We start from the raw sequence: 44754 nt of genomic DNA, 5'->3' as shown, positions 1-44754 counted from the left end.
GTCCGTCTATATCAGATGGGCGTCTAAGTTACCAATTCTCGTCTGATGGCTACATACGGCGGTCAGTTTACGCTTACACAGGGATGCTAGCTCCAGGTCGTACAGTTACAGCTAGTACAGCTAGTACAGCTATAGCGCTGGGGGGATCTGTATTTAGCGATGGTGCTAATATTAAGTCCCAATCTGGAACTGCTCTCGGGGCATACGCAGGTGGATATGTTGTCTAGGGGCACGGATCCGTCACCTAGGAAGCAGCTCAGTTCATCGCGCCGGTCTCCGCTGACGTAAGACCACAGCCAGCCGGAGCAGAATTTACCGCCTTTCCGGGTATCAAGGAGCCTCAGGGACGTTTCATCTGCATGAATAACTTCTCGTGTCAGAAGCTCATGGCGTAGCAGTTTTGCCAGCAGGGCCAGTAACTGAGAAGGCTGGCAGCACATCCGGATCCCCCCGGGCAGGAAGAGTGTGACAGGCTCATCCGACAATGGTCTGCCAGCAGTCATTCCGGGAGCGCCAGATCATTTACTTGCTCATGTCATTGAGGGACTGGAGCAGGGATTCTGTGATTTTCTGGGCAGCGTGTTTATGCAACTGGAACTGGGAGATAAACACCGGGGCCAGTTTTTCACACCCTGGAGTGTGGCCAGCATGATGGCGCAGATGCAGCTGGGGAATGTGACGACGCTGTTTGAGAACAAACCCTTTATCACGCTTCGTGAACCTGCCTGTGGTGCCGGCAGTATGGTTCTGGCTATGGCCGATATCCTGAATCGTTCGGGTTATCCGGCATACCGCAGGATGTGGGTGTCGGCAACGGACATTGACCCACTGGCAGCTGGCATGGCGTACATACCACTGTCGTTGTGTGGTGTGGCCGGAGAAGTGGTGATTGGCAACTCACTGTGTAATGAGCGGCGCCGGGTGCTGCTGACGCCAAGACATTACCTCGGAAACTGGTCATATCGTCTGCGCCATGTTCAGGAACAGGTAGCAGCCTGATGCTGAATGTTTTTCTATGACTAAGCCAGCCTTCGGGCTGGTTTTTGTTGTTATCCCTAAACCACCTCCTTAGGAGGTGGTTTTTTACTTTGTGAAAAATGGTAGTAGAGAGATACCCCCTTAATTAGATTAAATTTTTATCTGATACTTGAAATCAAGCGAAGCGGCACTACTTTAGCTCTGTTTGCAACAAATGCGGGGGCAATATGAGTCTTCAGAATAAATTTAAGAATTTTCATGATGCTATCAAGTTAGGAAGGAAGGACCTTGAGTACACGACGGCTCGTCTTAAGGACGATAGCATTACTGCTGATATTGTTGAACGCTTCAAAGAGGATGGATATCCGGTCATTGAGGATTTCATTCAGGGATCTTTGGCTACTTCTACTGGTATCCGGGAAAAGGGGCAGGATTACGATATTGACCGTGCGATTGTAATTGAAGCAAAACTGGCTCCAGAAAACCCGATAACACCGAAACTTGCAGTTCTTGAAGTGTTGGAAAAACGAGGTTTTAAAAATGCTAAGATTAAAAAACCTTGTGTGACTGCTGATTACAAGGTTGATGATCTTCATATCGATATTCCTATTTACCGTAAGTATGATAACGGTCAGTACGAATTGGCCGTTGGAAAGAGATATTCAGACGAGAATACTCGTGAGTGGGCCAGAGCTGCGCCACGTGAACTTATTGATTGGGTGAATAATTACGACGCTAATGAAGCTTATGGCTCGAATAAGCATGACCAATACCGGCGTATTGTCAGGTACCTCAAACGTTGGAGAAATTTCACATTTGGCGATGATGTACGTCGTAAAATTTACTCCATCGGTATTGCGGTTATGGTTAAGGAATCCTTCTTCTCTTCAATCAACGATGAAGGGTTTCCTGATGATCTCTCTGCGCTGAGAAAGACAATAAATTATATTCTCAATTATCAGAACTATTTCACCTTGGTTGAGGATGGTAAATACAGAATCAAAGTCACGCTTCCTGTAAGCCCTTACAGAGATATTTTTCATGGTAGTAGTATCGTGACAGGTACTCAGTTTCGCAATAAGCTAAGTGCGCTGTTGAAAACCTTGGATAAGGTTGCAGACGAAGATCAAGAGCCCAGACAGTGTGAATTGCTGCGAAGTGTATTTGGTGAAGATTTCCCTGAGTGTGCAGCAGCGTCATCTATTTCGTCATCCACTGTAAAAACGGTTTTTGCATCTGCTGGAGTAGTTGGGACATCGCAAGGCGCATGAATTATTCAGCCATTTTGATTCATTTAAACAAATGCGGATACAAAGTATCCGCAATTCCATCGAAGACGGCAGAGGTCGGATTTTTAACCGTCGAACTGGAGATCAACGGTATACAAGTTACTCTTTTGCATGCCGCTGTTCCTGAACTCTCGAAATTGCCGAGTTTCCTCTTGGTCAATCCATCAACATTGCCCAGACTTGCACACACCATGTTCTATCCTGATAGCCAATTTGCAAGTATTTGTGTGAATGTTCCTGATGCAGTATCCGTGAATTTTGAGTGCCCAGAGTTGGCCTTCGAGGAGTCGCTTAAAAGACATATATCTTTGTTGAGCCGAGCTTTAACGGATAGCGAATGGAATACTCAGGAATTACTTCGGGAATTTGAAGCTGGATGGTTAAATATAGTTGAGCCGGACACATCTCCTTTTCTTTGTTTAACTGAAAGTGCAACACCAGAAGAGTTGTGCGTTCTTAAGCCACGAAAAGATTACATAGGTCTGGCTAAATACTACTTAGGCTATGTAGAGGAAGCTATCCCCAAGAATATTTTTTCACCTATCAATAGGGTCATAAAAGAACGGCAGGCCGCAAATGGTAACGGATTTGTTATACCGTTGAACGTGATAAAACCTGCTCCATGGAAAAAGGATGAACTTACTGACTGGTATCTTGATCTGCTGTCAGGTCTGTCGGCGGATGTTAAGATCAAATTAATGCAACAGTTTGCTCATAAGCGTTCGCATGAGTTTTGGTTAGTTTTTAATGCCCAGACTCCTTCAGGAATTACATGGTTTGGAATCCATTTCACCCAAAAAAATTCTGGTAAAGGTCGAAAAACTTTGCCCTTCAAGCATTCTCATCTGGCAGAATGGAAGCTTGAACCCGTCAAGGTATTAACCTTTAATAAAGAAAGGATTATGCCAAGAAGTGGCGCGAAACAATCCCTTAATAGCAAGAAAGTTATGCTTGTCGGGTGTGGTTCTGTAGGAGGTGATGTTGCAGATAAACTCGCAGCTTCTGGTGTTGGCCATATAGATTTATATGATCCAGATACCCTTTCGTTGAATAATCTTTATCGGCATATTCTGCCACCGCAATATGCTTCACTTCATAAATCAAGAGCATTGTTGCATAGCCTTACAAGCAAGTATCCATGGCTCGAGATTAGGAGTTACACTGGAAAACTACTTGATTTGAGGCATCGTGACTTACTAATGAAGTATGATCTTATCATCGTAGCAATAGGATCACCGACTCAGGAACGAATGTTTCATGATTATTTGATTAGAGAAAAAATTAATGTACCGGTTATTAACACATGGGTTGAAGGTTATGGTATAGGTGGGCATGCTGTTCTGACGATTCCGGGAACAAAAGGTTGCTTACGTTGTGCATATGTTGACCCTGTAGATTTTTCAAGAGGATTAGCTTCCAACTTGAACTTCCTTGCTCCAAATCAGGATTTAACTAAAAACCATGCTGGGTGTGGTGATGCGTTCCTGCCTTATTCATACATAGCTTCAACTCAAACAGCTCTCATTACCGCTGATCTCGGAGTTAAATATCTTCTTGATAAGATTCGACAATCATCCAGAGTGAGCTGGAAAGGGAGTTCTGAGGATGCTATAGCAAATGGATTTAAATTGAGTGGGAGGTACCACACATTCACCCGTATATTAGAAGTTCTGCCTTTGTTCAATAGCGAGTGTGATATCTGCAATGGAGAATTTTGATGTGTTAATTATCAATACAGAACATTTTAATCTCCACATTTCAAAGAAAGTGAATGATATCTGGCAGGAGTATCGACAGCTCAAACCAATGGATTCTGAGGCATGTGGAGTACTCATTGGTGACAAAGATTTTGAGATTGAGCGTTACTGTTTGGTTGAAATTACAGTGCCGCAGAAAAAGGACCTATGCACAAGAATGAGTTTTACTCTCAGGGATCCCGAGCATCAGAATACAGTTGATCGACTATATAAGAATTCCAGAGGGCACTTGGCTTACCTTGGTACATGGCATACGCATCCTGAAAAATATCCTTATGCTTCATACATCGATATTAGAGACTGGAAAAATTGTAAGCTACGAAATCCAGGGCAGATGCTTTTTTTTATAATAATTGGTACGAAAAAAAACGCGCTTTACTATTTTTACAATGAAAATCTCCTGCGGCAAGAATTCTGAGGTCATCATGGATAAAGCAACTTTAATTTACCTTATTAAGCTTCTCTTTAAGCCAAAAGATCAACTCTCCAGACTTTCACTTGGGTTGATGAGTTTAGGTATGGCAGGATTAGTTGGTGGGTGGGGATTTAATATTATTTTTTCAGATGTTTTTCTTGAAAAATATAGTGATGTTATTGATAGGGTAAGTTTAAATTATCAAAAATACTCAGACATTGCTCAAATAATAAGTTTGTTTTTTCTTGTGGCAGGTTTTGTTTTATGGTGTGTTTGCGTATATTTTTCCCTTCGCGACTTGAATAAACGAGATATTGCATTAATCCGGGCGTATGGATTTGAAAATACAGATCCCCAAGCTGCAGAGAAAATGTTATCCTTTAGAGAAAAATCAAAAATTTTACATGTGGACTTTAAAGCATTTGATTCAAGAAATAAAAATAACAATTTATCCAATGCAGGTTTTATTCGGCAAGTAATTCAAGAAAGAATACATCACAGCGGTGCGACAACTGCTTATGTTGCTGCACTCGGCAGTGTACCTTATCTTTATATGATTGGTAGCTTTATGACTGATGGACACTTGACATTAAAGTTATTTGACTTTGACCGTGATAAAAAAATCTTTCATCCTCTTGATGCTCCTCCAACCAATGCAAATATAGTTAAATCATATAATAATCAGCTAATTAATGATAGCAAGTGCGTGCCATCAAATAATGAAGGAGTTATTGGTCTCGCAATTTCATTTACGATGGAGATATTAGAACGAGATCTTCCAACTGAGTTTGTTGGGCATACGCTACATGTTCAACTAAATACAGGGTTTCGATTTGATAATCTTCCTGAGGAAGAAGAACAAGAAAAAATTGTGAAAAAACTTAGTTATATTATTGCTGAATTAAAAAAACAGGCGGATGAAGTGCATCTTTTCATTTCGGCACAGGCGTCAGTAATTGTTCGGCTTGGTTCTCTATACCAGGAGGGGCTACATGGTGCAATCAATGTTTGGCACTGGAATTCTATAGCTAACTGTTATGAGTGGTGCTTAAAGATCACTGGTAAAGATTTATATTAGCAATGCGAAAAACACTGACAGACTATAACTTATTATGAATTAATATAGCGTGATGTTTAGCTTGTTCCTTTTTGGCTCGAAGCGGATAAGTTAATTGACCTTAAGGTTCGCTGTGAGCAACGTGATTGGTGCTGAGCACCGTCTTGGTAGATTCTGAAACTCCAGCGAGGATAGTGGACACCAAATAATGACTTTGTGAAAGAGATATGAACTGATCTCTTTCACGGTAATACGCATTCGGCTTAGTGTTATTACCTCTATATTGTCAGTTTAAGTTATTTTTTTTAAAGTTATGTTTGTCATATTGACAAAGAGGCCTTTGTTTTTAATCTTAAAACTCATGATTAATTATCCTTTAAAAGGATTAAACTAGAGTTTATTTGAATGAAAGTCGTATTCAATGTGATGAATGGTTTTGATAAGATTTTTCTGCCATTGGAGTTTTCTGGTTTTCATGGGCGGAATGGGTACTGTTATTTAAGAGTTCAGATTAAGCATGGCTTTATTGTTTTCTCATGTGCTCAACTATTGAACTATTATCGTACGTCAGTAACAAATGCAATTGAGCAGGTCAGAGAGGCTGCAGTTAATGCTCTCTTAAGAGAGGGGGGGCTGTCATATACGCAACAAAAAGAATTTCTGGATGTATTAAAGACATCACAACGAGTAAGCAAAGAAATTGATTTGCGGTTATGGGATTACATAAATGCCAATTCGATCTGGTTTGAATACTATAATCATAGTGAATCATTATTTCTGAATGATCATTTTCATATTGCTTCTTTTGAGGGGAACAAAAATCCTGTGTGGAGAAAAACTTCACTGGCAGATTTAGAGAAAATATATCCTGAATTTGATTTTATTATTCATAAACACCATCTTGAAAAATGGATGAATGGAGGCCTTACCGCTGAAAATGTAAAAAAAATGCTCAAAGAAAAAGGCTGGAATAACAAAATGTTGGCTGCGCGTTGGGGATGTTCGGAAGTTTGGGTGAGTAAAATTATTAATGATGAAAACCGAAAGGTTCAGTGGAATGATGCTATCAATGGGCTTCCTGTTATAAGTGACAATATGGTTTGATTAGGTGAATGCATGAGTATTTGTTTTAACTTTTTCAGATTACGCTCAATATATTCATATGCATGGGTAAATAAAGAACCCACAATTGCTTTCGAGACATGTATTGGTCGAGGCCATTTTGTATTTATGATCTTTTTTGCACCAGAAGATAAAAATATCTCTGGAGACAGTTTGTTTATTTATCTCCGTAATGTTAATGTTTTATTGCGACTAAAACTGTATGGAAGTCGAAAAAACGGTGTTTTTAACGTGTATATAACGCCCTCGCAGCAGCAAATCTTGTCAGATGAATTACAGTTGACACCTGGCGGCAGTCATTTTTCATTTAATAACTTTCTGAACGAATTAAATGACGCAATTCCGCAGACGCTTTCCTTTAAAAGAAAAATAGAAACTATCAGAACTGTATGGCCGAAAGTATGTAACTCATTAACTGGGGTTATTGATGATGCTCATAAAACTATATTAATAGGCATCAAGAAACTCCCAGAAGATCAACGTCCCAGGGAAAAAACGCTACGAAAATTGTTTACCTGTACAAACAGCCCGGCAAATGATGTCCAACACTTTATTGATATCTTGAAAAAACATAACTACACACTGATGTGGACCAGTGATCAGAGCCGGATACCAAAATCTTTTGCAGAGTTAATTAATAAAATTGTATAAATAAATCTATTGCATTAGAACAACAGACAGAACAATGATATCTGTTTTATGGATACGATGTAGCCAGTGATTTAGTGCATTGCTGGCTATATCACTTTCCCCATTTTGTGATAAGTCTGCTTTGAAACGATGGCGTCCCTTCCCCTGTATTGTGAAAGTTGCCACAGTTTTTTCTCCATATCCCTGAACATATCCGTCGTGCCTTATATAATCGACTCCATTGAGAAGCAGTCGAATAATTATTTCTGACTGTAATGGCGTTAATTTCAGTGATGGTAAAGATATCCGTGGCACCATAACGCATTTTTCATCATCAGTATAGTGGTATGCGTGAACATATATGGTGGCATTTTTTCTGATGTTGTTAAGGCTTTTCAGCAGGTCTGCAGTCAACTCCATCGCGGTGTCCTTCCGGTTGTTGTCATCTGTTGATGATGCGACCTGTTGAAAGTGTTGACGACAATTAATTCTTTTTCTCTTCTGAGAAATTTACAGAATACAAAAAAGAGTTATTTGTTCACGGTCTGTTGCTTTCTGACGATATTCCCTGCTTCATTTGCTGAAGCGGCAGGTCAGCCCGTGAAGGACAGAGCTGTGCAGTGGACCACCGACTTGGGCACACTTTCGACCCTGCAGGGCACAACCAGTGCACAGGGCGAAGCCACGGTAACGCTGACCAGCACGCAGGCCGGACAGGCCGTGGTTAATGCCACCGTGGACGGCAGAGCGGTCAGTGCACAGCCTGTCACCTTCACCCGTACCGTCCGTGGTGTCATCACGGTTGAAAAAGAGCGTGTTTATCCGGGAAGCAAACAGACGGTCACCCTGACGCTGACGGATGCCGCAGGCAACCCGGTCAGTGGCGAGCGTGTGGACTGGCATACTGACAGTGGCAGGCTCTGGCAGACACAGGAAACAACGGATGCACAGGGCCGTGCCACCACGACGTGGGAAAGTGCCACGCCCGGAACGGCCACCATTACCGCTGACGCGTATGGCCAGCAGTACACAGCTCCTGTCATCACGGTCATGCCTGCCCTGACGGTCAGCAGCGTCACCGGCATCGATGCCACCGGCGCAGATGGTCAGAACTTTGGTAAGCGTATCCCCGACAACACCTGGCCGGGCGCGAAATTCCGTGTTGATACGAAGAATGCCGCCGGCACGGTCACTTGGACCGCATCCTCACCGGCAGTGAGCATTAACGGCAATGTCATGACCGTGAAGAGCAATCCGGCAGGCGTCACCCTGACAGGCACGGATACAGACGGACAGACCGTTACCCTGAATATGGGCAGCAACTGGTTTGCGCAGAGTGCAACGGAAAGTGGTTTTCTCAACATCGATGTTCCGGGTTCGGCTATCAATACCTGTAAAGCACTTAATGCAGGTGTTGCAACCGAAAGCCAGCTGAGCGGAATCATCAGTGAGTGGGGGAACTCCAGAAATATCCGGGCTGGACATCGCTGGCCAGCAACTGGCTGTACAGCAGCACTACAGTAATACTGAGCAACGGCAGAACTTACTACCGGGCATTTTATCTGCCACAGGGTACGGTCAGCGAACTGTCCGGGCCGAGTGGTTATTACGCCTGCCGCTAATCAGTCATATAGCTGATATGTACCGGACGGAATAATTTCCCGACACCGGTAAAGAGTTAATGGTGGTGTGCACGTTCTGCAGTGATGCAGATTGTGCGCACCATTTTTTCTTTATGGGGAGCTGTATTTCACTGATGATCATACCTTCCCGTCTGGCTACAGAGTTAATTGTTGCTGCAGTATTTGCAGGCTGGTTCCCGCCCCTGCCCATGCAGTTGCTGAACCGATCACATACAAGTTTTTCTTGGCGCGTGAGACGGCCACATTGATAATGTTTGGTGGAGTTGCTGCCCACTGACGTGCTCTTTGTTGACTCGCTTTTGGAGCCCCCAACAACAGGATGACGGTGTCCGCCTCCCGGCCCTGAAATGTGTGGATCGTGCCTACACGCTCACGGCTCCATTCGCCTAACTTTACACCAAATGCTTGTAGTAGTTCAGTCTCACTATCGAGGCGTCGGCGCATTTTTTGTTCTACAATCTTGAATGGTGTGATGATAAAAACGTCTGGATTTGTAATGCCCGCAGCAACCAGTTCTTTGAGCATTTGCACAACCGCATTTCCCTCATCGGGGCACCACTTTGTTTCGGCGTTACCATTTATGTCTATCCAGCGAGATGGCCCTAATATCAAGCCGATCGGTCCTGGTTTTTTCGAACTGACGGCATGAACCATCTGCCCAGCATAAGCAATAGAGTTCGAGACATTGAACATCGGATTCTGGCATCGCCTGTGAACAAGGAGTGGCAATCCGACCTCTCGATCTCCCACATCTGTGACAAAAGTAGATTTGAAGCGTGATGCCTGATCTGCAAGGGTCTGTGTGGATGCTGTAGGGGCAGACCATTCGAGCTTATCAATGTTGAAAAACTTGCAGATTTCAGTGTTCAGTCTATCGGGAAGTGAAACCACGGGAGGTATTTGCAACGGGTCACCTACCACAATGGAGCGTTTTGCTCGCATGATCGCTCCAACTGCAGCCTGAGGAACCGCCTGGCCTGCTTCATCGATTAGAAGCCAGCCAATACTCTCCGGTGGCAGATCCCCGAACATCGTCCGGACAGAGGCGAATGTTGTGGACACCGTCGGCACCACTATGAAAAGACTAGACCAAAGATCGGGGAGAAGCTCACGTTGAGCGGGAGACTGGAAGGTACCAGCAACCATACCTGACATTAATAACCCCAGATTGTGTTGCAAGCGGCTGGCTGAAGCATCGATAAACGCTTTATGTACAGTCAGAGCGGCGGCGAACAGATCCTCTCGCAGACGATGAATCTCATCGGGAAGCCATGGTGCTGTCAGGTGGATAGTCTCGTGATCACGCTCGAAGAATAACTCGTCAATAACTCTCTCCCCCAGGCAGGATCGTGCCCGGGCTGCAGTTTCTTTCAGTTTCGAGACAGTCTGCAGTTTGCTGGAAATCTCATTTTCGAGTTGCTGTAACTGAGTCTGAACATTGCTCCACTCAGTTTCTGCAAGTTTAAGAGCTGTATCTGTGGTTTGCGCCTTCAGGATTGATTGTTGCAAGGTTGCCGAGAGCGTCTGCAGTGTCTGTCTCCACGATTTCCAGGTCGTAGTTGCGAACAAACGGGAGAAGAATCCCGGACGATTAACAAGATGACTATTGAGTAAGGCCTTGTCACACTCGACCTGTAACTTTGCCTTCTCCTGCTCCCGATGGCAGGATTCAGCCATCTGGCGTGCCTGTGCGGCGGCTTCATCCCGGTTCTGACGAAGCTGTTTCAGCTTTTGAAGTTCGATGGTCTCATCTTTGAGCGCCCGGATATCCCGGCGTATCATTTCGATACTGGCAATTTCGGCATCCACAGTCTCTTTGAGTTTAAGAAATGTGGTTCGCGCTTTTTGCCAGGCAGCCAGAGCGTCTGCTTCGTTAGTACTTGGGCGTTCATTAACAACCACACTGGGCATTACACGATTAATAATTTTGCCAGTTCGTTCGTCCTTGATCTCACGCATGACATTCATACCGCGAGCTGCTTTCAGATAGGTAAGAAATCCTCCGTCTTCATTCCACCAGAAACTCTGCTGAAATGCTCCCCGGTTGCTGCTTTTGCCGAGAGTGGCGGCGATTAATCCCCAGGTTTCAACAGGATTTGAGGAGGAAGAAATCTCGGCTTCAAAATGGCCAGCACGTTCGGGGTTTGCGATTAGGTCACTGATGGAGCGGAAGTAGGCGATTTGTTCATGCCGACCATTGGCTTCTTTGAGAGGGAGTTCTTTACTGACGTTTTCAACAGCTTTGTTATTGGAAGATGTTACAACGATTTCATGGCCCTTCAAAGATGAATGTAATTTGTAGAAGTGCAGAAAGGCACTGGAACCGAATGCCTGTTTTTCGCCGGTTGTGGAAAAGGCATCCTGCGGTTTGCTGAAACAGGACATCGCAGTGGCTCGATCAAGAATGCAGCCAACAACTATATCCCGGAGAAGAGTGGTTTTTCCGGTTCCTGGAGGACCATTGACGCTGATGATACCAGGAGCATCAATTAACTCAGCACGTGCAGCATTAACGGCAGCTTGTTGAAGCAGTACTAATGGATGACCACCTTGTGAAGGCCAGCGAGCCAGTGGCATGAGCGACGGTGCAACGAATGGCTCGATAGTGGAAATGGGTGACAACATATCAATTTTCTGCTCTGGCCGGCCAATTCCCATGTAGCGACGCAAACCGATACCGGCTTTGCCTGCCTCGAACAATTCTGCAGCTTCGACGAGATCTTCAAGATAGAAAGAGTTCAGTAAGGAAGGTTCAGGTGGCACTTTGGCTTTGATATGGTGAAATACCTTGAGTACGAATGTGGGGGGCTCAACCAAATGCCCGGGGATACCGAATTGCGACACAAGCCATGTATGAGCATTAAGAATAACATCCAGATCGAGCGGTATGGGATTTCCATTGTTATTGTAGCGGCGAACTATCCGACCCAAATGTTTGATGATGTGAGGTTCTACTTTCGGCCAGGTTCCTAAACTTCCGAGTTTCATATCCAGTGCCTGCTTGAGTGCCCAGGCAAAGCTGGAAACGGCGATGCCCTTATTTTCAAGTACATAGCCATTTTTGTCGATTAAGAGAGAGCCGATAGCTACTTTTTTACCGTCCGGGCGTGAAAATTCTTCGTCCTCGCCAAAAATCTTGACCAGATCTTCTGTTGCTTTGTCGAGAGTTATGGCACCGAGGATGACTTCGAAATAAAGCTTATAGTTGGGTTTGCTACAGGCATTTGGCCCCCAGGGAATGCCTCGCTCTAACAGGACAACTCTGGAACGGTCGCCGGCTGCCATGTCTTCCGGGTGTTTATAACTTTGAGGCGACAATGCTTCGAGAGCTGTCCATGCTGTCAGTATCGCGCGCGTATCATTTGCTTTACCTGCTGACAAGAACGGTGGGAGCGGATCCAGATCGACTTGGTTGTCGTTGATGGAATTCATGTGACTGTTTAGAGCCTGCTTGATTTTTGTCGTCAGTGCCTGAGCCCTGGATGTGTTTCGAAAACTCAGCTCGTTTAATAACTTTTCAAGTTCACGAATGTTGTTGTGCGAACGCTCGAAGATTGCTTCCAGATCGAAGATTGATTTTTGCGCATACTGCCTTGTCATCATTTATTTCCACGGTCCTGTATCCCCATCGGTCGAGATATTTTATGTCAATTAGTTTGATTTCTAAAATTGTTAACTTCTGCTCTTGATTCGGAGCAGGCATGTTGACTGGCAGGCAGAGCATCACTGGCCGGGATATGCCGGGAGATATATTTTCTTACGTTGTTCATATAGTAGCTGACCGAGAAATACTGAGCGTCACATCATTTCCTGCAGGCTTATGTTAATAACGCTCAGATTACAAAACCGTCCTACCGGACAGAATAATTTCTCAGTACCGGTAAAGAGTTAATCATGGTGCGCACGTTCTGCAGTGATGCAGAGTGTGTGTACCATTTTTTCTTTACAGGGGGCTGTATGTCACTGACACCTACCGATGAACAGTCTGCCATTATCCACTGGCAGGGGCAGAAACTGGTTGTGAACGCCTTTGCCGGCACAGGAAAGACCAGTACCCTGGTTCAGTATGCACTGGCAAACCCTGACAGCAGAATGCTGTATCTGGCTTACAACCGAGCCGTACGTGATGAGGCTGAGCGTAAATTTCCGTTTAATGTGGAGTGCAAAACCTCCTACCAACTGGCCTGGTCACGCTTTGGTAAGCATTACCAGAATCGCCTGGTTGCCAGCCTGCGTATCACGGATGTGGCCAGAAAGCTGAACACCCGTCACTGGCTGCTGGTTCGTCTTGCACTCAGCAGTCTGAATCAGTTTCTGTGCAGTGCTGACAAAGAGCCGGGGCTGCAGCATTTGCCGGATGAGGACGCCCGGGCTGGTACAGATGTCTCAGCCATTCTGCAGGCAGTACAGGTGCTATGGTATGAAATGAGTCGCCCTGATGGCATATTTCCCGTCACGCATGATACCTACCTGAAGCTGTTCCAGTTGTCATCCCCGGACCTGTCCCTGCGCTGGGACACCATTCTGTTTGATGAGGCACAGGACGCCAATCCGGTGACGTCTGTACTGGTGCTCAGTCAGCCCTGCAGGGTGATTCTGGTGGGCGACCGTTACCAGCAGATTTACCGTTTTCGTGGTGCCGATAATGCGCTATCTCATCCTGTTCTGAACGATGCAGACCGTCTGTGGCTGACGCAGAGCTTCCGCTTTGGCCCGTCAGTGGCCCGGATGGCGAATCTGCTTTTGCAGCGTGCCGGTGAGACACGACAGGTGACCGGCAGTGGCGGGGAAGATGAAGTACTGATGAGCCGTACCGGCGCGGATAAACCGGAAGGGCACCGGACGGTACTGAGCCGGATGGTGGCAGGGGTGATATGCACGGCGCTGATGGCCAGTCTGAGCGGCAGGAAGGTGTACTGGGTGGGCGGTATTGAAGGTTACCGGACTGAGGCACTGGAGGACCTGTACTGGTTTTCTGCCGATATGCCGGAAAAAATGCAGTCTGATGTTCTGCTGCGGGATTACCGCGATTTTGATGAATACTGCCGGATAGCCAAATCCACCCGGGATGTGGAGATGAATCAGGCCATTCGCCTGCTGGATATCTGTTTTCCGTTGCCGGTGAAACTGAAGCTTCTGCGGGAGCACACCGTCACGAGTGAGAAGGATGCGGATATTACCGTGTCAACGGCTCACCGCAGTAAGGGACTGGAATGGCCGGTGGTGATACTGGATGAGGATTTTGCGGATATCACCGACCCGCTGATGCCGGAAGATGAACGGAGGGACGAAACTAACCTGTTGTACGTTGCGGTCACCCGGGCTCGTAAAACCCTGGTGCTGAACAGCCTGATGCGCCAGCTGGTTGCAGAAGAGGCTGGCAGAGATGAACAAAGCCAGAAAGCAACAGAGGCATCACCGTCAGAAAACGGGGAAAACGATGCCGTATACGGGCAGGAGGGTGAAAATGCTTAATCGCCTGAAAAAACTGCTTTCCGGTAACAGCAATACCAGCGGTACTGAGACAACCACCCCGGAAACCGCACGCCAGCCGGAACATCTGCCGGAAGGTTTTTATATACCCCGGACTGCAGAGGAGCTGACGTCCACACCACGCAGGAAACAGTGTCTGAAGCAGTTATGGGAAAACAGCAGTATGCCATCCGACGTGTATCAGCAGTTCTGTCTGGCGCCGGTACAAAAACTCCTGATGGCAGCGCAGAACGTTCCCGCTGCCAGAGACTCCCGGTGGGCAGATGCCAACGGTTTTGGCGACCTGACGCTGCAGTTCACCACCTATGCCGTTCGTCTGGCCAGAGGATATATGTTTCCGCCCGGTGCCACACCGGAAGAGCAGGCCGCACAGTCTGGTGTATGGAATGCCGTGGTGTTCTGGTCGGCACTGTTTTATCACCTGCCACTTCTTGCACACCTGGAGGGGGAACTGGTCAGCGGAAAGTTATGGCAGCCGGGGATGTCATCGCCGGATGAAGCATTTCGTTTTCGCTACAGACAGCAACATCTGCAGGGCACAGAGGCTCAGCAACTGGCAGCGGTGATGGCCGGGCAGTTGTTGCCGGAGGGGGCGACAGCCTGGCTGGCCACTGTGCCGGGGGCATTACAGAATCTGGCGGGAGCGTTCTGGCATCAGCATCCGGAGATGGCATTGATTCGTTCAGTTCTGAAAACAGCGGCAGAAGAGGTGGAGAGTCCGCTTCTTGCGTCGCCAGTAACGGAACCCGTAACGGCACCTTTGCCTTCAGAAACCACTGTGCAGTCTGAAGACAATGTGCCATCTGACAGCCAGCCAGAAACATCAACAGAGGCCATTGCGCCGGAAATGCCGGCGGTCGTCACGGAGGTGGGCGAATTTACGCTGCAGCCCTCTGTTTCAGGAAGTGGTGAGGCCGAAGCAGTAGTCCCGGATACGTTGCAGTCTGCAACAGACACGGAGGAAAAGGCACCTGAGGAGCAGAGTGTTCATGATTATACCGATATGCTGCTGAGCCTGTTTTCAGCAGTCAGTGATGACACAGAGCTCTCGGAGGTTGATGTGGCAGAACCTGTTGAAAATAAAGAGACAGTTTCTGATGAATCAGGTTGTGCAAACAGTGAACAGGCTGGTGCGGAAAGTGATCCTGCGCAAGACACGGGGATTTTGGGCTCTGTTTTATGTATCAGTGAGCCGGCTCAGGAGATAAAAAAATCACCAGAGCACTCACAGGACCGGAACAGTACGGAAAATGTCAGGGCTCCAGGCAGTAGTGGTGAATTTGTTGAATGGCTCAGACATGGACTGGATTCGGGAGAGATCCCGGTGAATCAGCCTGATGCCAGAGTTCATCTGATTGCCGGATATGCTTTTCTGCGTGTGCCGGATGTGTTTTACCTGTATCTGAAACAGACGGGGAGTAACCACGATCGCCGTTATGTTCAGTCCGTATTTGAGCGTGCGGGACTTCACCAGGTTCGTTCCGGGGAGCGTTTTGTTCAGGCCAGGTTGTATGATTCGGCGGAACGAAAAGGGCGTTATCAACCTGTCAGCGGTTATCTGGTGAAAAGCCGCAGTCTGTTCAGCGGAAAAGGGCTCCCCGGAGACAGCCCGTTTATCACATTTCCGTGACGGAATGCTGCGGGGAAGGAATGATTTGTTATGGAGCTTTTATGGGATCAAAGAAGGCCGGGAAACTGACCTGGGATGAATTGCTTGATGAGTATTTTTTCTCGAGAAACTTGCGTCCGGATACGGAATGGAGTTACCGCAAGGTTGTCCGGGGATTTGTTGATTTTATGGGCGAGGGGGTATTTCCGGCAGATGTGACCCAGCGCGATATTCAGCGCTGGCGACGTCAGGTTCTGAAAACGCAGTCACTTTCAACATACACGTGGAATAACAAGGTGGCGCATCTCCGGGCAATTTTTGGTTTCGGGATCAAAAAAGGGCTGCTGCCTCAGACAGAAAACCCGTTATGTGAGGCATCGGTGGCAAAGGAGGCGAAAAAGAAGAAGACGCTGAACAAAGATCAGATGATCCAGGTTTATCTGGTTGTTCAGAAGTTTGCTGAATATGAAACACAGCAGAGAGTACCCTGCGATCGGCGACGTAATGCCCTGTATCCGGCAAGATACTGGCTGACGGTTCTGGATGTGTTGCGTTATACCGGGATGCGCTTTAATCAGCTGCAGCATATCAGGCTGAAGGATGTTCGTCCCGGAGAAGGAGTGATTGAACTGCAACTGGAGGGGAGTAAAACACACCGTGAGTGGTGTGTGCCGATCGTGGCACCACTGAAAGCGCCCCTGGAACTCCTCCTGTCACGGGCCCGGCGTCTGGGAGCCGGGCCTGATGATTTTTTGTTTGATGTCTGCCGGTTTACAGACTGCATTGAGCCTGATGATTATGTGTATTGTCCGGCGCGGGCCCATCAGGCGGTCAAGGGATTTTTCAGACGTCTGTCACGGGAGTGTGGTTTTCTGGTTTCTGCCCACCGTTTCAGGCACACGCTGGCGACGATTCTGATGGAGTCACCGGAGCGAAACATGCATCTGGTTAAATCCATGCTGGGGCATCAGAGTATTGCGACGACCATGGAGTATGTGGATGTCAGTGTTGCATCCGCAGCCGGAACGCTGGAGACGGCGCTGGGTCTGTATACCGACACACGAACGGTCAGTGAGGTTTGTAAGGAGAAAGAGAACAGGGAAGAAGAGACGGAAAATTAACACAGCTTGACAGGGATATTTCAGGTTGTAAGAATATACAGCAACGAGAACAGGGTGTCTGCGCTAACAGACACCCTGTTTGAGGATGCGATTCTGAATTCAACCAGTGTAACCTAACTACGCTGATGGAGATTCCGTAATGACCGAATCCTGTATTAAACGCCCGTTAAGGATCTCATCCCTTAACCAACGTGCTTTGATGCGGTGGTGCCCGGACTCGGAATCGAACCAAGGACACGGGGATTTTCAATCCCCTGCTCTACCGACTGAGCTATCCGGGCAACGGGGCGCATTAAACCTGATTCGCCTCGTCTCGTCAATCAAATTTCTTCAATTTACTGCAGACTGCACAATCTATCATCACTTTGCCGCTATTGCACGCATTGTCAGGCAAACCAGGCGGTCCAGGCGGCGGAAAGCGGCATTGCCAGAAGCAATGCTGGAAGCATGTTGACCACCGGGAACATTTTAATGCCACAAATGCGTAATCCGGTTGCCAGCAGCAATAAACCGCCTACAGCGCTGAAGTCTGCCATCATCGACGGTGTGGTCAGCGGTAATATCAGCGCGGCAGCCCACGCCAGCGTTAACTGGATGATCAGTAATGGGATACTAATTACCGACACCGCAATACCCAACGAGCAGGCGAAGATCATCGCCGTAAAGAAATCGAGAAATGACTTGGCGATTAAAATACTCGGATCGCCGGTCATCCCTTCGTTCATCGCCCCGAAGATCCCGGTGCCGCTGGCGCAAAACAGGACAATAATCGCGACATAATTCTGAATAAAAGATTCATGCGCTGGCTTCTTACGTGAGTGGCGAAACAGATTTTGCGCTTTGGCGACCACTGTATTGACGCCTTTTTCCAGCAGACAAATTTCGCCAATTAGAGCGCCAAGTAGCGTAGCTAAAACCATCGCTGGAAGGTTGGCGCATTTCACCACCAGTAAAATACCAATCCCCAGCGATGCCAGACCAAAAATAGATGTCATGGAAACGCGGATACGTTCCGGTAAACGTTGGCTGAGCAGAGCGCCGATAACGCCACCCAGTAAGACTGCACTCGCGTTGATAAAAGGGCCGATGACCACAAGAGTTCCTGTTAACTGTATTGTTTGATTTTCTTATTATGAACTTTTTGCCTTGTTGATGGCTTGTTTGGTCGCAAAGTCCTGGCTTGCACGCTTTAGCGAAAGGTGCCATGATTGCGCGAATTTTCTCCTCTCTGTACGGAGTTTGCCCGATGCACGCCACCTCCTTACATTCTCTCGCTTATCGCCGTTTCGCGCGAAACTCCTCCCTTTTTCTGCTCATGCGGTGAAGTTAACGCACGCTCACTGCAGGACAACAGTAAAATCAGAGCGTTTCTGCTTTTACTGATGTCTGGCGGTCGGAGCTGGTGACCAGTTTGACCCATATCTCGTGGGGCAGGGTTTTTCACCTTGTCCGGTATTCTTACTTCCCCGAAACGGGTTTTGCGCTTATGAAATCAATGAATATTGCCGCCAGTAGTGAACTGGTATCCCGACTTTCTACTCATCGCCGCGTGGTGGCGTTGGGAGATACTGATTTTACGGACGTCGCGGCAGTCGTCATTACCGCTGCGGATAGTCGCAGTGGCATTCTTACGTTGCTTAAGCGCACCGGTTTTCATCTACCGGTGTTTTTGTATTCCGAACATGCTGTTGAATTACCTGCGGGCGTTACGGCGGTAATCAACGGCAACGAGCAGCAGTGGCTGGAGCTGGAATCCGCAGCCTGTCAGTATGAAGAGAATTTGCTGCCACCGTTTTATGACACGCTGACGCAGTACGTTGAGATGGGCAATAGCACCTTTGCTTGCCCTGGGCATCAACATGGTGCTTTCTTTAAAAAGCATCCTGCCGGACGCCATTTTTACGATTTCTTTGGCGAGAACATCTTTCGCGCCGATATGTGTAACGCTGACGTAAAATTGGGCGATCTGCTTATTCATGAAGGATCGGCGAAAGATGCGCAGAAATTCGCAGCCAAAGTCTTTCATGCCGATAAAACCTATTTTGTACTGAACGGCACATCGGCAGCGAATAAAGTGGTGACGAATGCGCTATTAACGCGTGGCGATCTGGTGCTCTTCGACCGTAACAACCATAAGTCGAATCATCATGGCGCGTTGATTCAGGCGGGGGCGACGCCGGTCTATCTGGAAGCTTCACGCAACCCGTTTGGTTTCATTGGTGGTATTGATGCGCACTGCTTTAATGAAGAGTATCTGCGCCAGCAAATTCGCGACGTTGCGCCAGAAAAAGCCGACCTGCCGCGTCCGTTTCGTCTGGCGATTATTCAGCTGGGAACCTATGACGGCACTGTCTATAACGCCCGACAGGTGGTCGATACCATTGGGCATCTGTGTGATTACATTCTGTTTGATTCCGCGTGGGTCGGTTACGAACAGTTTATCCCGATGATGGCAGATAGCTCGCCGCTGCTGTTAGAGCTTAACGAAAACGATCCGGGGATCTTTGTGACGCAGTCGGTGCATAAACAGCAGGCGGGCTTCTCGCAGACATCGCAGATCCATAAAAAAGATAACCATATTCGCGGGCAGGCGCGTTTTTGCCCGCATAAGCGGTTAAATAATGCCTTTATGCTCCATGCTTCTACCAGCCCGTTCTATCCGCTGTTTGCCGCGCTGGACGTTAACGCCAAAATTCATGAAGGGGAGAGTGGGCGTCGGCTGTGGGCGGAGTGCGTTGCGTTGGGGATTGAAGCCCGGAAGGCGATTCTTGCGCGCTGTAAGCTGTTCCGCCCGTTTATTCCACCCGTTGTTGATGGCAAATTGTGGCAGGATTATCCGACGTCAGTGTTAGCCAGCGACCGTCGTTTTTTCAGTTTTGAGCCGGGGGCGAAGTGGCACGGCTTTGAAGGATATGCCGCGGAGCAGTATTTTGTCGATCCGTGTAAGCTGTTACTGACCACACCAGGTATTGATGCTGAAACCGGTGAATATAGCGACTTTGGCGTTCCGGCGACGATTCTGGCGCATTATCTGCGTGAGAACGGTATTGTGCCGGAGAAGTGCGATCTCAACTCCATTCTGTTCTTATTAACGCCGGCGGAAAGCCACGAGAAGCTGGCACAACTGGTGGCGATGCTGGCGCAGTTTGAACAGCATATTGAGGATGACTCACCGCTGGCTGAGGTGTTGCCGAGCGTTTATAACAAATATCCGGTGCGCTATCGCGACTACACTTTGCGCCAGTTGTGTCAGGAGATGCACGATCTGTATGTCAGTTTCGACGTTAAAGATCTCCAAAAAGCGATGTTCCGCCAGCAGAGTTTCCCGTCAGTGGTGATGAACCCCCAGGACGCGCATAGCGCTTATATTCGCGGTGAAGTGGAGTTGGTGCGGATTCGTGATGCCGAAGGGCGAATTGCGGCAGAAGGGGCGTTGCCTTATCCACCAGGCGTGCTTTGCGTGGTACCCGGGGAGGTCTGGGGCGGGGCGGTCCAGCGTTATTTCCTTGCGCTGGAAGAAGGGGTGAATTTGCTGCCAGGTTTTTCACCGGAGCTGCAAGGTGTCTATAGCGAAACCGATGCGGATGGTATGAAACGGTTGTACGGGTATGTGTTGAAGTAAGAATAAAAAAACGGGTCACCTTCTGGCGACCCGTTTTTCTTTGCGTAATTAGTGGCTAACCGTCTGTGTGCCTGTCGGGACACGAACGTGTTTATATTTGAACATCGCCATGAACGCGAAGGCCAGAACCACGGAGTAACCTGCGAAAATCAGCCATACGGTCTGCCAGTCGGTAATGCCGTTTTGGGTGTACATCTCAACCACTTTACCGCTCACGATGCCGCCGAGGATACAGCCGAAGCCGTTAGTCATCATCAGGAACATCCCCTGCGCACTGGCGCGAATTGCCGGGCTAACTTCTTTTTCGACAAACACCGAACCAGAGATGTTGAAGAAGTCGAATGCGCAACCGTAAACGATCATCGACAGTACCAGCAGCACGGTACCGAACGGAGTCGGGTCGCCGTAAGCAAACAGCGCAAAACGCAGGATCCACGCCACGATACTGATCATCATTACGTTCTTAATACCGTAGCGGCTTAAGAAGAACGGGATGGTCAGAATGAACAGGGTTTCAGAGATCTGCGAAATCGACATGATGATTGACGCATGCTGCACGATGAAGCTGCTGGCAAACATCGGATCTTTGTCGAAGCTGTGCAGGAAGGTGTTACCGAACATGTTGGTAATCTGCAGTTCCGCGCCCAGCAGCATTGAGAAGATGAAGAAGATTGCCATACGCTTGTTTTTAAACAGCGCGAATGCATCGAGGCCCAGCAGGGTTGTCCAGCTCTGATTCGCTTGTTGTTTAGCAACCGGAATATGCGGCAGAGTCAGGGTAAACAGAACCAGAACGGCGGAAAGAGCTGCGCCAATATACAGCTGCATGTGGCTTAATTCGAAGCCAGACAGGCTCACCACCCACATTGCCATGATAAAGCCGATGGTGCCCCAGATACGGATTGGCGGGAAGTCAGTAACGATATCCATCCCGGCATTTTGCAGGCGATAGTATGAGATGGTGTTGATTAACCCAAGCGTTGGCATATAAGCAAACGAGTTAATCAATATCACAAGGAACATCGCCTCCGGCGTCGTGACCTGTGCTGCCATGAACAGCGTGATAGCGCCAATGGTGTGGCAAATGGCATATACCCATTTCGCACTTAACCATTTGTCGGCCACAATCCCCAGCAGCGCAGGCATAAAGACCGCGGCGATACCCAGTGAGCTATAAACTGCGCCAATAGAAGCACCGTCAAACTTCAGGGTAACAAACATATAGGAACCGAGGGTCGTCAGCCAACTTCCCCACAGACAGAACTGCAGAAAAGAGAGGATTTTCAGCTGCAGCTTAAGATTCATGTTAATTTCCTCACATCGTGATGCGGATGAGTGTTTGAAAAAGCACATTTGACCGTGCGAGATGATGCGATTCTATCAACTTCGCAGACTGGTTTTTTGTTACCTGTGGCAAATAATTGCAAACATTCCCAATTTGCAAAACGAAATTGTGATGTGGATAACATTTTTGCCCCTGAGCATCGTCAGGGGCGGTTAGTGGAATTATCGGCGGCGGTAGGATTTTTGCGCGGTGTTCACTTTATAAAGATAACGGCGAGATTCCGCAGAGGGATGGCGGGTCGTCAGAGTCTGATAAACATCGCCCGGTGTCATGGTGTTAATAATATTGGCAGCCTGAATCTTGTCATTCGAAAAGACTCGCAGCACGCTGCCTGCGCCGCCGTTATAGGCGGTGATGACGGCGTAACGCCGCGATGTCGGGTTATCAATTCCGCCAAGATAAACATTATTCAGCATCGCCAGATACGCGGTGCCGGTATCAATATTGCTGGCAGGATCAAACAAGAAACTGCGGCTCGGCGTGCCGGATTTCCCCTGCGAGCGGAACACATCTTTCCCGGCAGTATGTTGTACCACCTGCATTAATCCCAGCGCGTCGGAACGGCTAACCGCATACGGGTTAAAGGAAGATTCGGTCTGCATAATTGCGAGAATCAGCGACTCATCAACGCCATATTTCCGTGATGCCTGGCGGACCATACCGAGATATTTGTGCGCACGTTTATCAAGGTGGTTCGGCACCATGTTAATGGTGACGCTGTAGATGATACGCAGCCCGTTGCTGCGGCTCTTCAGACGGTTTTTCAGCAGATAATCCGCGAAGTTGCTCGCGCGACCTTCCCAGCGAATCGGCTGCCCGGTGTTGTCCACCACCTGACCGTAAAGGAAAGGTTCTTTCGAAATCGTAATATCATCAACGTCGGAATAGAGATCGACCGAACTTGGATCGTCACCCATCAGCAACGTTTTGATTATTGCCCGGCGCAAGTGTGCGGCAGGTTCTGTCCCGGCGATGGTTTCGATAGTGATCGTACCGTCATCGAAGTTGATGTGGCTGCGGGTCTGATATTGATCGGTGTATTTCACATAGTCCTTAGGACCGGCGATCACCACCTCTTTGAATCCCCAGATGTTCTCAATATTGTGGGCAAATTGCCCCATCAGAATATCAAAACCGTTGGTATCTTTGACCCAGGCTTCGTTATAGGTATCGCCTTTTTTGGTCGTCGAACAGGAGATGAGCAACGGCGCAATCAAAGCCAGCGCGAGATATTTTTTCATCATTCCGGGTGCGTGTTGTGTTTGTTTTTATGCAAGTTGCCGGAGACGTGCTCCGGCACTGTTTTTATTTTTTATCTTCCGGCGTATAGCCCTCGATATGTACCTCTTTACCCTCGAACAGGAAGTTGACCATCTCCTGCTCCAGCAGCTTGCGGTGCTCAGCATTCATCATGTTGAGTTTCTTTTCATTAATCAGCATGGTTTGTTTGTGCTGCCACTGCGCCCAGGCTTCTTTGGAGATCTCGTTATAAATGCGTTTTCCCAGTTCGCCGGGGTACAGCTGAAAATCCTGACCTTCTGCTTCACGTTGCAGGAAAGTACAAAAAATCGTTCTGCTCATAAATCATCCTCTTTATCGACTCACGCGCTAAACCGGCGCGCCAGTGCGTAACTGCTGTAACAAACGCTCCACGGGAGCCGCCAGGCCAACTGACGGCGGTTGCGCTAAGTTATACCAGAGCGCATTGCCTTCATCCATGCAGCCGGTGAATGACGACACGGGAAGCCACATAGGCACAATATCTAAGTGGAAATGGCTGAAGGTATGCCGAAACGCGGTCAGTTGCGTCAGGTTATCGGCAGAAATCTGCCGTTGCGCCAGCCACTGCCGCAAACTTTCTTCATCGGCAAACTGCGGGAAACAGTATAAACCGCCCCACAATCCGCTCGGCGGACGCTGCGCCAGCAATACTTCATCTTCGTGCTGTAACAGCAAAAAGTAGCCGGTGCGCTCCGGTAGCGTCTGTTTCGGTTTTTTGCCCGGATAAAGCGACCAGCTATTGTTGGCGGCGGCAATACATCCGTTTTGTAGCGGACAGAGCGAACATTTCGGCTTAGAGCGCGTACAAATCATCGCGCCCAAATCCATCATCGCCTGGTTAAACCGTTCCACGCCAACCGCGGGCGTCACCTGCTCGCTCAAACTCCATAGTTTATTCTCGACCTCTTTTTTCCCAGGCCAGCCGCTTACAGCATAGCAGCGCGCCAGCACGCGTTTGACGTTACCGTCGAGAATCGGAAAGTGCTTACCCAGAGAAAGCGAGAGAATCGCGCCTGCGGTGGAACGCCCGACGCCCGGTAACGCGGCAACCTCATCAAAGGTTTCCGGGAATTTACCGCCGTGTAAGGTGGCAACTTGCTGTGCCGCTTTATGTAGATTGCGCGCGCGGGCGTAATAGCCCAGTCCGGTCCACAAGTGGAGAACTTCGTCCAGCGGCGCATTGGCGAGATCGGTCACCATCGGGAAGCGCGCCATAAAGCGTTCAAAATAGGGGATAACGGTCGCAACCTGAGTTTGTTGCAACATCACTTCTGAGAGCCATACTTTGTAGGGCGTCTTGTCAATTTGCCAGGGCAGAGTTTTTCGCCCGTATTTATCGTACCAGTCCAGAACCTGAGCTGAAAATTGCGACGCTTGCATGGTCACCGAATTAACTGTTGTTGGGGGCAAGATTGCAGCACAGCGACGGCAGGGTGTAAACCGGAACTTTCCGCAGCCACGGCCTTATCATGCTTGCATCCGGCAACTAACTTTGGATAATGCCCGTTTTCAGAACACTTTCACAAGCGACTAAATCTTTATGAAAAACGACGTCATCTCACCGGAATTTGATGAAAACGGCCGCCCACTGCGCCGTATCCGTAGTTTTGTGCGCCGCCAGGGGCGACTGACCAAAGGCCAGGAACATGCGCTGGAAAACTACTGGCCGGTGATGGGCGTTGAGTTCAGCGAAGATATGCTGGATTTCCCTGCGCTTTTTGGCCGTGAAGCGCCAGTGACGCTTGAGATTGGTTTCGGCATGGGGGCGTCGCTGGTGGCAATGGCTAAAGATCGCCCTGAGCAGGACTTCCTCGGCATTGAAGTGCATTCACCAGGCGTTGGTGCGTGCCTGGCTTCTGCGCATGAAGAGGGCTTAAGCAACCTGCGCGTGATGTGTCACGATGCGGTTGAAGTGCTACACAAAATGATTCCTGACAATTCATTGCGCATGGTACAGCTCTTTTTCCCTGACCCGTGGCACAAAGCGCGCCATAATAAACGCCGTATCGTTCAGGTGCCGTTTGCCGAACTGGTAAAAAGCAAACTGCAACTGGGGGGCGTATTCCATATGGCGACCGACTGGGAACCTTATGCGGAACATATGCTTGAAGTGATGTCTTCGATTGACGGTTATAAAAACCTGTCAGAGAGCAATGATTACGTACCGCGTCCGGCATCACGTCCGGTGACGAAATTTGAACAACGTGGTCATCGTCTTGGTCACGGAGTATGGGACTTAATGTTCGAGAGGGTGAAATAATGGCAAAGAACCGTAGCCGTCGTCTGCGTAAAAAAATGCACATCGACGAATTCCAGGAATTAGGATTTTCGGTGGCATGGCGATTCCCGGAAGGTACATCGGAAGAACAGATTGATAAAACCGTTGATGACTTTATTAACGAGGTTATCGAACCGAACAAACTGGCCTTTGACGGCAGCGGATATCTGGCCTGGGAAGGTCTGATCTGCATGCAGGAAATCGGCAAATGCACCGAAGAACATCAGGCGATTGTGCGTAAGTGGCTGGAAGAACGCAAACTGGAAGAGGTACGCACCAGCGAACTTTTCGACGTTTGGTGGGACTAAGAAAGCATACGGGCGATGACAAATGCAAAACCGCCTGATGCGCTACGCTTATCTGGCCTGGAAAGATGCACAATCGAGTAGGCCGGATAAGGCGTTTACGCCGCATCCGGCATGGATGACATGTACTTTGTTATCAATCTGGGGCCAGCAAATGCTGGCCTGATTTGTTCTTGAGGGAAGACTATGATGCGCAAAATGCTGCTGGCGGCAGCACTTTCAGTGACGGCAATGACCGCTCACGCCGACTACCAGTGCAGCGTCACGCCGCGTGATGATGTGATTGTCAGCCCGCAAACCGTGCAGGTGAAGGGCGAAAACGGCAATCTGGTGATCACGCCAGACGGCAACGTGATGTATAACGGTAAGCAATATTCCCTGAACGCCGCCCAGCGCGAGCAGGCGAAGGATTATCAGGCTGAACTGCGTAGCACGCTGCCGTGGATTGATGAAGGCGCGAAAAGCCGCGTCGAGAAAGCCCGTATCGCGCTGGATAAAATCATCGTTCAGGAGATGGGCGAAAACAGCAAAATGCGCAGCCGTCTGACCAAACTTGATGCGCAGCTGAAAGAGCAGATGAACCGCATTATCGAAACGCGCAGCGATGGCCTGACGTTCCACTATAAAGCCATTGATCAGGTTCGCGCCGAAGGCCAGCAATTAGTGAATCAGGCAATGGGCGGAATTTTACAGGACAGCATTAATGAAATGGGCGCGAAAGCGGTGCTGAAAAGCGGCGGTAACCCATTACAGAACGTGCTGGGAAGCCTGGGGGGGCTGCAATCCTCAATCCAAACCGAATGGAAAAAGCAGGAAAAAGATTTCCAACAGTTTGGCAAAGATGTTTGTAGCCGCGTTGTGACTCTGGAAGATAGTCGCAAAGCCCTGGTCGGGAATTTAAAATAATCCTCTATTTTAAGACGGCATAATACTTTTTTATGCCGTTTAATTCTTCGTTTTGTTACCTGCCTCTAACTTTGTAGATCTCCAAAATATATTCACGTTGTAAATTGTTTAACGTCAAATTTCCCATACAAAGCTAAGGGATAATGCGTAGCGTTCACGTAACTGGAGGAATGAAATGGAGTTTTTCAAAAAGACGGCACTTGCCGCACTGGTTATGGGTTTTAGTGGTGCAGCATTGGCATTACCCAATATCACCATTTTAGCAACCGGCGGGACCATTGCCGGTGGTGGTGACTCCGCAACCAAATCTAACTACACAGCGGGTAAAGTTGGCGTAGAAAATCTGGTTAATGCGGTGCCGCAACTGAAGGACATTGCGAACGTTAAAGGCGAGCAGGTAGTGAATATCGGCTCCCAGGACATGAACGATAATGTCTGGCTGACACTGGCGAAAAAAATTAACACCGACTGCGATAAAACCGACGGCTTCGTCATTACTCACGGTACCGACACGATGGAAGAAACCGCTTACTTCCTCGACCTGACGGTGAAATGCGACAAACCGGTGGTGATGGTCGGCGCAATGCGCCCGTCCACGTCCATGAGCGCAGACGGTCCATTCAACCTGTATAACGCGGTAGTGACCGCAGCTGATAAAGCCTCCGCTAATCGTGGCGTGCTGGTGGTGATGAACGACACCGTACTGGACGGTCGCGATGTCACCAAAACCAACACCACCGACGTAGCGACTTTCAAGTCTGTTAACTACGGTCCTCTGGGTTACATTCACAACGGTAAGATTGACTACCAACGTACCCCGGCACGTAAGCATACCAGCGACACGCCGTTCGATGTCTCTAAGCTGAATGAACTGCCGAAAGTCGGCATCGTTTATAACTACGCTAACGCATCCGATCTTCCGGCTAAAGCACTGGTAGATGCGGGCTATGATGGCATCGTCAGCGCTGGTGTGGGTAACGGTAACCTGTATAAATCCGTGTTCGACACTCTGGCGACCGCCGCGAAAAACGGCACTGCAGTAGTGCGTTCTTCCCGCGTACCGACGGGCGCTACCACTCAGGATGCCGAAGTGGATGATGCGAAATATGGCTTCGTGGCCTCTGGCACGCTGAACCCGCAAAAAGCGCGCGTTCTGCTGCAACTGGCTCTGACGCAAACCAAAGATCCGCAGCAGATCCAGCAGCTCTTCAATCAGTACTAATCACCTCGCCCCGGTATCGTGCCGGGGCTTTTCACTTCAGACTCACGTCCATTGCCAATTTTTATCACCCTAATGATAATCACCGGAATAAATTATTCCGCGCGAGGGTTTTCGGGTGAAAAAGCAATGGATTGTAGGCACGGCGCTGCTTATGTTGATGACTGGTAATGCCTGGGCAGATGGCGAACCGCCAACTGAAAATATCTTAAAAGATCAATTCAAAAAGCAGTATCACGGCATTCTCAAGCTTGATGCCATCAGCTTAAAAAATCTTGATGCTAAGGGTAATCAGGCCACCTGGTCAGCGGAAGGCGATGTCTCTTCCAGTGACGATCTCTATACCTGGGTCGGTCAGTTGGCAGATTACGAACTGCTCGAACAGACCTGGACGAAAGATAAACCGGTAAAATTCTCGGCGATGTTAACCAGTAAAGGAACGCCCGCGTCTGGCTGGTCGGTGAACTTTTACTCTTTTCAGGCGGCAGCCAGCGATCGTGGGCGGGTGGTCGACGATATCAAAACGAATAATAAATATCTGATCGTGAATAGCGAAGATTTCAATTATCGCTTTAGTCAGCTTGAATCAGCGTTGAATACCCAGAAGAACTCGATTCCTGCGCTGGAAAAGGAAGTGAAAGCGCTTGATAAGCAAATGGTGGCGGCGCAGAAAGCAGCGGATGCATATTGGGGAAAAGATGCAAACGGTAAGCAAATGACCCGCGAAGACGCCTTTAAAAAAATTCACCAACAGCGTGATGAGTTTAATAAACAGAACGATAGCGAGGCGTTCGCGGTTAAATATGACAAAGAGGTTTATCAACCGGCGATTGCGGCATGTCATAAACAGAGTGCAGAGTGTTATGAAGTGCCGATTCAGCAGAAGCGAGATTTCGATATCAACGAACAACGGCGACAGACTTTTCTGCAATCACAAAAACTTAGTCGTAAATTGCAGGATGACTGGATAACGCTCGAAAAAGGGCAATATCCGTTAACGATGAAAGTTTCAGAAATAAACAGTAAAAAAGTCGCGATTTTGATGAAAATTGATGATATCAACCAGGCTAATGAACGCTGGAAAAAAGATACCGAACAATTGCGGCGCAATGGGGTGATTAAGTAATTTTTGCGATGACGCAAGAGTTGTAGCCGGATGTTGCGTACACGCCGCATCCGGCAATACAAATTTACTCAGCCAGAAAAAGCTCCAGCAGCGAATTTAAAAACAACTTCCCATGTTCCGTTATCTGCCAGTAATCCGCACATTCTGTGAGATAACCCTGAGCAATAGCCTCGTCTAACTGAGGGCGAATAACCTCTTCTGAAAGGCCAGTATACTGGCTAAACTCCACGCGCGGCGCGGCTTCCAGCAGACGGAAGCGATTCATAAAGAACTCAAACGGCTTATCTGCGGCTTCGACATCACGCTGGCTTTCCAGATACCGCCCCTGCATAAAACCACGCGGATGACGCGTTTTGGTGGTACGCAGAATGCGCCCATCCGGGAAGGTGACTTTGCCGTGCGCGCCGCAGCCAATACCGATGTAGTCACCAAATCGCCAGTAGTTGAGATTGTGCTGGCACTGATAACCTGGTTTGGCGTAAGCGGATGTTTCATATTGCTGATAACCCGCAGCCGTTAATAACTGATGCCCTTGCTCGAAGATATCCCACAATGCATCGTCGTCCGGCAGTACAGGAGGGCGTGAGCCAAACAACGTATTAGGTTCGATGGTCAGTTGATACCAGGAAAGGTGCGGCGGATTCAGTTCAATGGCCTGGCGTAGATCGCCAAGCGCCTCTTCCAGTGATTGATCAGGCAACCCATGCATCAAATCGAGGTTAAAACTACGCAGCCCCAGCCCGCTTGCCAGATTTGCCGCCCGTTTCGCTTCTTGCGGGCCATGAATACGTCCAAGTCGTTTTAGCTTTTCTTCGCTAAAACTCTGCACACCAATAGAGATGCGGTTTACACCAGCACGCTGATAATCAACAAAGCGATCGGCTTCTACCGTGCCTGGGTTCGCTTCCATGGTGATTTCTGCATCCGCTGCCAGCGGCAAACGCGCACGCACGCCGTCCAGCAGCGTTTGCATCGCCGGGCCAGAAAGCAGGCTCGGCGTACCGCCGCCAATAAAGATTGTCTGCACTTCACGGCCCTGAGCGTAAGCCACATCGTTGTCCAGATCGTTAAGCAGATGCTGAACATAATCGTCGTGCGGCACTTCTCCTTTCAACGCGTGAGAGTTGAAATCGCAGTACGGGCATTTCTGCACGCACCACGGGATGTGAATGTAGAGACTCAGCGGCGGTAATTTAACCATTTCGTAAAGCGTCCAACAGCAGTTTCAATGCCTGACCACGGTGGGAAATGGCGCTCTTTTCTTCGCGGGTCAGTTCGGCAGCGGTTTTACCTTCGGAAGGCACGAAGAAGATTGGATCATAACCAAAGCCGCCAGTACCCGCCGGTTCACGAGTAATCACGCCAGACCAGCTACCGTGGCACACCAGCGGAGTCGGATCTTCCGCGTGGCGCAGATATACCAGCACGCAGTGGAAACGCGCTTGACGTTGGTCGTCCGGTACGTCTTTCAGAGTTTCCAGCAGTTTTTGCAGATTCTTTTGATCGGTCGCGTCTTCACCGGAATAACGTGCGGAGTAAATCCCAGGCGCGCCGCCAAGCACATCTACCGCCAGACCAGAGTCGTCGGCAATTGCTGGTAAACCGGTCACTTTTGCCGCGTGTCGTGCTTTCAGAATCGCGTTTTCGATAAAGGTCAGGCCGGTTTCTTCGGCAGAATCTACGCCGAGGTCTGTTTGGGCCACGATATCAAGACCGAAGTCGCTAAGCAGCGACGCCAGCTCACGAACTTTACCGGCATTGCCGGTTGCGAGGACAACTTTTTGCATAGGATACCTAATTAATTAACGCCGCGATTTCTGGCGGGATTTGTTGCGGATTAATGATTTTAATTTGTTTGTGGCGGCCAAGTTCGCCTTTCTCAATTACCACCTGGCTTTTGGCTACCCGGAATTGCTTGCCGAGAAACTTCACCAGATGGCTGTTGGCCTGGCCGTCAACCGGCGGCGCGGTAATGGCGACTTTTACTTCGTCGCCATGTAAACCGACAATAGAATCACGGCTGGCTTTCGGCTGAATATAAAGCCGTAAAACCAGACCGTCATCGTTAACTGTTACGGCACTCATAACGCCATCCACAGCCCCGGTAGCAGCATGTCTCCGGTCGCCTGCAGTACTTCTGCGACACCCATATTAATGACATACAGCAGCAGAACGAGGATCATCGGCGAGAAATCAATCCCACCCATTGCTGGCAGCAGGCGGCGAATCGGGCGCAGCAGTGGATCGGCCAGCTGGATCAGGACGTATTCAATCGGGCTACGACCCTGGCTTACCCAGCTCATAATCGCCATCACCAGCAGGACCCAGAAAATCAACAGGCCGATGGTTTTCAGCAAAATCAGTAAACCAGCAATCCAGATGATCGGCAGGAAAGTCACGACTTTAAACAGCACGATGGCTTTGATAAAACTGAGAATATAGGCAACCAGCAGCGAGGCGCTGTCAATCGGTCCCATTGCCGGAATAACGCGGCGCAGTGGTCCGATAATCGGCTGCGTCACCTTCACCACAAACTGTGAGAAGGGGTTGTAAAAATCACAATGAGCCCACTGCATCCAGATGCGTAATAACAGCACCATGGTATACAGCTCAATGACCGTTGAAAGCAGGAAAGTCAACGTATTCATGGCGTTCCTTTAATTCCTTATTTTTTAGAGTAATCACGCGCACCAAAAATTGCAGTGCCGATACGAACCATCGTGCTACCTGCCGCAATGGCGGCTTCCATATCGTCCGACATTCCCAGAGAGAGCGTGTCGATATGCGGGTAGCGCGTTTTCAGTCCGGCAAATGCTACAGCCATTTGGCGTGCAACTTCAAACTGCCTTACATATTCTGACTCAGGCGCAGGGATCGCCATCAGCCCGCGCAGACGTAAACGCGGTAGTTCAGCGACCGCAGCTGCCAGCTCGTCCAGTTCAGCCAGTTGAATCCCGGACTTACTGTTTTCATCACTAATATTAATTTGAATCAGTACGTTAAGAGGGGGAAGTTCTGCCGGGCGCTGGTCGTTCAGACGGGTAGCGATGCGCAAACGGTCGATGGTATGACACCAGTCGAAATGCTCTGCCACCAGGCGGCTTTTATTAGACTGCAACGGGCCAATAAAATGCCATTCTAATCCTGTGACGCCCAGTTCCTGAAAGTGGCGAATTTTATCTACCCCTTCCTGAACATAGTTTTCACCAAATTGACGCTGCCCGGCATCAATGGCTTCTGCGATGGCGCTCGCAGGTTTTGTTTTACTGACTGCAAGCAGCGTAATTTCTTCTGGAGAACGACCGCAACGCGTTGCAGCCGCTGAGATTTTGTCCCGGACCTGTGCCAGGTTATGCGCAATATCGTTCATTTTCCGAGGATCTTAGTATGAATATGGAAGAAATTGTGGCCCTTAGTGTAAAGCATAACGTCTCGGATCTACACCTGTGCAGCGCCTGGCCCGCACGATGGCGTATTCGCGGAAGAATGGAAGCTGCGCCGTTTGATGCGCCGGACGTGGAAGAGCTATTGCGGGAGTGGCTGGATGACGATCAGCGGGCAATATTGCTGGAGAATGGTCAGCTGGATTTTGCTGTGTCGCTGGCGGAAAACCAGAGATTGCGCGGCAGTGCGTTCGCACAACGGCAAGGCATTTCTCTGGCATTACGGCTGTTGCCTTCGCACTGCCCGCAGCTCGAACAGCTTGGCGCACCACCGGTATTGCCGGAATTACTCAAGAGCCAGAATGGCCTGATTCTGGTGACGGGGGCGACGGGGAGTGGCAAATCTACCACGCTGGCGGCGATGGTTGGCTATCTCAATCAACATGCCGATGCGCATATTCTGACGCTGGAAGATCCTGTGGAATATCTCTATGCCAGCCAGCGATGTTTGATCCAGCAGCGGGAGATTGGTTTGCACTGTATGACGTTCGCATCGGGGTTGCGGGCTGCATTGCGGGAAGATCCCGATGTGATATTGCTCGGAGAGCTGCGTGACAGCGAGACAATCCGTCTGGCGCTGACGGCGGCAGAAACCGGGCATCTGGTGCTGGCAACATTACATACGCGTGGTGCCGCGCAGGCAGTTGAGCGACTGGTGGATTCATTTCCGGCGCAGGAAAAAGATCCCGTGCGTAATCAACTGGCCGGGAGCTTGCGGGCAGTGTTGTCACAAAAGCTGGAAGTGGATAAACAGGAAGGAAGAGTAGCGCTGTTTGAATTGCTGGTTAACACACCCGCGGTGGGGAATTTGATTCGCGAAGGGAAAACCCACCAGTTACCGCATGTTATTCAAACTGGGCAACAAGTGGGGATGTTAACGTTTCAGCAGAGTTATCAGCAGCGGGTGAAAGAAGGGCGCTTGTGACGTTGCTGTGTCTGATACGAATTGTAAACATGCCCGATGCGCAAGCTTATCGGGCCTACAAGGGAAGCGTAACTTTGAATTCGCACTCACCGTAGGTTGGATAAGGCGTTTACGCCGCATCCAACATGAAACAACGAGCACATTGTCAGAAATCTGTGCGCTAGTAAATCGCCTTAATATCCCTGCTCGAAATAACTTTCGAGAATAATAACCGCAGAGGCAGAGTCAACTTTACCTTTGTTGAGCGCCCGATAGCCGCCCTGTTCGAACAGACCGGAGCGCGCTTCCACGGTGCTAAGCCGTTCATCATGGAGCTTAACTTCAACACCAAAACGGCCATGAATACGATTGGCGAATTTACGCGCCCGGGCAGTCAACGGTTGCTCGGTACCGTCCATATTCAGCGGCAAACCGACGATAATTTCGTCAGGTTGCCACTCTTTCAGTAAACGTTCGATAAGGTTCCAGTCCGGCGTACCGTCCTGCGCTTTAATTGCGGGCAGTGGGCGAGCGGTGCCGGTAATGCGTTGGCCGACCGCTACGCCAATGCTTTTGGTGCCGAAGTCGAAGGCGAGTAAGGTTCCACTCATCAGGCATGCCCTGCCACACCAGGCATGGTGAGAATATCCACACCAATCAGTTTTGCCGCATCGCGCCAGCGGTCGGCAATCGGTGTTTTGAACAGAATATTCAGATCTGCCGGGGCGGTTAGCCACGCGTTATCGAGAATTTCTTGTTCCAGTTGACCTTTCTCCCAGGAGGCATAGCCCAGAGCCACCAATACGTTAGACGGTTGTTTATCGGTGCCGAGCGTTTCCAGCACATCGCGGGAAGTGGTCATCACCGTGTTGTCTGAAATGCGAATGCTGGAAGCAAAATTGGAGGGCGGAGTATGCAAAATAAACCCGCGATCTTCAGCCAGTGGGCCGCCGAGCATAACCGGTTTATCCAGACGGATTGATTCATCACGCGGCTCCGGCGTGATCTTCAGCTTTTCCAGAATCCCTTCAATTTTGAGATTTTCCAGTGGCTTGTTGACGATGATACCCATTGCACCATTGGCATTATGTTCGCAAATGTAGACCACGGAACGACGGAAAATCGGATCCTGGAGAGCAGGCATGGCAATAAGAAAGTGATGCTGTAAATTCATTGTCAGAGGTTCTGTTTCCTGGTTCAAAAAAGCAACAGCGCCCAGTATGCGTGGAAAGAAGGGCGCTGTCACTCAGAGTCTCAACGAGATCCTTCTCGCTAAGGTGGGTTACTGCTGCTGTAAACGTGCTTCGATGGCATCCATTAACATTCCGGTGATCGACACCGGAAACTCTGCTTCAATCTCACGAATACAGGTTGGGCTGGTGACGTTAATTTCAGTCAGACGGTCGCCGATGATATCCAGACCAACAAAAATCAGCCCTTTTTCTTTCAGCGTCGGTCCGATCTGACGGGCGATTTTCCAGTCACTCTCCGTTAGCGGACGAGGTTCACCGCGACCACCGGCAGCCAGATTGCCACGGGTTTCGCCCCCCTGCGGAATACGCGCCAGGCAGTACGGCACCGGTTCGCCATCCACCACCAACACGCGTTTGTCGCCATCTTTAATGGCTGGCAGGTAATTTTGCGCCATGCAGTAGCGAGTTCCGTGTTCAGTCAGGGTTTCGGCAATCACGCCGAGGTTCGGATCGCCTTCTTTCACGCGAAAAATAGACGCGCCGCCCATACCGTCAAGCGGCTTAAGAATGATGTCGCTGTGTTTCTCCCAGAACGCTTTCAGCTGTGCTTTATTGCGCGTAACCAGCGTTTCTGGCGTTAAGTCAGAGAACCAGGCGGTAAACAGTTTCTCGTTACAGTCGCGCAGGCTTTGCGGCTTGTTAACGATCAGCGTCCCTTTCTCTTCGGCACGTTCCAGAATATAGGTCGCGTAGATAAACTCGGTATCAAACGGCGGGTCTTTACGCATCAGGATCACATCGAGATCGGCCAGCGGCAGATCCTGTTCACCGACGAACGAAAACCACTCTTCGTAGTTCTGCTTCACGTTCAGCGTGCGGGTATGGGCGCGGGCTTCGCCATTGATCAGATACAGATCGCCCATCTCCATATAGTGAAGTTCGTAACCACGACGCTGTGCTTCCAGCAACATAGCGAAACTGGAATCTTTCTTGATGTTGATGTTTGCGATGGGGTCCATCACGATGCCGAGCTTGATCATTATTCTTCTCCGTTAGCCCAAATCGCCAAAACGCACCTGTAGTGCGGTGATGGCGGTGAGCGCAGTTGTCTCTGTACGCAAAACGCGAGGTCCCAACAGGATATCAGTAAATTGATAGCGGGCAGTCATGGCAATTTCATCTGCCGATAAACCGCCTTCCGGGCCAATTAGCAGGCGGACGCGTTCAACCGGTAACGGCAACGTATTGATGCTGTTACTGGCGCGCGGGTGAAGATTCAGTTTCAGTCCTTCATCCTGCTCTGCACACCAGGCTTCCAGATCCATCGCTGGACGGATTTCCGGCACCCGGTTACGACCACACTGCTCACAGGCAGCAATTGCAATCTTCTGCCACTGCTGGAGCTTCTTGTTCAGACGTTCACTATCCAGTTTAACGCCGCAACGCTCAGAAAAAAGTGGCGTAATGAGGCTTACACCGAGTTCGATCGATTTCTGGATCGTAAATTCCATTTTTTCGCCACGCGACATCACCTGACCGAGGTGAATATGCAGCGGAGATTCACGATCGTCGAGTTGGCCTTCCAGCACTTTCACTTCCACGCTTTTTTTGCTGGCGCTGGTAATTTCGGCGTCAAAGACCTGGTTGCTACCGTCAAACAATTGCAACGCCTGTCCTGGCCCCATGCGCAGTACGCGCCCGATATGGTTGGCGGCATCTTCGCAAAGCGCGATGTGAGAATGGCTGGTCAGTGGTTCAGGATGATAAATGCGGGGGATACGCATAGTTAAAAATCCGCGTCGTCTCCCCACGCGGTTGTACGCGTGGGGTAGGGGTTAACAAAAAGAATCCCGCTAGTGTAGGTTAGCTCTTTCGCGCCTGGCAAGCGCGTTGCACATACGGGTTATGATTGCCCTGCACCTTCGCGATGCGTTCATCGCGCTCGCACTCCCAGTCGGTAACCGGATACATCTTGTCCCATGCGTTGAACAGCTGCGTTTGCTGGCGAGAGAGTGTCAGGTTGTATTGGTCACGCATATAGAAGTAGGTGCGCGCAATGGCACCGCGTGCACGTGCTGGTGGCTCGGCGGCTTTTTCTTTGAAATCGACCTTCATAGCGCATTGACCGTACTGGCCTTCGCCGCCATTCCACTGGCTGTACATAAAGTTGCCGCGATCGCCATTCACCTCACCGACTGACGGTTGCAGGTTATGCATATCGCTTTCCATCTTGCGATAAACCGGATCTTTGGCACAGTTTTTACGTCCACCGTCCTGCCAGCACTGGCGCTGGTGACCGAACTGCCAGGCGGGAACAACGTGTTCCCACTCTACGCGGCTGGCGCGGTTTTCATTTTTGCGCACCTGATAGCCGCACGATTGCAGATCGACAACGCCTTTTTTGCCCTGCCAGTCAATTTTACATCCGCAGTAAAACGTACCCGGCGCGTCAGCGTGGATTTTTACCGCCGCGGCTTTCGCCTGAGAAAAACTATTGATACCTTCGGCCAACGTCGGGCCGGAAAATGCTGCGCTCAGTACCACCGCAGCAATAGACAAATAACGGTACATCACTTACTCCGTGTTAAAACGAGCCAGCAACGTAGCGAAAGTTGTTTTGGTATGCAATCAGCCAGATCAGGAAAGTTCCTGATAGTTCAGGTGGTTATTTTGCAATCAGCTGTTCACCGCAATGAACACAGCGATAGACGGCCTCGCCACGAACTACGCGATTATGGCGGCGTACGGTAAGCTGATGTTCCTGGCACTTGCAGCGGTAGGGGAAGGTGTTGCGACGCACGGATTGCAGTTCGAACTGATGCGTACGACGGGCGGGAACGCCCAGCACGTTTTCCATCATCCACTTCCACTCTTTGCCATGTGGCGCTACGCGGCCGAAATGTTTCCATACCAGCAAATGTGCCAGTTCGTGCGGCACCACTTCTTCAATAAAAGCTTCACTGTTTTCCAACAGCAAAACGGGATTGAGGCGAATTTCATAGCTTTCCAGCCAGGCTGTTCCGGCAGAGGTTCCGCGCTGGGTGTAAGAGAGTTTTGGCTCCGGGTAGTTACGCCCCAGCTTCAGGTTGGCCTGGGCGAGTTTTTCCCGCAGGCGACGCATAACGGCCTGTTGGATGGCGATAGGGAGACGGGATGTTTTCATAGCGGCAGAGGATAGAGCGAAGAAAAGATGACTGCAAGAGGTGGCTTCCTCCGCGACGGGAGGAAGCCAGAGGAGATTAATCGTGAGCGCCGATTTCGCGCAGTTTACGACCTTTCATCAGATTACGTTCAATATGTTCCAGCGAAACGTGTTTGGTTTCCGGTACCAGCCACAATGTCAGCAGAATAAACAGTACGTTCAGAGCCGCATACACCCAGAAGGTGTTGGCGTTACCCAGCGTGTTGAGCATGGTCAGGAACGTTGCGCCAACGATCATGTTGGCAATCCAGTTGGTGGCGGTGGAGCAGGTGATGCCAAAATCGCGGCCTTTCAGCGGCTGAATTTCGGAGCACAGTACCCAAATCAGCGGACCGGCACTCATGGCAAAGCCGACAATAAACATCAGCAGCATGGCGATAGCGAAATACTGCGCCGACGGAGAGTGGATACCGATATGCATCATTGTACCGAGTACGCCCATGCCAGCAGCCATCACCAGGAAGCCCAGCGTTAGCGTTGGTTTACGTCCCCAGCGGTCAACAAGGCCTATTGCGATAAAGGTGGCGAGTACGTTGGTGAGACCGACGATCACTGTCCCCCACATTTGCTCGGTGGTGTTGGTATAACCCGCCAGTTCGAAGATTTTCGGCGCGTAATACATGATGACGTTCATCCCGGTGAATTGCTGCATTACCTGCAACAGTACGCCAAGGAACACCGCGCGGCGGAAGTTGCTGTTCTCTTTAAACAGCGCCCAGCCACTCTGTTTAACCTGCAAACTTTCACGGATTTCATCCAGTTCGCGTTTCGCTTCCGCACTGGTGTCGCGCAGGCGCAGCAGCACGCGCTCGGCATCAACAAAACGGCGTTTGGCAGCAAACCAACGTGGGCTGTCTGGCAGGAAGAAAACACCAATCAGCAGCAAAATTGCCGGGATGATAATCACACCCAGCATCCAGCGCCATGCACCAGTGTAGCTAAAGGCGGTATCAGAAAGATAAGCACCGAGGATCCCGATAGTGATCATCAACTGATACATCGAGATCATACTGCCGCGAATTTTTTCCGGCGCAATTTCAGAGAGATACAGTGGTGCGGTATAAGAGGCCACACCCACCGCCAGCCCCAGCAGAACGCGGGAAAGAATCAGTACTTCAACGTTTGGCGCAGCCGCAGAGAACAGTGAACCGGCAACAAACAGAATTGCGCCGATCATCAGGCTCTTTTTGCGCCCGAGTTTAAAGGAGAGCCAGCCGCTACCCACCGCACCGACTGCCGCACCGAACATCATGGAGCTTACGACCCATTCTTGCGTGTGCGAAGTAATCTGGAATTCATCAGCAATAAACGGCAGTGCGCCAGCAATTACACCGATATCCAGGCCAAAGAGTAATCCCGCCAGAGCGGCAAGGAAGCAGACGAAAAACGTCATTGCCTTGTTTGACCGCCCCTGTTTTTTAGCGTCAGGCATGATGCCCTCCAAAATGGTTATTTTTTATTGTGAATTAAGATAGGTGAGTACGACGTAAAAAGATGTGAAGCAAATCACATCAGTGTAATCGCTTACACTAACATTTATCTTAGTTATGATTTAAGTGCATGAAAATAATTGAGTTATATCATCATAGATTAAACGCAGTTATCTGCAATTAAGACTTTACTGAAAAGAAATGTAACAGCTGTGAAAACTGAATAATAATATGAAAATATTACAAATATTTGGCTGGTGTGGTGGGTGTAATCGGTTTCAGTCGTGGTGATGATTTGCGGTAAAACGTGTTGAGGAAGAATGATGTTATTGCGGGCGGTTTTTTGCCGGATGTGGCGTGAACGCCTTATCCACTTACATGTGACAGCGGTTGTGGGCCTGATAAGCGTAGCGCATCAGGCATTTCTCTGGAAAAGAAAAAGGCCAGCGCGAGGCTGGCCTTTGAAAGCAGGTGAAGAAAGATTACTTCAGACCGGCAGCATCGCGCAGCAGCTGCGCTTTGTCGGTTTTTTCCCACGGGAAATGTTCACGACCAAAGTGACCGTATGCTGCGGTTTCTTTGTAGATCGGATGCAGCAGATCCAGCATCTGAATCAGACCATATGGACGCAGGTCAAAGAACTCACGTACCAGCAGAGTCAGTTGTTCAGAAGGCACTTTCTCGGTACCGAAAGTTTCCACCATGATGGAGGTCGGTTCAGCCACGCCGATTGCGTAGGAAACCTGAATTTCACAACGATCGGCCAGGCCAGCCGCAACGATGTTTTTCGCGACATAACGTGCTGCGTACGCTGCTGAACGGTCCACTTTTGATGGATCCTTACCAGAGAATGCACCGCCACCGTGACGCGCCATGCCGCCGTAGGTATCAACGATGATTTTACGACCAGTCAGACCGCAGTCACCCATCGGGCCACCGATAACGAAACGACCGGTCGGGTTGATGAAGAATTTGGTGGCAGAAGTCAGCCATTCAGCGGGCAGAATCGGCTTGATGATCTCTTCCATTACCGCTTCTTGCAGCGATTTCTGGTCGATCTCTTCAGAGTGCTGGGTGGAAAGTACTACAGCATCGATGCCAACGATTTTGCCGTCGTCATACTGGAAAGTCACCTGGCTTTTCGCGTCCGGGCGCAGCCACGGCAGAGTGCCGTTTTTACGTACTTCAGCCTGACGCTGAACCAGACGGTGTGCATAGGTGATAGGTGCTGGCATCAGCACGTCGGTTTCATTGGTTGCGTAGCCAAACATCAGACCCTGGTCGCCCGCGCCCTGTTCCAGCGGATCGGCACGATCAACGCCCTGGTTGATGTCAGGAGATTGTTTGCCGATAGCGCTCAGGACCGCACAGGAGTTAGCGTCAAAGCCCATGTCGGAATGTACATAGCCAATTTCGCGAACGGTGTTACGGGTGATCTCTTCGATGTCTACCCAGGCGCTGGTGGTGATTTCACCGCCAACTAAAACCATGCCGGTTTTTACGTAGGTTTCGCAAGCAACACGTGCTTTCGGATCCTGTTCGAGGATCGCGTCTAAAACGGCATCAGAGATTTGGTCAGCAATTTTGTCAGGATGCCCTTCAGAGACGGACTCGGACGTAAAAAGGTGTTTTGCCATATTTAATATCACCTAAAGAGAATTTGGTTAGCTCAAACTGTTGTGTGGATTTTCTGTGGTAGCGGATCCTACCACGACTCTGCAGGTTAAAAACACTGGCAGTCTGAGTGTTAATCGGTATGGATGGATTAACATCTGGATGGCTATTTTAGGTCAGTTCTTCACCCAATTTCCACTTTTTTTTGAATCGTGTCTCATTCTGTTAAAAACGTGGCTGGAAATTTTTCCTGACAATGCTGGCATTCTGCGTATTTATCTTTTGCAATTTTCTGCCATTGTGGGGTATAAAACGCGGCGCGCGGCTTAAATAAAAAGCACACGACGTTTCTTTCGTGTTGCCACTTCCAGCCGGGTTGAAATCAGAGTTTTGGCTTGTGGGTTCGTCTTAACAGGCGGCCGTGGAGGTGATACGAAATAATGAACCGTTGTCTGCTGCTTAACCTGTCTCACCGTTCTGGTGAAGATTCGTTCCCCGCACTCTGCATCTCTGCTTTGCATACCTGCCGATGTTATACCCATCTCGGCGCTTCTCAGGATTCAAGAGCTGGTTACAGTTACTGAGGACTGAACAAGGGCGCTCTTGTAAAAACAAGAGTTTTCTCGTGGTTTCGCCGAACTGTCACACTTACGTTCGGTTATGTGTTTAATAATGTTATGAAAAAGAAACCGGTTGCGCAGTCGGAGCGTCAGCATACTTTGCTGGAAAATCCGTGTGCTTATGGGTTGTTATCGCAGTCCCAGGCTGCGATAGTCGTTAACTGTTTTACACTTAATAAAATAATTTGAGGTTCGCTATGTCTGACGACATGTCTATGAGTTTGCCTTCGTCAGCGGGCGAACACGGTGTACTACGCTCCATGCAGGAGGTTGCAATGAGCTCCCAGGAAGCCAGCAAGATGCTGCGTACTTACAATATTGCCTGGTGGGGCAATAACTATTATGACGTTAACGAGCTGGGCCACATTAGCGTGTGCCCGGACCCGGACGTCCCGGAAGCTCGCGTCGATCTCGCGCAGTTAGTGAAAACTCGTGAAGCACAGGGTCAGCGTCTGCCTGCACTGTTCTGTTTCCCACAGATCCTGCAGCACCGTTTGCGTTCCATTAACGCCGCGTTCAAACGTGCGCGGGAATCCTACGGCTATAACGGCGATTACTTCCTCGTTTATCCGATCAAAGTTAACCAGCACCGCCGCGTGATTGAATCCCTGATTCATTCGGGCGAACCGCTGGGCCTGGAAGCCGGTTCCAAAGCTGAGTTGATGGCGGTACTGGCGCATGCTGGCATGACCCGTAGCGTCATCGTGTGCAATGGTTATAAAGACCGCGAATATATCCGCCTGGCATTAATTGGCGAGAAGATGGGCCATAAGGTCTATCTGGTCATTGAGAAGATGTCAGAAATCGCCATTGTGCTGGATGAAGCAGAACGTCTGAATGTCGTTCCTCGTCTGGGCGTGCGCGCGCGTCTGGCGTCTCAAGGTTCTGGCAAATGGCAGTCTTCTGGCGGGGAAAAATCGAAGTTCGGCCTGGCGGCGACTCAGGTACTGCAACTGGTTGAAACCCTGCGTGAAGCCGGACGTCTCGACAGCCTGCAACTGCTGCACTTCCACCTCGGTTCGCAGATGGCGAATATTCGCGATATCGCCACGGGCGTTCGTGAATCCGCGCGTTTCTATGTGGAACTGCACAAGCTGGGCGTCAATATTCAGTGCTTTGATGTCGGCGGCGGTCTGGGTGTGGACTATGAAGGTACTCGTTCGCAGTCCGACTGTTCAGTGAATTACGGCCTCAATGAATACGCCAACAACATCATTTGGGCGATTGGCGATGCGTGTGAAGAAAATGGTCTGCCGCATCCGACAGTAATCACCGAATCAGGTCGTGCGGTGACTGCGCATCACACCGTGCTGGTGTCGAATATCATCGGCGTGGAACGTAACGAATACACGGTGCCGACCGCGCCAGCAGAAGACGCACCGCGCGCGCTGCAAAGCATGTGGGAAACCTGGCAGGAGATGCACGAACCGGGAACTCGCCGTTCTCTGCGTGAGTGGTTACATGACAGCCAGATGGACTTGCACGATATTCATATCGGCTATTCTTCGGGCACCTACAACCTGCAAGAACGCGCGTGGGCTGAGCAGCTTTATCTGAGCATGTGTCATGAAGTGCAAAAGCAGCTGGATCCGCAAAACCGCGCACATCGCCCGATTATCGACGAATTGCAGGAACGTATGGCGGACAAAATGTACGTCAACTTCTCGCTGTTCCAGTCGATGCCGGACGCATGGGGGATCGACCAGTTGTTCCCGGTTCTGCCGCTGGCAGGGCTGAATCAAGTTCCGGAGCGGCGCGCCGTGCTGCTGGATATTACCTGTGACTCTGACGGTGCCATCGACCACTATATCGATGGTGATGGTATTGCCACGACAATGCCTATGCCGGAGTACGATCCAGAGAATCCGCCGATGCTCGGTTTCTTTATGGTCGGCGCATATCAGGAGATCCTCGGCAACATGCACAACCTGTTTGGTGATACCGAAGCGGTTGATGTGTTCGTCTTCCCTGATGGTAGCGTAGAAGTGGAACTGTCTGACGAAGGCGATACCGTGGCGGACATGCTGCAATATGTACAGCTCGATCCGAAAACGCTGTTAACCCAGTTCCGTGATCAAGTGAAGAAAACCGATCTTGATGCTGAACTGCAACAACAGTTCCTGGAAGAGTTCGAGGCAGGTTTGTACGGTTATACCTATCTTGAAGATGAATAATTAAGATTATTCCGCTATCGGGTCGATTTATTTACGTAAATCGGCCCGCTTTCTTTTTATATATTCTTAAAAATAATTTAGCTGCTTTCCTTATTGAATAATCTCCCTACAATCGCTGCATTAATTAAATGCAGAGGGAACGGTTATGAAAAAATGGAAAGTACGTAGCGCGTTGGTGGCATTAGTCGTGCTGTTGGCCGGTTGTTCCAGTAATGCGCAGTATAATAGCAGTGCATCGGGCAATGTCGGCACCGCCTGGGGTGGGGATGTGCACTCAACGGTTCAGGGCGTATCTGCTGAACGAGCCTGGCGCGATCCGGCAGAGATGATCGTTATTAGTTATTCGACTAATGTTCCTTCCGGCTACGACCGCGTTTATAGCATTCGTATTAACGAACTTGAATATGCTATTCGCGATGGTAATTTTAATTCTCTACCTATTACGCGGGTTTATAATTCATCAGGTAAAGAACTACGCTATATAGTCCATGCCAGAGTAGGAATGAATTACCAATTATATGTCCGCAATTACAGTCGTAACACCAACTACGAGATCGTTGCGACAGTTGATGGCCTGGATGTTCTCAATGGTAAACAAGGTTCCCTGAATAACAACGGCTATATTGTGAATGCCGGGGATTCGTTGGCGATTAAAGGATTCCGCAAAGATAAACATACCGAAGCGGCTTTTCAGTTCGCCAACGTTGCGGATTCCTACGCAGCCAATTCGGCGCAAGGCGATGTGCGTAATACCGGTGTAATTGGCTTTGCAGCTTTCGAATTGCAAGGCCCGGCGCAAAACACGCTGCCGCCGTGCTCTGGACAAGCCTTCCCGGCAGATAACAATGGCTATGCGCCGCCACCGTGTCGGAAATAGTAACCTCGCTTGATGCCTCGCCCATTTAAGGCGATAATTAGCACAAAATTGTGTTTCGCAAATCCAACCCTTCCTCGTCGGGCCTAACGACGCGGAAGGGT

45 protein-coding genes, 1 tRNA gene and 1 pseudogene are annotated in these 44754 nt (G+C 49.6%); 25 read left to right on the top strand and 22 right to left on the bottom strand.

Annotation, left to right across the window (positions count from 1 at the left end):
* Positions 1-86: 86 nt before the first annotated feature.
* Positions 87-518, bottom strand: a pseudogene (locus FQZ95_RS26750) (IS66 family transposase); the annotation flags it as partial.
* Here FQZ95_RS26750 and FQZ95_RS17855 point away from each other — a divergent pair.
* The 7 genes from FQZ95_RS17855 (at position 466) to FQZ95_RS17825 (ending at position 7269) form a co-directional block, all read left to right on the top strand.
* Entirely contained in the window at positions 466-999 is a 534-nt protein-coding gene (locus FQZ95_RS17855; RefSeq protein WP_254894196.1) for an N-6 DNA methylase, read from the top strand. The pseudogene FQZ95_RS26750 and the gene FQZ95_RS17855 overlap by 53 nt on opposite strands.
* 206 nt (positions 1000-1205) lie before the next feature.
* Positions 1206-2249 carry a nucleotidyltransferase domain-containing protein gene (locus tag FQZ95_RS17850; RefSeq protein WP_080171765.1) on the top strand — a complete coding sequence of 348 codons (1044 nt, stop codon included), beginning with the start codon at positions 1206-1208 and terminating at the stop codon, positions 2247-2249.
* Complete coding sequence (locus FQZ95_RS17845; RefSeq protein WP_160530472.1) at positions 2246-3985, top strand: ThiF family adenylyltransferase; 1740 nt, start codon at positions 2246-2248, stop codon at positions 3983-3985. The genes FQZ95_RS17850 and FQZ95_RS17845 overlap by 4 nt, the downstream gene beginning before the upstream one ends.
* Before the next feature lies 1 nt (position 3986).
* Positions 3987-4442 carry a Mov34/MPN/PAD-1 family protein gene (locus tag FQZ95_RS17840; protein WP_254894197.1) on the top strand — a complete coding sequence of 152 codons (456 nt, stop codon included), beginning with the start codon at positions 3987-3989 and terminating at the stop codon, positions 4440-4442.
* A 7-nt stretch (positions 4443-4449) separates the two neighbouring features.
* Positions 4450-5517, top strand: a complete 1068-nt coding sequence (locus FQZ95_RS17835; protein WP_080171768.1) for an SAVED domain-containing protein — start codon at positions 4450-4452, stop codon at positions 5515-5517.
* 384 nt (positions 5518-5901) lie between these two features.
* Positions 5902-6600: a hypothetical protein gene (locus FQZ95_RS17830; protein WP_080171769.1), complete on the top strand. Its 699-nt coding sequence runs from the start codon at positions 5902-5904 to the stop codon at positions 6598-6600.
* Between the two features lie 126 nt (positions 6601-6726).
* Positions 6727-7269, top strand: a complete 543-nt coding sequence (locus FQZ95_RS17825) for a hypothetical protein (RefSeq protein ID WP_160530471.1) — start codon at positions 6727-6729, stop codon at positions 7267-7269.
* Between the two features lie 6 nt (positions 7270-7275).
* On the opposite strand, the gene FQZ95_RS17820 is transcribed toward FQZ95_RS17825, so the two are convergent.
* Positions 7276-7668: a hypothetical protein gene (locus FQZ95_RS17820; protein ID WP_160530470.1), complete on the bottom strand. Its 393-nt coding sequence runs from the start codon at positions 7666-7668 to the stop codon at positions 7276-7278.
* 195 nt (positions 7669-7863) lie between these two features.
* Here FQZ95_RS17820 and FQZ95_RS17815 point away from each other — a divergent pair, with 195 nt between their 5' ends.
* The gene (locus FQZ95_RS17815) at positions 7864-8772 is read left to right on the top strand and encodes an Ig-like domain-containing protein (RefSeq protein ID WP_325848303.1); all 909 of its coding nucleotides are present in this window, start codon (positions 7864-7866) and stop codon (positions 8770-8772) included.
* Positions 8773-9026: 254 nt separating this feature from the next.
* Here the strand turns inward: FQZ95_RS17815 and FQZ95_RS17810 are convergent, their stop codons facing one another.
* Entirely contained in the window at positions 9027-12494 is a 3468-nt protein-coding gene (locus tag FQZ95_RS17810) for a DEAD/DEAH box helicase (RefSeq protein WP_160530469.1), read from the bottom strand.
* A gap of 354 nt (positions 12495-12848) precedes the next feature.
* Between FQZ95_RS17810 and FQZ95_RS17805 the strand changes: the two genes are divergently transcribed.
* From FQZ95_RS17805 to FQZ95_RS17795, 3 genes are read left to right on the top strand one after another with little or no spacing between them, the layout of a single operon-like run.
* Positions 12849-14366, top strand: coding sequence for a UvrD-helicase domain-containing protein (locus tag FQZ95_RS17805; protein ID WP_160530468.1), 1518 nt, complete (start codon positions 12849-12851; stop codon positions 14364-14366).
* Entirely contained in the window at positions 14359-16014 is a 1656-nt protein-coding gene (locus tag FQZ95_RS17800) for a TraI domain-containing protein (protein ID WP_160530467.1), read from the top strand. Before FQZ95_RS17805 ends, FQZ95_RS17800 begins: the two co-directional genes overlap by 8 nt.
* A 41-nt stretch (positions 16015-16055) precedes the next feature.
* Positions 16056-17114, top strand: coding sequence for a tyrosine-type recombinase/integrase (locus tag FQZ95_RS17795; RefSeq protein WP_107135852.1), 1059 nt, complete (start codon positions 16056-16058; stop codon positions 17112-17114).
* A 205-nt stretch (positions 17115-17319) separates the two neighbouring features.
* On the opposite strand, the gene FQZ95_RS17790 is transcribed toward FQZ95_RS17795, so the two are convergent.
* Together FQZ95_RS17790 and FQZ95_RS17785 are read right to left on the bottom strand one after the other, a co-directional pair.
* A tRNA-Phe gene (locus FQZ95_RS17790) sits at positions 17320-17395 on the bottom strand.
* Between the two features lie 105 nt (positions 17396-17500).
* A complete protein-coding gene (locus FQZ95_RS17785; RefSeq protein WP_105276729.1) occupies positions 17501-18208 on the bottom strand; it encodes a DUF554 domain-containing protein in 708 nt (235 codons plus the stop codon).
* Between the two features lie 152 nt (positions 18209-18360).
* Here FQZ95_RS17785 and FQZ95_RS26490 point away from each other — a divergent pair, with 152 nt between their 5' ends.
* Positions 18361-18438, top strand: a complete 78-nt coding sequence (locus tag FQZ95_RS26490) for a hypothetical protein (protein WP_212734103.1) — start codon at positions 18361-18363, stop codon at positions 18436-18438.
* A gap of 162 nt (positions 18439-18600) precedes the next feature.
* On the top strand, positions 18601-20736 hold the full coding sequence (gene speC / locus FQZ95_RS17780) for an ornithine decarboxylase (RefSeq protein ID WP_105278315.1): 2136 nt from the start codon (positions 18601-18603) through the stop codon (positions 20734-20736).
* A gap of 48 nt (positions 20737-20784) precedes the next feature.
* Here the strand turns inward: speC and nupG are convergent, their stop codons facing one another.
* From nupG to mutY, 4 genes are all read right to left on the bottom strand, one after another.
* A complete protein-coding gene (gene nupG / locus FQZ95_RS17775) occupies positions 20785-22041 on the bottom strand; it encodes a nucleoside permease NupG (protein ID WP_001360964.1) in 1257 nt (418 codons plus the stop codon).
* Positions 22042-22242: 201 nt separating this feature from the next.
* Positions 22243-23322: a membrane-bound lytic murein transglycosylase MltC gene (mltC, locus tag FQZ95_RS17770; RefSeq protein ID WP_000760323.1), complete on the bottom strand. Its 1080-nt coding sequence runs from the start codon at positions 23320-23322 to the stop codon at positions 22243-22245.
* Positions 23323-23386: 64 nt separating this feature from the next.
* The gene (locus FQZ95_RS17765) at positions 23387-23662 is read right to left on the bottom strand and encodes an oxidative damage protection protein (protein ID WP_000091700.1); all 276 of its coding nucleotides are present in this window, start codon (positions 23660-23662) and stop codon (positions 23387-23389) included.
* 27 nt (positions 23663-23689) lie between these two features.
* Positions 23690-24742 carry an A/G-specific adenine glycosylase gene (gene mutY / locus FQZ95_RS17760; RefSeq protein ID WP_160530466.1) on the bottom strand — a complete coding sequence of 351 codons (1053 nt, stop codon included), beginning with the start codon at positions 24740-24742 and terminating at the stop codon, positions 23690-23692.
* A gap of 160 nt (positions 24743-24902) precedes the next feature.
* Here mutY and trmB point away from each other — a divergent pair, with 160 nt between their 5' ends.
* The 6 genes from trmB (at position 24903) to FQZ95_RS17730 (ending at position 29196) form a co-directional block, all read left to right on the top strand.
* Entirely contained in the window at positions 24903-25622 is a 720-nt protein-coding gene (trmB, locus tag FQZ95_RS17755; protein ID WP_000786911.1) for a tRNA (guanosine(46)-N7)-methyltransferase TrmB, read from the top strand.
* Entirely contained in the window at positions 25622-25948 is a 327-nt protein-coding gene (locus tag FQZ95_RS17750; RefSeq protein ID WP_001107565.1) for a YggL family protein, read from the top strand. The genes trmB and FQZ95_RS17750 overlap by 1 nt, the downstream gene beginning before the upstream one ends.
* Before the next feature lie 22 nt (positions 25949-25970).
* Complete coding sequence (locus FQZ95_RS17745; protein WP_157944748.1) at positions 25971-26111, top strand: hypothetical protein; 141 nt, start codon at positions 25971-25973, stop codon at positions 26109-26111.
* A 20-nt stretch (positions 26112-26131) separates the two neighbouring features.
* Positions 26132-26851 (top strand): DUF2884 domain-containing protein, encoded by a 720-nt coding sequence (locus tag FQZ95_RS17740; RefSeq protein ID WP_000984793.1) that lies wholly within the window; start codon positions 26132-26134, stop codon positions 26849-26851.
* A 175-nt stretch (positions 26852-27026) separates the two neighbouring features.
* A complete protein-coding gene (gene ansB, locus FQZ95_RS17735; RefSeq protein WP_000394126.1) occupies positions 27027-28073 on the top strand; it encodes an L-asparaginase 2 in 1047 nt (348 codons plus the stop codon).
* Between the two features lie 115 nt (positions 28074-28188).
* Positions 28189-29196 (top strand): DUF1202 family protein, encoded by a 1008-nt coding sequence (locus FQZ95_RS17730; protein WP_000745202.1) that lies wholly within the window; start codon positions 28189-28191, stop codon positions 29194-29196.
* A gap of 64 nt (positions 29197-29260) precedes the next feature.
* Here the strand turns inward: FQZ95_RS17730 and hemW are convergent, their stop codons facing one another.
* From hemW to yggS, 5 genes are read right to left on the bottom strand one after another with little or no spacing between them, the layout of a single operon-like run.
* Positions 29261-30397 carry a radical SAM family heme chaperone HemW gene (hemW, locus tag FQZ95_RS17725; RefSeq protein ID WP_039021550.1) on the bottom strand — a complete coding sequence of 379 codons (1137 nt, stop codon included), beginning with the start codon at positions 30395-30397 and terminating at the stop codon, positions 29261-29263.
* A complete protein-coding gene (locus FQZ95_RS17720) occupies positions 30390-30983 on the bottom strand; it encodes an XTP/dITP diphosphatase (RefSeq protein ID WP_001174749.1) in 594 nt (197 codons plus the stop codon). The genes hemW and FQZ95_RS17720 overlap by 8 nt, the downstream gene beginning before the upstream one ends.
* Before the next feature lie 7 nt (positions 30984-30990).
* Positions 30991-31281, bottom strand: a complete 291-nt coding sequence (yggU, locus tag FQZ95_RS17715; RefSeq protein ID WP_001277222.1) for a DUF167 family protein YggU — start codon at positions 31279-31281, stop codon at positions 30991-30993.
* Positions 31278-31844: an osmotic shock tolerance protein YggT gene (yggT, locus tag FQZ95_RS17710; RefSeq protein WP_105287667.1), complete on the bottom strand. Its 567-nt coding sequence runs from the start codon at positions 31842-31844 to the stop codon at positions 31278-31280. The genes yggU and yggT overlap by 4 nt, the downstream gene beginning before the upstream one ends.
* A gap of 17 nt (positions 31845-31861) precedes the next feature.
* The gene (yggS, locus tag FQZ95_RS17705; RefSeq protein ID WP_000997795.1) at positions 31862-32566 is read right to left on the bottom strand and encodes a pyridoxal phosphate homeostasis protein; all 705 of its coding nucleotides are present in this window, start codon (positions 32564-32566) and stop codon (positions 31862-31864) included.
* Positions 32567-32583: 17 nt separating this feature from the next.
* Between yggS and FQZ95_RS17700 the strand changes: the two genes are divergently transcribed.
* Complete coding sequence (locus FQZ95_RS17700) at positions 32584-33564, top strand: PilT/PilU family type 4a pilus ATPase (RefSeq protein WP_105271642.1); 981 nt, start codon at positions 32584-32586, stop codon at positions 33562-33564.
* A 173-nt stretch (positions 33565-33737) separates the two neighbouring features.
* Here FQZ95_RS17700 and ruvX read toward each other — a convergent pair whose 3' ends face one another.
* From ruvX to metK, 8 genes are all read right to left on the bottom strand, one after another.
* A complete protein-coding gene (ruvX, locus tag FQZ95_RS17695; RefSeq protein WP_000017111.1) occupies positions 33738-34154 on the bottom strand; it encodes a Holliday junction resolvase RuvX in 417 nt (138 codons plus the stop codon).
* Entirely contained in the window at positions 34154-34717 is a 564-nt protein-coding gene (locus FQZ95_RS17690) for a YqgE/AlgH family protein (RefSeq protein ID WP_105287666.1), read from the bottom strand. The genes ruvX and FQZ95_RS17690 overlap by 1 nt, the downstream gene beginning before the upstream one ends.
* Before the next feature lie 108 nt (positions 34718-34825).
* Positions 34826-35776: a glutathione synthase gene (gshB, locus tag FQZ95_RS17685; protein ID WP_000593273.1), complete on the bottom strand. Its 951-nt coding sequence runs from the start codon at positions 35774-35776 to the stop codon at positions 34826-34828.
* A 12-nt stretch (positions 35777-35788) separates the two neighbouring features.
* Complete coding sequence (rsmE, locus tag FQZ95_RS17680; protein ID WP_001300912.1) at positions 35789-36520, bottom strand: 16S rRNA (uracil(1498)-N(3))-methyltransferase; 732 nt, start codon at positions 36518-36520, stop codon at positions 35789-35791.
* Between the two features lie 79 nt (positions 36521-36599).
* The gene (endA, locus tag FQZ95_RS17675) at positions 36600-37307 is read right to left on the bottom strand and encodes a deoxyribonuclease I (RefSeq protein ID WP_000286513.1); all 708 of its coding nucleotides are present in this window, start codon (positions 37305-37307) and stop codon (positions 36600-36602) included.
* A 94-nt stretch (positions 37308-37401) separates the two neighbouring features.
* Complete coding sequence (locus FQZ95_RS17670) at positions 37402-37899, bottom strand: SprT family zinc-dependent metalloprotease (protein WP_001316615.1); 498 nt, start codon at positions 37897-37899, stop codon at positions 37402-37404.
* A 76-nt stretch (positions 37900-37975) separates the two neighbouring features.
* Positions 37976-39370, bottom strand: a complete 1395-nt coding sequence (gene galP / locus FQZ95_RS17665) for a galactose/proton symporter (RefSeq protein WP_001112301.1) — start codon at positions 39368-39370, stop codon at positions 37976-37978.
* Positions 39371-39850: 480 nt separating this feature from the next.
* The gene (gene metK / locus FQZ95_RS17660; protein ID WP_001062128.1) at positions 39851-41005 is read right to left on the bottom strand and encodes a methionine adenosyltransferase; all 1155 of its coding nucleotides are present in this window, start codon (positions 41003-41005) and stop codon (positions 39851-39853) included.
* A gap of 55 nt (positions 41006-41060) precedes the next feature.
* Here metK and yqgD point away from each other — a divergent pair, with 55 nt between their 5' ends.
* The 5 genes from yqgD to FQZ95_RS17640 all read left to right on the top strand — a co-directional run bounded on the left by yqgD (position 41061) and on the right by FQZ95_RS17640 (position 44653).
* On the top strand, positions 41061-41312 hold the full coding sequence (yqgD, locus tag FQZ95_RS26745) for a protein YqgD (RefSeq protein WP_001305310.1): 252 nt from the start codon (positions 41061-41063) through the stop codon (positions 41310-41312).
* A 110-nt stretch (positions 41313-41422) separates the two neighbouring features.
* Complete coding sequence (yqgG, locus tag FQZ95_RS26740) at positions 41423-41566, top strand: protein YqgG (protein WP_001297404.1); 144 nt, start codon at positions 41423-41425, stop codon at positions 41564-41566.
* A gap of 93 nt (positions 41567-41659) precedes the next feature.
* Positions 41660-41791 carry an acid stress response protein YqgB gene (yqgB, locus tag FQZ95_RS17650; protein ID WP_001360961.1) on the top strand — a complete coding sequence of 44 codons (132 nt, stop codon included), beginning with the start codon at positions 41660-41662 and terminating at the stop codon, positions 41789-41791.
* A gap of 8 nt (positions 41792-41799) precedes the next feature.
* The gene (gene speA, locus FQZ95_RS17645) at positions 41800-43776 is read left to right on the top strand and encodes a biosynthetic arginine decarboxylase (RefSeq protein WP_105287665.1); all 1977 of its coding nucleotides are present in this window, start codon (positions 41800-41802) and stop codon (positions 43774-43776) included.
* Between the two features lie 145 nt (positions 43777-43921).
* A complete protein-coding gene (locus FQZ95_RS17640; protein ID WP_105287664.1) occupies positions 43922-44653 on the top strand; it encodes a hypothetical protein in 732 nt (243 codons plus the stop codon).
* The last annotated feature ends 101 nt before the right edge of the window (positions 44654-44754 follow it).

Origin of the sequence: Escherichia sp. HH41S (assembly GCF_009820115.1) — a bacterium.
GTDB lineage: Bacteria > Pseudomonadota > Gammaproteobacteria > Enterobacterales > Enterobacteriaceae > Escherichia > Escherichia coli_F.
The sequence above is the reverse complement of the archived record's forward strand: the minus strand, read 5'-3'. Positions and strand labels throughout refer to the sequence as shown.

Bases quoted from the DNA above. Each gene is read 5' to 3' on its own strand.
- yqgB (WP_001360961.1), top strand. From the start codon at position 41,660: ATGAAAAAGAAACCGGTTGCGCAGTCGGAGCGTCAGCATACTTTGCTG.
- FQZ95_RS17850 (WP_080171765.1), top strand. From the start codon at position 1,206: ATGAGTCTTCAGAATAAATTTAAGAATTTTCATGATGCTATCAAGTTA.
- FQZ95_RS17800 (WP_160530467.1), top strand. From the start codon at position 14,359: ATGCTTAATCGCCTGAAAAAACTGCTTTCCGGTAACAGCAATACCAGC.
- FQZ95_RS17820 (WP_160530470.1), bottom strand. From the start codon at position 7,668: ATGGAGTTGACTGCAGACCTGCTGAAAAGCCTTAACAACATCAGAAAA.
- FQZ95_RS17640 (WP_105287664.1), top strand. From the start codon at position 43,922: ATGAAAAAATGGAAAGTACGTAGCGCGTTGGTGGCATTAGTCGTGCTG.
- speC (WP_105278315.1), top strand. From the start codon at position 18,601: ATGAAATCAATGAATATTGCCGCCAGTAGTGAACTGGTATCCCGACTT.
- FQZ95_RS17750 (WP_001107565.1), top strand. From the start codon at position 25,622: ATGGCAAAGAACCGTAGCCGTCGTCTGCGTAAAAAAATGCACATCGAC.
- FQZ95_RS17830 (WP_080171769.1), top strand. From the start codon at position 5,902: ATGAAAGTCGTATTCAATGTGATGAATGGTTTTGATAAGATTTTTCTG.
- galP (WP_001112301.1), bottom strand. From the start codon at position 39,370: ATGCCTGACGCTAAAAAACAGGGGCGGTCAAACAAGGCAATGACGTTT.
- FQZ95_RS17845 (WP_160530472.1), top strand. From the start codon at position 2,246: ATGAATTATTCAGCCATTTTGATTCATTTAAACAAATGCGGATACAAA.
- metK (WP_001062128.1), bottom strand. From the start codon at position 41,005: ATGGCAAAACACCTTTTTACGTCCGAGTCCGTCTCTGAAGGGCATCCT.
- FQZ95_RS17810 (WP_160530469.1), bottom strand. From the start codon at position 12,494: ATGATGACAAGGCAGTATGCGCAAAAATCAATCTTCGATCTGGAAGCA.
- FQZ95_RS17690 (WP_105287666.1), bottom strand. From the start codon at position 34,717: ATGAATTTACAGCATCACTTTCTTATTGCCATGCCTGCTCTCCAGGAT.
- ansB (WP_000394126.1), top strand. From the start codon at position 27,027: ATGGAGTTTTTCAAAAAGACGGCACTTGCCGCACTGGTTATGGGTTTT.
- gshB (WP_000593273.1), bottom strand. From the start codon at position 35,776: ATGATCAAGCTCGGCATCGTGATGGACCCCATCGCAAACATCAACATC.
- FQZ95_RS17805 (WP_160530468.1), top strand. From the start codon at position 12,849: ATGTCACTGACACCTACCGATGAACAGTCTGCCATTATCCACTGGCAG.
- rsmE (WP_001300912.1), bottom strand. From the start codon at position 36,520: ATGCGTATCCCCCGCATTTATCATCCTGAACCACTGACCAGCCATTCT.
- hemW (WP_039021550.1), bottom strand. From the start codon at position 30,397: ATGGTTAAATTACCGCCGCTGAGTCTCTACATTCACATCCCGTGGTGC.
- yggU (WP_001277222.1), bottom strand. From the start codon at position 31,281: ATGAGTGCCGTAACAGTTAACGATGACGGTCTGGTTTTACGGCTTTAT.
- FQZ95_RS17835 (WP_080171768.1), top strand. From the start codon at position 4,450: ATGGATAAAGCAACTTTAATTTACCTTATTAAGCTTCTCTTTAAGCCA.
- FQZ95_RS17765 (WP_000091700.1), bottom strand. From the start codon at position 23,662: ATGAGCAGAACGATTTTTTGTACTTTCCTGCAACGTGAAGCAGAAGGT.
- yggT (WP_105287667.1), bottom strand. From the start codon at position 31,844: ATGAATACGTTGACTTTCCTGCTTTCAACGGTCATTGAGCTGTATACC.
- FQZ95_RS17740 (WP_000984793.1), top strand. From the start codon at position 26,132: ATGATGCGCAAAATGCTGCTGGCGGCAGCACTTTCAGTGACGGCAATG.
- FQZ95_RS17670 (WP_001316615.1), bottom strand. From the start codon at position 37,899: ATGAAAACATCCCGTCTCCCTATCGCCATCCAACAGGCCGTTATGCGT.
- mutY (WP_160530466.1), bottom strand. From the start codon at position 24,742: ATGCAAGCGTCGCAATTTTCAGCTCAGGTTCTGGACTGGTACGATAAA.
- FQZ95_RS17825 (WP_160530471.1), top strand. From the start codon at position 6,727: ATGATCTTTTTTGCACCAGAAGATAAAAATATCTCTGGAGACAGTTTG.
- FQZ95_RS26490 (WP_212734103.1), top strand. From the start codon at position 18,361: ATGCACGCCACCTCCTTACATTCTCTCGCTTATCGCCGTTTCGCGCGA.
- yqgG (WP_001297404.1), top strand. From the start codon at position 41,423: ATGAACCGTTGTCTGCTGCTTAACCTGTCTCACCGTTCTGGTGAAGAT.
- endA (WP_000286513.1), bottom strand. From the start codon at position 37,307: ATGTACCGTTATTTGTCTATTGCTGCGGTGGTACTGAGCGCAGCATTT.
- FQZ95_RS17745 (WP_157944748.1), top strand. From the start codon at position 25,971: ATGCAAAACCGCCTGATGCGCTACGCTTATCTGGCCTGGAAAGATGCA.
- speA (WP_105287665.1), top strand. From the start codon at position 41,800: ATGTCTGACGACATGTCTATGAGTTTGCCTTCGTCAGCGGGCGAACAC.
- FQZ95_RS17700 (WP_105271642.1), top strand. From the start codon at position 32,584: ATGAATATGGAAGAAATTGTGGCCCTTAGTGTAAAGCATAACGTCTCG.
- FQZ95_RS17720 (WP_001174749.1), bottom strand. From the start codon at position 30,983: ATGCAAAAAGTTGTCCTCGCAACCGGCAATGCCGGTAAAGTTCGTGAG.
- trmB (WP_000786911.1), top strand. From the start codon at position 24,903: ATGAAAAACGACGTCATCTCACCGGAATTTGATGAAAACGGCCGCCCA.
- mltC (WP_000760323.1), bottom strand. From the start codon at position 23,322: ATGAAAAAATATCTCGCGCTGGCTTTGATTGCGCCGTTGCTCATCTCC.
- ruvX (WP_000017111.1), bottom strand. From the start codon at position 34,154: ATGAGTGGAACCTTACTCGCCTTCGACTTCGGCACCAAAAGCATTGGC.
- nupG (WP_001360964.1), bottom strand. From the start codon at position 22,041: ATGAATCTTAAGCTGCAGCTGAAAATCCTCTCTTTTCTGCAGTTCTGT.
- yggS (WP_000997795.1), bottom strand. From the start codon at position 32,566: ATGAACGATATTGCGCATAACCTGGCACAGGTCCGGGACAAAATCTCA.
- FQZ95_RS17795 (WP_107135852.1), top strand. From the start codon at position 16,056: ATGGGATCAAAGAAGGCCGGGAAACTGACCTGGGATGAATTGCTTGAT.